43 protein-coding genes and 1 pseudogene are annotated in these 57671 nt (G+C 70.0%); 22 read left to right on the top strand and 22 right to left on the bottom strand.

The genetic code is table 11. The annotated features are described in order from the left end of the window. Nucleotides 1-212: 212 nt before the first annotated feature. The 9 genes from AB0B35_RS37060 to AB0B35_RS37020 form a co-directional block, all read right to left on the bottom strand. Entirely contained in the window at nucleotides 213-1130 is a 918-nt protein-coding gene (locus tag AB0B35_RS37060) for an SDR family NAD(P)-dependent oxidoreductase (protein WP_361055102.1), read from the bottom strand. A 136-nt stretch (nucleotides 1131-1266) separates the two neighbouring features. Next, the gene (locus AB0B35_RS37055; RefSeq protein WP_361055099.1) at nucleotides 1267-1893 is read right to left on the bottom strand and encodes a cysteine hydrolase; all 627 of its coding nucleotides are present in this window, start codon (nucleotides 1891-1893) and stop codon (nucleotides 1267-1269) included. A gap of 119 nt (nucleotides 1894-2012) precedes the next feature. Then, nucleotides 2013-3005 (bottom strand): zinc-dependent alcohol dehydrogenase family protein, encoded by a 993-nt coding sequence (locus AB0B35_RS37050; RefSeq protein ID WP_361055096.1) that lies wholly within the window; start codon nucleotides 3003-3005, stop codon nucleotides 2013-2015. A 53-nt stretch (nucleotides 3006-3058) separates the two neighbouring features. Continuing rightward, the gene (locus tag AB0B35_RS37045) at nucleotides 3059-3787 is read right to left on the bottom strand and encodes an alpha/beta hydrolase (protein WP_361055094.1); all 729 of its coding nucleotides are present in this window, start codon (nucleotides 3785-3787) and stop codon (nucleotides 3059-3061) included. Continuing rightward, complete coding sequence (locus AB0B35_RS37040) at nucleotides 3784-4308, bottom strand: nuclear transport factor 2 family protein (RefSeq protein ID WP_361055091.1); 525 nt, start codon at nucleotides 4306-4308, stop codon at nucleotides 3784-3786. The genes AB0B35_RS37045 and AB0B35_RS37040 overlap by 4 nt, the downstream gene beginning before the upstream one ends. A gap of 33 nt (nucleotides 4309-4341) precedes the next feature. Further along, on the bottom strand, nucleotides 4342-5322 hold the full coding sequence (locus AB0B35_RS37035) for an NADP-dependent oxidoreductase (protein WP_361055088.1): 981 nt from the start codon (nucleotides 5320-5322) through the stop codon (nucleotides 4342-4344). Beyond that, complete coding sequence (locus AB0B35_RS37030; RefSeq protein ID WP_361055085.1) at nucleotides 5319-5642, bottom strand: 4-oxalocrotonate tautomerase family protein; 324 nt, start codon at nucleotides 5640-5642, stop codon at nucleotides 5319-5321. The genes AB0B35_RS37035 and AB0B35_RS37030 overlap by 4 nt, the downstream gene beginning before the upstream one ends. Before the next feature lie 160 nt (nucleotides 5643-5802). After that, nucleotides 5803-8559, bottom strand: a complete 2757-nt coding sequence (locus AB0B35_RS37025; RefSeq protein ID WP_361055083.1) for an AAA family ATPase — start codon at nucleotides 8557-8559, stop codon at nucleotides 5803-5805. Between the two features lie 229 nt (nucleotides 8560-8788). Further along, nucleotides 8789-9388: a TetR family transcriptional regulator gene (locus tag AB0B35_RS37020; RefSeq protein ID WP_361055080.1), complete on the bottom strand. Its 600-nt coding sequence runs from the start codon at nucleotides 9386-9388 to the stop codon at nucleotides 8789-8791. A gap of 253 nt (nucleotides 9389-9641) precedes the next feature. Between AB0B35_RS37020 and AB0B35_RS37015 the strand changes: the two genes are divergently transcribed. After that, nucleotides 9642-10736, top strand: coding sequence for a Gfo/Idh/MocA family oxidoreductase (locus tag AB0B35_RS37015; RefSeq protein WP_361055077.1), 1095 nt, complete (start codon nucleotides 9642-9644; stop codon nucleotides 10734-10736). Between the two features lie 41 nt (nucleotides 10737-10777). Continuing rightward, the gene (locus AB0B35_RS37010; protein ID WP_361055074.1) at nucleotides 10778-11740 is read left to right on the top strand and encodes an NADP-dependent oxidoreductase; all 963 of its coding nucleotides are present in this window, start codon (nucleotides 10778-10780) and stop codon (nucleotides 11738-11740) included. Here the strand turns inward: AB0B35_RS37010 and AB0B35_RS37005 are convergent. Both AB0B35_RS37005 and AB0B35_RS37000 read right to left on the bottom strand, forming a co-directional pair. Continuing rightward, on the bottom strand, nucleotides 11623-12213 hold the full coding sequence (locus tag AB0B35_RS37005) for a transposase (RefSeq protein WP_361055070.1): 591 nt from the start codon (nucleotides 12211-12213) through the stop codon (nucleotides 11623-11625). The two genes, AB0B35_RS37010 and AB0B35_RS37005, sit on opposite strands and share 118 nt — an antisense overlap. Nucleotides 12214-12225: 12 nt before the next feature. Beyond that, nucleotides 12226-12693 carry a hypothetical protein gene (locus AB0B35_RS37000; RefSeq protein ID WP_361055067.1) on the bottom strand — a complete coding sequence of 156 codons (468 nt, stop codon included), beginning with the start codon at nucleotides 12691-12693 and terminating at the stop codon, nucleotides 12226-12228. A gap of 812 nt (nucleotides 12694-13505) precedes the next feature. Here AB0B35_RS37000 and AB0B35_RS36995 point away from each other — a divergent pair. The 6 genes and pseudogenes from AB0B35_RS36995 (at nucleotide 13506) to AB0B35_RS36970 (ending at nucleotide 24002) form a co-directional block, all read left to right on the top strand. After that, entirely contained in the window at nucleotides 13506-19577 is a 6072-nt protein-coding gene (locus tag AB0B35_RS36995) for an RHS repeat-associated core domain-containing protein (RefSeq protein ID WP_361055064.1), read from the top strand. Nucleotides 19578-19602: 25 nt separating this feature from the next. After that, entirely contained in the window at nucleotides 19603-20547 is a 945-nt protein-coding gene (locus AB0B35_RS36990) for a hypothetical protein (protein ID WP_361055061.1), read from the top strand. 72 nt (nucleotides 20548-20619) lie between these two features. Continuing rightward, complete coding sequence (locus AB0B35_RS36985; protein WP_361055058.1) at nucleotides 20620-21423, top strand: hypothetical protein; 804 nt, start codon at nucleotides 20620-20622, stop codon at nucleotides 21421-21423. Nucleotides 21424-21570: 147 nt separating this feature from the next. Beyond that, nucleotides 21571-21915 (top strand): annotated as a pseudogene (locus AB0B35_RS36980) (hypothetical protein); the annotation flags it as partial. A 21-nt stretch (nucleotides 21916-21936) separates the two neighbouring features. Next, a complete protein-coding gene (locus AB0B35_RS36975; RefSeq protein WP_361055138.1) occupies nucleotides 21937-23556 on the top strand; it encodes a polymorphic toxin-type HINT domain-containing protein in 1620 nt (539 codons plus the stop codon). Between the two features lie 11 nt (nucleotides 23557-23567). Beyond that, nucleotides 23568-24002: a hypothetical protein gene (locus AB0B35_RS36970; RefSeq protein ID WP_361055055.1), complete on the top strand. Its 435-nt coding sequence runs from the start codon at nucleotides 23568-23570 to the stop codon at nucleotides 24000-24002. 258 nt (nucleotides 24003-24260) lie between these two features. Here AB0B35_RS36970 and AB0B35_RS36965 read toward each other — a convergent pair whose 3' ends face one another. Together AB0B35_RS36965 and AB0B35_RS36960 are read right to left on the bottom strand one after the other, a co-directional pair. After that, nucleotides 24261-24452 (bottom strand): helix-turn-helix domain-containing protein, encoded by a 192-nt coding sequence (locus AB0B35_RS36965; protein ID WP_361055052.1) that lies wholly within the window; start codon nucleotides 24450-24452, stop codon nucleotides 24261-24263. Between the two features lie 189 nt (nucleotides 24453-24641). After that, complete coding sequence (locus AB0B35_RS36960) at nucleotides 24642-25613, bottom strand: chitosanase (protein ID WP_361055049.1); 972 nt, start codon at nucleotides 25611-25613, stop codon at nucleotides 24642-24644. Nucleotides 25614-25982: 369 nt separating this feature from the next. Here AB0B35_RS36960 and AB0B35_RS36955 point away from each other — a divergent pair, with 369 nt between their 5' ends. The 4 genes from AB0B35_RS36955 to AB0B35_RS36940 all read left to right on the top strand — a co-directional run bounded on the left by AB0B35_RS36955 (nucleotide 25983) and on the right by AB0B35_RS36940 (nucleotide 28923). Next, nucleotides 25983-26486 (top strand): hemerythrin domain-containing protein, encoded by a 504-nt coding sequence (locus AB0B35_RS36955; protein WP_361055046.1) that lies wholly within the window; start codon nucleotides 25983-25985, stop codon nucleotides 26484-26486. A gap of 180 nt (nucleotides 26487-26666) precedes the next feature. Then, complete coding sequence (locus AB0B35_RS36950) at nucleotides 26667-27050, top strand: VOC family protein (protein ID WP_361055041.1); 384 nt, start codon at nucleotides 26667-26669, stop codon at nucleotides 27048-27050. A gap of 179 nt (nucleotides 27051-27229) precedes the next feature. After that, nucleotides 27230-28099, top strand: coding sequence for a tetrahydrofolate dehydrogenase/cyclohydrolase catalytic domain-containing protein (locus tag AB0B35_RS36945; RefSeq protein WP_361055038.1), 870 nt, complete (start codon nucleotides 27230-27232; stop codon nucleotides 28097-28099). Next, entirely contained in the window at nucleotides 28096-28923 is an 828-nt protein-coding gene (locus AB0B35_RS36940) for an MOSC N-terminal beta barrel domain-containing protein (RefSeq protein WP_361055035.1), read from the top strand. The genes AB0B35_RS36945 and AB0B35_RS36940 overlap by 4 nt, the downstream gene beginning before the upstream one ends. Here the strand turns inward: AB0B35_RS36940 and AB0B35_RS36935 are convergent. Next, nucleotides 28920-29471 (bottom strand): hypothetical protein, encoded by a 552-nt coding sequence (locus AB0B35_RS36935; protein ID WP_361055032.1) that lies wholly within the window; start codon nucleotides 29469-29471, stop codon nucleotides 28920-28922. The two genes, AB0B35_RS36940 and AB0B35_RS36935, sit on opposite strands and share 4 nt — an antisense overlap. Nucleotides 29472-29577: 106 nt before the next feature. On the opposite strand from AB0B35_RS36935, the gene AB0B35_RS36930 reads away from it, so the two are divergent. The 7 genes from AB0B35_RS36930 to AB0B35_RS36900 all read left to right on the top strand — a co-directional run bounded on the left by AB0B35_RS36930 (nucleotide 29578) and on the right by AB0B35_RS36900 (nucleotide 43314). Continuing rightward, the gene (locus AB0B35_RS36930) at nucleotides 29578-30300 is read left to right on the top strand and encodes a neutral zinc metallopeptidase (protein WP_361055030.1); all 723 of its coding nucleotides are present in this window, start codon (nucleotides 29578-29580) and stop codon (nucleotides 30298-30300) included. Between the two features lie 211 nt (nucleotides 30301-30511). Then, the gene (locus AB0B35_RS36925) at nucleotides 30512-31498 is read left to right on the top strand and encodes a DUF389 domain-containing protein (RefSeq protein WP_361055027.1); all 987 of its coding nucleotides are present in this window, start codon (nucleotides 30512-30514) and stop codon (nucleotides 31496-31498) included. Between the two features lie 195 nt (nucleotides 31499-31693). Further along, the gene (locus AB0B35_RS36920; protein WP_361055024.1) at nucleotides 31694-32485 is read left to right on the top strand and encodes an SDR family oxidoreductase; all 792 of its coding nucleotides are present in this window, start codon (nucleotides 31694-31696) and stop codon (nucleotides 32483-32485) included. A gap of 70 nt (nucleotides 32486-32555) precedes the next feature. Then, nucleotides 32556-34535 carry a BTAD domain-containing putative transcriptional regulator gene (locus AB0B35_RS36915; protein WP_361055021.1) on the top strand — a complete coding sequence of 660 codons (1980 nt, stop codon included), beginning with the start codon at nucleotides 32556-32558 and terminating at the stop codon, nucleotides 34533-34535. Nucleotides 34536-35001: 466 nt separating this feature from the next. Continuing rightward, on the top strand, nucleotides 35002-41853 hold the full coding sequence (locus AB0B35_RS36910; protein ID WP_361055135.1) for an RHS repeat-associated core domain-containing protein: 6852 nt from the start codon (nucleotides 35002-35004) through the stop codon (nucleotides 41851-41853). Then, nucleotides 41844-42389: a hypothetical protein gene (locus AB0B35_RS36905; protein ID WP_361055018.1), complete on the top strand. Its 546-nt coding sequence runs from the start codon at nucleotides 41844-41846 to the stop codon at nucleotides 42387-42389. The genes AB0B35_RS36910 and AB0B35_RS36905 overlap by 10 nt, the downstream gene beginning before the upstream one ends. A gap of 139 nt (nucleotides 42390-42528) precedes the next feature. Continuing rightward, nucleotides 42529-43314 (top strand): hypothetical protein, encoded by a 786-nt coding sequence (locus AB0B35_RS36900; RefSeq protein ID WP_361055015.1) that lies wholly within the window; start codon nucleotides 42529-42531, stop codon nucleotides 43312-43314. 7 nt (nucleotides 43315-43321) lie between these two features. Here the strand turns inward: AB0B35_RS36900 and AB0B35_RS36895 are convergent, their stop codons facing one another. Continuing rightward, nucleotides 43322-44440: a hypothetical protein gene (locus tag AB0B35_RS36895; protein ID WP_361055012.1), complete on the bottom strand. Its 1119-nt coding sequence runs from the start codon at nucleotides 44438-44440 to the stop codon at nucleotides 43322-43324. 246 nt (nucleotides 44441-44686) lie between these two features. Between AB0B35_RS36895 and AB0B35_RS36890 the strand changes: the two genes are divergently transcribed. Next, nucleotides 44687-45388: a hypothetical protein gene (locus tag AB0B35_RS36890; RefSeq protein WP_361055009.1), complete on the top strand. Its 702-nt coding sequence runs from the start codon at nucleotides 44687-44689 to the stop codon at nucleotides 45386-45388. A gap of 5 nt (nucleotides 45389-45393) precedes the next feature. Here AB0B35_RS36890 and AB0B35_RS36885 read toward each other — a convergent pair whose 3' ends face one another. The 5 genes from AB0B35_RS36885 to AB0B35_RS36865 form a co-directional block, all read right to left on the bottom strand. After that, a complete protein-coding gene (locus AB0B35_RS36885) occupies nucleotides 45394-46185 on the bottom strand; it encodes a DUF1295 domain-containing protein (protein ID WP_361055006.1) in 792 nt (263 codons plus the stop codon). A gap of 229 nt (nucleotides 46186-46414) precedes the next feature. After that, on the bottom strand, nucleotides 46415-48667 hold the full coding sequence (locus AB0B35_RS36880) for a heavy metal translocating P-type ATPase (RefSeq protein WP_361055003.1): 2253 nt from the start codon (nucleotides 48665-48667) through the stop codon (nucleotides 46415-46417). Continuing rightward, nucleotides 48667-49629 (bottom strand): hypothetical protein, encoded by a 963-nt coding sequence (locus AB0B35_RS36875; RefSeq protein WP_361055000.1) that lies wholly within the window; start codon nucleotides 49627-49629, stop codon nucleotides 48667-48669. The genes AB0B35_RS36880 and AB0B35_RS36875 overlap by 1 nt, the downstream gene beginning before the upstream one ends. After that, nucleotides 49626-49838, bottom strand: coding sequence for a heavy-metal-associated domain-containing protein (locus tag AB0B35_RS36870; RefSeq protein ID WP_361054997.1), 213 nt, complete (start codon nucleotides 49836-49838; stop codon nucleotides 49626-49628). Before AB0B35_RS36870 ends, AB0B35_RS36875 begins: the two co-directional genes overlap by 4 nt. A gap of 286 nt (nucleotides 49839-50124) precedes the next feature. Continuing rightward, nucleotides 50125-50448 (bottom strand): metal-sensitive transcriptional regulator, encoded by a 324-nt coding sequence (locus AB0B35_RS36865; protein ID WP_361054994.1) that lies wholly within the window; start codon nucleotides 50446-50448, stop codon nucleotides 50125-50127. 171 nt (nucleotides 50449-50619) lie between these two features. On the opposite strand from AB0B35_RS36865, the gene AB0B35_RS36860 reads away from it, so the two are divergent. Beyond that, on the top strand, nucleotides 50620-53151 hold the full coding sequence (locus tag AB0B35_RS36860; protein WP_361054993.1) for a copper-translocating P-type ATPase: 2532 nt from the start codon (nucleotides 50620-50622) through the stop codon (nucleotides 53149-53151). A 91-nt stretch (nucleotides 53152-53242) separates the two neighbouring features. On the opposite strand, the gene AB0B35_RS36855 is transcribed toward AB0B35_RS36860, so the two are convergent. Further along, a complete protein-coding gene (locus AB0B35_RS36855; protein WP_361054990.1) occupies nucleotides 53243-54514 on the bottom strand; it encodes a M64 family metallopeptidase in 1272 nt (423 codons plus the stop codon). A gap of 197 nt (nucleotides 54515-54711) precedes the next feature. On the opposite strand from AB0B35_RS36855, the gene AB0B35_RS36850 reads away from it, so the two are divergent. Beyond that, nucleotides 54712-55665: a LysR family transcriptional regulator gene (locus AB0B35_RS36850; protein ID WP_361054987.1), complete on the top strand. Its 954-nt coding sequence runs from the start codon at nucleotides 54712-54714 to the stop codon at nucleotides 55663-55665. 88 nt (nucleotides 55666-55753) lie between these two features. Here the strand turns inward: AB0B35_RS36850 and AB0B35_RS36845 are convergent, their stop codons facing one another. Then, nucleotides 55754-57472 (bottom strand): cellulose binding domain-containing protein, encoded by a 1719-nt coding sequence (locus tag AB0B35_RS36845; protein WP_361054984.1) that lies wholly within the window; start codon nucleotides 57470-57472, stop codon nucleotides 55754-55756. Nucleotides 57473-57671: the final 199 nt, after the last annotated feature.

The following is a 57671-nucleotide window of genomic DNA, read 5'->3' as shown; positions in this document are numbered from 1 at the left end:
GAGTCGTAATGCTGCGCTGCGCTGCGCTGCGCTGCGCGCACGTGATGATGGAGACCCTTGGCCAGGCACGCCGCCGTGCCGCATCGCCGTCAGATCGTGCGTAAGGGGTAGGCCGGAGTCGGCGGCGGGATGATCAATTACTGTCGGGTAACCGTTGTCGGCGAGCCGGGCGTCACCGGTGGTGCCCTGGCCGGCATCGCCCGAAGGAAGGGTCAGGCCAGCAGGCCCGCGGCGACGCTCCAGAGCCGCTCGGCATTGGCGGCGTCAAGGGCGTACGCGGCCACGCCGCGGTAGTCGCTGGGGCGCTCGGTGACCACCTCGGCCTGTGCGCAGTCCTCGAAGTAGCGCCCGCCCACACCTTCCAGCAGCGGCGACGCGGCAAGCAGTACCGAGGTGGCGGCGCCTTGGCTGGGGTTCTTCCGGCGCTCGGCCGGGGTCCTCAGCCCGCCGGTGTGCTTCTGCAGGTTTGTCGCGATCGCACCGGGGTTCAGCGAGTTGGCGTAGATCCCCTCACTGGACCACCGCCGGGTTGCCTCAACGGCGAGCAGGATGTCGGCGGTCTTGGACTGGCCGTAGGCGACGAAGGGTTCATAGGGGCGGAAGTCGAAGTGCAGATCGTCGAAGACGATGGGGGAGAACAGGTGGCCGCTGGAGCCGAGCGACACGATCCGCGCGCCGTGAGCTGCGGCGAGCGCGTCATGCAGGCCGAGTGTCAGGGCGAAGTGACCCAGGAAGTTCGTGGCGAACTGCATCTCCCATCCTTGCGTGGTCCGCTGCAGGTCGGGCAGGGCCATGATCCCGGCGTTGTTCACCAGGATGTGCAACGGCTCGTCCCAAGCCGCGGCGAACTTTCGCACCGAGTCCTGGTCGGATAGATCGAGAGGCCGAATGGTTACCGCGGGATTGCCCGTGGTCCGCACGATGTCCGCCGCGATCTGCTCCGCGGCGTCCGTACGGCGCACCGCGAGGGTCACTGCGGCGCCCGCGCGGGCGAGAGCTCGGGACGTCTCTGTGCCGATGCCCGACGCGCCGCCGGTCACGATCGCACGTTTGCCGGACAGGTCTACACCCTCGAGAACCTCCTCCGCAGTGGAGGTAAATCCGAAGTCCGTGACGATACGTTCTGACATTGCTTACCTTTCCTTGATCTAGTGGCGGCTCGCGTCGGGTGTCAGGCCCGGCGGATCTCTCTGGGACCCGCCGGGCGTGCTCGGCCATAAGACCTATCGGTCCGACCGGCGAACTCGATAACGCCTGGCGTTGTGGTCAGGGTGCGTGTGATGTCGCGTCGAGGAAGTCGTCGACGGTCAGCGTCGCGTGTGAGATCAGCGGGTAGCGCAGGATCATCGCGTCGTAGGCCGGCCGCCCCCCGGCTGCGGCTGTCGCGTCGGTGAACGTGGTGACGTGGTAGCCGCGTTCCATCGCGGTGCGGGCCGTGGACTCCACGCACATGGTCCCGACCATGCCCGCGACCGCCACGTACTGCACGCCGTGTTGTCTGAGTTGCGTGTCGAGGTCGGTGGTGGCGATGACGTCGATGTTCTTGTGCGGAGAGACGACGATTTCGCCGGGCTCCGGCGACAGGTCGGGGTGGAAGTCGGCGTTCCAGGTGCCGGCCTCGAACAGGCGGTTGTCGTACATCTCCTGCTGGATGCCGCAGATGTAGCGCCAGGTGGTGTAGTCCTCCTCGGTGAAGGACATGGGTGCGAAGAACACCGGCATGCGCTGCGCGCGTGCTCCGGCGAGCAGCCGCTTGAGGTTCTCGAAGGTGCCGATCCGCTCGAACTCGTCCTTGAATTCTGCGTAGCTCTTGCCCTTCTCCGCGAAAACCTCGTTGACCGTGTCGATGAGAAGCAGGCCGATCCGGCCGCTCTCATAATCGGTGCTGGACATCAGGTGACTCCCATCGTGTTCGTCAGGCGAAGTTCCCGGCCTGAGCACCTCCGTGGTGCGTGCGCCGGGGCGGTGGGCGGAAGGCGGTGTCGGACATCCCCGCCGGACCGCTCACGGCATCAGGCGTGGTCGGTGACGTCCAGGACGATCTTGCCGGCGGTGGTGCCGGCCGCGACCGCCGCGTGCGCCTCGGTCACGTCGTCCAAGGTGAAGCGGCGAGGATCGAGTAGTGGCACCAGCGCCCCCGCGTCAGCGAGCGCAGCGACTTCGCGCAGGATATGGCCGTGGTGTTCGCGGCCGCGGCCGGTGAGCATCGGCAGGAGCGTGAAGATCCCTGAGTAGGTCGCTGCGCGAAACGACAGGGGAGCCAGCGAGTGGGTGCCCCACCCGAGCGCGCTGACGACGTGGCCGGTGTAGGTGCGGGCGGCCGCGAACGACGCGTCGAGGGTGGCCCCGCCGACGGTGTCGACGATGATGTCGAAGCCTTCGCCGCCGGTGTGCTGCTGCACGTACTGCTCGACGGGGACGCTGGTGTAGTCGATCGGCGTCGCGCCGAGGTCCTCGATGGTCTTGAGGCTGCGCGGGGAGCCGGTCGCGTAGACCTGGGCGCCGCGAGCGCGGGCTATCTGCACGGCTGCGGAGCCGACGCCGCCCGCGCCACCGTGTACGAGGACCTGCTGACCGGCTTTCACAGCGGCACGGTCGACGAGTCCTTCCCAGGCGGTGATGACGGCCAGCGGCAGTGCGGCCGCCTGGCGCATGGTCAGCGACTTCGGCTTGAGCGCCAGCAGCCGGGCGTCCACGGCTGTGTACTCCGCCAGGGAGCCCGGCAGGTCTCCCACCCCGCCGGTGAGCCCGTAGACCTCGTCACCGGGTTGGAAGCCGCCCGCACCCGTGCCGACCGCCTGGACTGTCCCGGCCAGGTCCAGGCCGAGGACCGCAGGCAGGCGCGTCTTCGCGTGGGCCGCCTTGCCCGCCTGGATCTTCGTATCCAGCGGGTTTACGCCACTGGCCGCCACCCGCACCAGCACCTGGCCCGGGCCGGCGACCGGCTTGTCGATCTCGCTGACCTTCAGCTGATCGCCGAACTCCCGCAGTACCACAGCACGCATGTGCCATACCCCTCATCTGTGTCGATGTCGTCGTGTCCGGTGCCGCCGACGGCTTAGCGGCCCGCGGCCGCTGCTTCGCGGATGAGCTCCACGACAGCGGCGGCTTCGGGAATGCCGACGGTGTGCGAGCCGCCGGCCAGTTCCACGGTCCGCCGGGACCCGGCCCGTTCGGCCATGAACCGCTGCACGGCCGCGGGAATGTTCTTGTCCTCGCTGCCGAAAAGGAACCACGACGGGATCGCCCGCCAGGCGGGCTCGGCGGACGGCTCGTTGAGCGCGGACTCCACGATGGGCCGCTGGGTGACCGCCATGACCGCCGCGTCGGCGGCAGGCGAGTCGGCGGCGAACTGCGCGTGGTAGCGGTCCTGGCGGATGTAGAGGTCGGTCTCGCCGGTGGGCAGCTTGACGGCGGTGAGTGTTTCGCCGAGGCTGCCGCCTTCGTAGCGTCCGGCGAGCTCGGCGGCGCTCTCGCCGGTGTCGGGGGCGAATCCGCCGACGTAGACCAGGGCTTTGACCTGGCCGTTGCCGGTGGCGCCATTGGTGATGACGGTGCCGCCGTAGGAGTGCCCGACCAGCACGATCGGGCCCTGGATTTGCGCGAGAACGCTGCGCAGGTAGTCGGCGTCGTACTTGACGCCGCGCAGCGGGTTCGCGACCGCGATCGCGGCGAAGCCGTCGCCGAGCAGGGCGGCGATGACGCCGTTCCAGCTGGCGGACTCGGCGAACGCGCCGTGGACGAGGACCACCGTCGGCTTGCCGCTGGTGGTGTCGGTGATGCTCACGAGCTGCTCCTTTCGTGGTGCCCTGTGCCGACGCTCCGATTGCCGGACGCGGCCTGTTCCAGACGGGCGCCGGCCAGGCGCCGTGGGTCGGTTTCGTCCAGGGGGTCCAGGCGCAGGCGGGTGAGCTTGAGCCGGGCGATCCGCCATCGCCCGTCCACCCGCTGGTACGTCTCGTGGTAGTGGCCGTAGCCGTGGTGGCCGTATGGCGTGTGCGGGCCGCTGGGCACGGTGACCAGGTCTTCCATGGCCCACACGCCGGTGGCGGTGTCCGGGCCGGTAAGTTCGATCTCGGGCATGTGCCCGTGGTGCACGGTCGGTGTCTGGCCGATCAGGCGCCCGGTCGAGGTCGCGAACTCGGTGGCGTCGGTGAACACGGCGTCGCCGAAGTCGATGTGGGGCGAGGCGGTGAACAGCGCGGCCAGTTCCGTCCACTGCTTGGTGTCGACGTAGCGGAAGTAGCGCGCCTTGAGCTGCTTGATGGCCTCCACGTCGAGCAGCTGCCGCACCAGATGATCGGTCATGTGAAGCTTCTCCTGTCGCTGCGTGACGGGTTTTCAGAAGGCCAGTACCAGGCGTCCGCGTACGCCGCCGACTTCCAGCAGCCGGTGGGCCAGCGGTGCCTGCTCCGGTGGCAGGACCTGCGCGACACGCGGGGTCAGCACCCCGGCCTCGGCCAGCAGGCGCAGCTCGTCGAGCTTGTCTGCCCGGCCGCCGTAGTCGGGAACGAACACCGGGTGGACCGTGATCGGGCGCTGCGGGGTGTGCAGCCCGCCGCCGGGCTCGCCCGATCCGCGGAACTGCGCGAATGCGCCGCCGTCGCGTACCGCCTCGAACAGTGCGTCGCCGATGACGGCGGCGTCGGCGACCGCGTCGACGGGCCCGCCGGCGGCCTGGGCCAGGCGCGCGGCGACGCCGTCGCCCCGGGCCACGACCTCGTCGGCGCCCAGCTTGCTGACCAGCGGCACGTCGGCCGGTAGTGCGTCGGCGAGGACCCGCAGTCCGCGGTGTTTGGCCAGCTGCACGAGGTAGCCGCCCAGTGCGCCCGCCGCGCCGGTGACCGCCAGGCTCGCCCCGGCCGGCAGGCCGAGTTCGTCCAGCGTCAGTAACGCGGTCAGCCCGTTGAGCGGCAGTGTCGCCGCCTCGGCGTGGCTGGTGCCGGCCGGTGCCGGGGTGACCCAGTCGGCGTCGAGCACGACGTGTTCGGCGTACCCGCCGCCGTCGGGCCGGATCGGGATGACCATCGCCATGACCCGGTCGCCGATCCGGAGTCGGGCGTCGGCGCCTGGGCCGATCTGGTCGACGGTTCCGGCGATGTCCTGGCCCGGTATGTAGGGCGGGGTGAGCTCGCGCATCAGGTTCGCGATGTACCCGGCCCGCAGCAGGGTGTCGGCGGGGTTCACCGCCGCCGCACGGACCCGCACCCGGACCTGCCCGGGGCCGGCCTGCGGGCGGGGTATGTCCACCACCCGCAGCACCTCGGGGCCGCCGTACTCGGTCAGGCCGACCGCTCGCATCGCCGCCTGCCCGCTGCTCATGCGCGACCGGTTCGCGTGCTCGGGCCGGCCGGCGGGGCGACCGCCGCGAACTCCTGGCGGGTGGTGGGATTGCCTTCGATCGACTCGTATGTCGCCTTGGCGTGGGCCAGTGCCTGCATCAGCGACTTCGGGCCGCGGAACGGCTCGCCGCCGATGTGCCAGCCGTCGGGGTGCAGTTCTTCGATGAGCACCCACACGACGTCGCGGAACGCCTCGGAACCCTCGTGCTTGACCATCACGTCGGTCAGGTCCGCGGCCAGGGCGTGCTTCTGCTCCTCGGTGAACACACCCTCGACGAGTTTGACGTTGACGAACGGCATGGACTTCCTCCTGTCGATCCCGCCGTGGTGGCCGGCGACGCTCGGTACGCCACCGGCGTCGCGGCCGGTCCCATGGATCCAGTGTCGCGCCCGACGGCCGCTGCTGAACCCGTCAAAGTCCCTGGTCAGCCCTGCACGAACCCCCGGCATGGCGGTGCGGCTACACCGGCAGGGCGGCCTTGGCCCGCAGCGGTGTGTTGCGCAGTTCGCGGCGGGAGTTGATGGCGAGCTTCGCGAAGACCTTGCGCAGGTGCCACTCGACCGTGCGCGGGCTGAGGAACAGTTGAGCGCCGATCTCCGGGTTGGTGTACCCGGCGCTGGCTAGCCGGGCGATCAGAGCCTCCTGGGCAGTGAGGTCGGCAGCCGCCGCCGCGCTCGGTCTGCGGACGGTCTCGCCTGTTGCCAGTAGCTCGCTGCGGGCGCGTTCACCGAACGCCTCGGCACCCATGCGGGTGAGCATGTCGTGGGCGCGGTGCAGGTGTTCGCGGGCGTCCGCGCGGCGCCGCTGCCGGCGCAGCCACTCGCCGTACACCAGATGCGCGCGTGCCAGGTGCGCGGCCATCCGGCAGTCCTCCAGCCGTTCGATCGCCTCCCGGTACAGCGTCTCGGCAGCCGTCCCCTCGCTCAGCAGGGCGCGGCAGCGGGCCTCGACACCCAGCGCCCACTGCGTTCCACTGGCCCGCGTCCGCTGCGCCAGCCGCCGCAGCGCCTGCTCGCCGACGTCGTGCTCGTCTGCCCTTGCCGCGGCCTCGACCAGCTCCGCCAGCGCCCACGGTCCGGTCGCCAGCTCGTCTCCGGCACCGGCTTCACGCGCGGCGTCCAGCGCCGACCCGTACAGGCCGAGACCGTTGTGCAGCACCGCCGTGGCGTACTCCATCATTGCCAGCGCGTTGCCTTCGCCCCGCGCCGACGCGTCCCGGATGCTGTCCCGCTGTAGTTCGTCGACACCGTCTCGGTCGCCCCTCCAGGCGGCCAGGATCAGCGACGTGAACGGCGGCGGCGCCACCTGCACCGCCGCGTTGAGGGCCGCCGCCTCCTCCAGCAGGGTCGCCGCGCCCGCCAGTTCACCGGCCTGGACATGCCAGCCGGCCAGGTAGTCCAGCGCCAGCGGAAGCAGGTTCAACGTGCCGGCCTCACGCGCCAGCTGCACCTGGCGGGTGGCCAGCTCCAGCCAGGCCTGATCGTCCCACAGGTCCATCGCGGCACCCGAGGTCGCCAGGCATACCCAGGTCAGCCGGTGGTGCTCGGAGCGGTACGCGGACAGGGAACGCTGGATGACGGGCACGGCCCGCACATATCCGTGCGCGAACCGGGTCGCCAGGCCGTCCAACAGCAGATCGACGGCGCGCGGGGGTTCGGCGGCGGCGGGTGCGGACAGGGCCGCCTTCGCGACCGCGAGCACGCCTTCACCGTCGCCGAGGCGCCCCGCGTAAATCGCGGCCAGCAGCGCTTCCAGGTACGTCTCCCGCGCCATCGCGGCGTCGAGGGCCGACAGCCGCTCGGCGGCACCGAGCAGCAGCGGCGGCGCGTCCCTGCCACGGCTGCCGGCGAACGCCAGCTGGGCTCGAAGGCGTTCGACCCTCGCCCGCTGCAGGCCGTCCAGGGCGCTCATCTCCGCCGTGGCGAGCAGCTCGCGGGTGGTGTCGATGTCCCCGGCGTCGAACTTGGCCTGCGCCGCGGCCAGCGCACGAGCACCACGTCGGGCCGGATCGGGGGTCAGTTCCGTCGCCCGCTCCAGAAACGCGGCCGCGGCCGCGACACCGCCGCGCGCCTGCGCCCGCTCCGCCGAGCGTTCCAGTTCCTCGGCCACCGCCGCGTCAGGTGCGGGTGCGGCGGCGGCGAGATGCCACGCGCGGCGGTCCGGATCGGCCACCGCGTCGGTCGCATCAGCCAACACCTGGTGCACTCGCCGGCGTTCGGTCAGCGTGGCGGCTCGGTAGACAGCCGACCGCACCAGCGGGTGCCGGAACCGCACCCGCGTTCCGATCTCGATCAGACCCGCGGCCTCGGCGGGCGTCGCCGCGTCGTCGGCCAGCCCCAGCTCGGCGGTGGCCCGCCGCAGCAGGGTCGGGTCGCCGATCGGCTCCGCGGCCGCGACCAGTAAGAACTGCCTGGCCTGCGCGGGCAGCGGCCGCAGCCGCCGTACGAAGCCCTGCTCGATGCGGCTCGCCAGCGGCTGCGCATCGGGCAGCCCGAAGCCGCCCGCCAGCTCCGCCGGGGTCAGCCCTCGCGGCAGCTCCAGCAGCGCCAGCGGGTTACCCCGGGTCTCCGCGACGATCCTGTCGCATACGCGCTCGTCGAGCCTGCCGTGCACCGCCGACGCCAGCAGCAGGCGCGCATCGGCGTGGCTGAGGCCGGCCACGTTCAGCTCGGGCAACCCGACCAGCTCGCGCTCACCGCTGGGCCGGCGCACCGCGAACACCAGCGCTACCGGGTCGGCCTGCAACCGTCGCGCCGCGAACGCCAGCGCCTGCACCGACGCCCGATCGAGCCACTGGGCGTCATCGACCACGCAGTACAGGGGCTGCTGGGATGCCACATCCGACAGGAGCGTCAGGACCGCCAGACCGACCAGGAAACGATCCGGGGCCGCCCCCTCGGCGAGGCCGAACGTGACCCGCAGCGCGTCACGCTGCGGCACAGGCAGAGCGTCCAGCTGGTCGAACATCGACGCGCACAGCTGCTGCAACCCGGCGTAGGCGAGCTCCATCTCGGCCTCGACGCCGGCGACCCGAACGACCCGGCCATGCTGAGCCGCCGCGTCTGCCAGGTAGTCCAGCAGAGCCGTCTTGCCCTCGCCGGAATGGCCGCGAAGTACCAGAACGGCATGGTGGCCTGCCTGGACGTCCTTGATGAGTCGGTCGAGGGTCTCGCACTCGGCTCGGCGGCCGTACAGCCCGTGCACCGTCGCAGACATGCGTGCCCGACCCCCGTCCGATGCGAAGTTTCGGCCGCCTCATCCGGATTCAGCGAGTGACGACGCTTGGCGAGCAGGTTCTATCTGCCCTCTTCGCACACTAGACGCCGGGCAGGGCCCTGGGTGCTGATCCGCGCGTGACGGCGATGCGCCCGGTGGGGCCCGCCGTGCTGCTGTTGCGCCTGCGCCAGAGCGGTGCAGACATGCCGCGTACCAGACGATGCGGAGGTCACGTCGTGGCGTTGGGAGCGAACACGGTTTGAAGGGCCACCTCTGCCGAGCGCATGAGTGCGGCCCGGTCCGGGTTGATGGCACCCATCACCCGCAGTCCCTGCAGGTTTGTCACCAGGAATGCGGCGAGGTCGGCGGCGCTGCGGTCCACGGGGACCTGACCGCGAAGCTGCCCCTGGGCGAGCACGTCGTAGATCGCGAGCTGGAGGGCCTGGGTGGACGACTGGAGCCGTTCGGCGACCCGCAGATCGTTGTGGGCGCGTTCCATGGCGGCCCCGATGATCAGGCACGCCTGCCGGTGCCCGTCACGTGCGATCTCGTCGGCGACGCTGACAAACATCTCCCGGATCACGTCGCGAGCGTTCTCGCCGGAGCGCATCAGGTCGGCGATCGGGTTGGCGTACCGCTGGCGGTACAGGTCGAGGGCGGCAAGGTAGAGGCCGTCCTTGCTGCCGAAGGCGGCGTACAGCGAGCCGCTGCCCAGGCCGGTGGCCTCGGCAAGATCCCGCATCGACGTTCCCTCGTACCCCTTGCTCCGGAACACGTCCATCGCTGCGGCCACAGCCGTGTCGAGGTCGAACTCACGCTGACGTGCCATGACGTCAGGGTAACCGATTCTGGAACAGTTTGACAAGTTAGCCGACGTGGAGAGTCGGTCAGCATCGGGCAACTATCGCCATTATCTGTCTATAGCGGGCTCATCGAAGCAGAAATTAGGTACCCTGCGGAGAGCGACTTCGTGTGATCTGCGCCCTTTTCTTTGTCGGTCGTTCCATATTCGCGTAGCGTCGGCCGGGTTCCGGCAGGCTTCCTCCCTGCCGCCCGGATGCAACTGAAGCTGGAGAAACAACATGAACCCGACGGGTGTAGGCATCATCGGACCAGGATCGTGGGCATCCATCTCCCACATCCCGGTCATCGCCGCGTCACCGGCTTTCGAGCTGCGAGCCGTGAGCACGTCAAGGCGCAGCTCGGCTGAGGCCGCGTCGGCCAGGTACGGGGTGCCCGGCTTCGACGACGCGCGAGACCTCATCGCCCGCCCCGACGTCGATCTGGTGGTGGTCGCGGCGCAGGTCACCCAGCACCTCGAGGTCATCTCCGCGGCACTGCGGGCGGGCAAAGCCGTCTACAGCGAGTGGCCGCTCGGAAACGGCCTGGCCGAGGCCGAGCAACTGGCCGAACTGGCCCGCACATCCGGCCTGCGCACCGTCGTCGGCCTGCAGGGCCGCTATGCCCCGCAGGTGCGGCACGCCCGGGACCTGATCCACCAGGGCTACCTCGGCCGGGTGCTGGGCACGACCATGGTCGGCTCCGGGATGGTGTGGGGAGGCGAGGTGGCCAGCCACAGCCAGGCCTACTGGTTCGACGACAGCAAGGGCGCCAACACGCTCACCTCCGCCACCATGCACGCCCTCGACCCGTTCCACCACGTGCTCGGCGAACTAGACACGGCCTCGGCCAACCTCGTCGTCGGGCGGCGCGAAGCCACGGTGACCGCCGACGGCAGCCGCATCGCCGTCACCGCCCCCGACCAGGTCGCCATCATCGGCACCCTGGCCTCGGGAGCCGCCGCATCGGTGTTCTACCGCGGCGGCACCTCACGCGGCGACAACTTCCGCTGGGAGATCAACGGCACCGACGGCGACCTCGTCCTGACCGCGGCATGGGGCAACATGCAGGTCGCCCAGCTCACCCTCGCTGGCGGCCGCGGCACGGACACCACCGTGGCGCCCATCGAGATCCCCGCCGCCTACACCGACGACGTACCGGCAGACCTCGCACCGACCCCGGCCGCCAATGTCGCCCGCCTGTACGACCAACTCGCCCGCGACATCGCCGAGGGCACCCGGACCGTGCCCGACTTCGAGCACGCCCTGCGCCGGCACCGGTTCATCGAGGCAATGCGGCGGTCCTCAGCCGACGGCACCGCCCAGAGCCTCGCGTGACCACGCATCGCCATCAGCAGGCGCAGCAGGAAGGAGCTCGCATGAAGGCCGTCGGACTCATGCAGCACGGAGGACCTGACGTGCTGCGGATCGTCGAGCTACCCACCCCGCACGCAGGCCCGGGCGAGGTCCGGATCCGCGTACGTGCCGCAGCGGTCAACCCTGCCGACACCCTCATCCGGGCCGGGCACACACCCATCCGCCAGCACGGCACCCAGCCGGTCATTCCCGGCCTCGACGTCGCCGGATCAATCGACGAGATCGGCCCCGACACGGTGACGAGCCTCGCCATCGGCGACCGCGTCATGGCGATGATCAACCCGACCCGGGCGGCAGGCGGGGGATACGCGGAGTGGGTCGTGCTTCCCGAAGCCTGGGTGGTCCCGGCACCCGCCGGGACGAGCCACGCAGAAGCGGCCACGCTGCCGATGAACGGGCTGACCGCGCTGCGCGCCCTCGACCAGCTCGATCTTGCGCCGGGTAGCACCCTCGCCGTCACCGGGGCCGCCGGTGCGGTCGGCGGCTACGCGGTGCAGTTGGCCAAAGCCGCAGGCCACCGCGTGCTGGCCGACGCCGCTCCCCGCGACGCGGCACTCGTCCACGCACTCGGCGCCGACAGCGTCGTCGACCGGGGACCGGCCGTTGCCGAACGCTTCCGTGCCCTCACCGACTCCGGAGTCGACGCCGCGGTCGACGCCGCGCTCATCGGAACTCCTCTACTTGCCGCGATTCGCGGCGGAGGCAGCCTGGCCCACGTCCGCGACATTCCCGACCAGCCCGCCTTCGACCTGGCGGCCGCGGGCTACGGGGTCAAATCTGTCAACGTCCACGTGCATGATTACGACGGAGTCCGCGACAAACTGGACCGGCTGCGACAGCTGGCCGATCAGAAGCGGCTCAGCCTGCGTGTCGCCGAGTCCTTCGCACCGGAGCGGGCGTCGCAAGCCCATCGGCTGCTGGAAGCCGGAGGGGTACGCGGTCGACTCCTCATCGAGTTCAAGTAGCCGGCGATCCGAATCCGGCGCGGGTCGGTGCGCCCGGGCGGCCACCACCACCGCACTCTCCTGCAGGCGCGGTAGGTTCGTGGCCGACGCCGCTGCAGAATACGCAACGCTTGCGCTGTCCTGGGGTGGACAGGAACTCGGACCTGGACCTTCTGGCACGCTGGCGGAGTAGGCACATGGATCAGGTCGGTTCCAGCGATTCTGGGAAGCGACCTGATCCGCGTGCTGCTCAGACAACGGTGATTCCGCCGTTGTTCGTGAGTGCGGCACCGGTCGTGGGGCAGGTAGCGCCAGGCGATGCCGGTCCGGTTGACGTAGAGGATGGCGTTGAGGATCTCCCGCAGGTCGTAGCTGGGTTTGCGGCCGCCGACACCGGCGTCGGTGCGGGCCTGACGCCACCCGGTCAGCCGAGGTGCGATCAGGGCCCAGCGGGCATCGGACAGGTCGGAGGGGTACGCGGGCCGTCCGGTCATGCCGCCGTTCTACTATCGACGACAGCCGTTGGGTTGCACCCGATGTCCGGCAAACCTCGCCATGGTGAATGAGACACGATCCGCGGGAGATACCCGGCGCTCCAACCCGAGCGAATCCGTCCACAAGACGCAATCTGGTTCGCGCTCCTGCGCGGAGTGCCGCATGACGAACCGGCGCGAGCTACCCAATAGGTAATTGAAACGCCCAGTGAGTTCCGCGGTGTCGGTCCACTCGGTGGTGATGGCGAGGACTACCGGCCCGGCTTCCAGTTGGTCGAGGACGGTGTAGTGCCGGTTCAGCAGCGTGCCGTTCTCGCCTTCGTTCTCGGGATAGCGCTTGGAACCGGGCAGACTGTGGAACCTGACCCACCGATCCAGGTAGCGCGAGCGCAGCAAGTGCGCCATCGGCGGGCAGCCCGGCCACTGGTGCTCCCACAAATCGGTCAAAGCCTGCGGCTGCGGGTACCGGCTGGAGATCACCGTGTAGTTCTACTGCGCCGGGATGGCGCCCGACGCGGGGACCAGGCGGTGACCACACATCATGCGCGTGGCTTTGTCGCTTGTGTTCGATGGGGAACATCGCGAATGGTGTGATCCAAGTCACCGGAGCCACATCGCCTGGCCGTATGTGTCCCATCTGTACATCGCGGCTGGTGATCGTCCAGCGTAGTGCCGCCGACCACGTGAGAGTTTGGACGGATCGCGTTCACGTAGGAGCCGAGCGCGCTCGTTGAGGGACAACGCGTGACGGCGGCACCGCCTATGGTGCAGCCAAGTTCTTCATCGGAGGTCGGTCATGCGGGGGCCACTCCCGGCTGGATGTCGGGCTGCACCGACGGCGTTTGCGGCTTGCGTGAGTCACGCGGATCAAGCTGCGGCCGGCGGGAGGCATGCCGGTGGGGCGTTCGTATGACGATCGACCGCCACCGGCTCCGAGCAACACCTCACCCCTCGGCAAACCTCTCTCCTCTTCTCACGGGTGGTAGCAGATGTCGTCCTCTGTAATGGAGTCCGGGCGCCTTCGGCGTCGGGCGTCGCGGCCCGCCTTGCTGGCGCTGGTGGTGGCGCTGACGGCGGGCATCGTGCAAGTTCCGCAGGCTGCGGTTGCGGGGGAGGGCGGTCCTTCCGTATCCGCGCAGCCCGCGCCGCCGAAGGGAGCCCAGCGGAAGGCGGAGAAGGCGAAGCCCGACCCGACCGCTGACAAGACGATGACCCGGCGAGACCCTGTCGCCTGGCCCTCCGCCGGTGTGACCGAGGTGCCTGCCGACGGCAGGCTGTCGACAGCGGGAGGCATGTCCGTCTCCATCACCGCGGTGGCCGGCACGGCCGAAGGCCGCAGCAGGCGGGTCGCCGACGACGTGGAGAAAGTCAAGATCGAGGTCGTCGACCAAAGCACGTCGACGCAGGCAGGTGCCGACGGTCCGATGTTCCGGCTGCACCGGGCCGACAGCGGCACCGTCGGCGACAAGGTCCGTCTGACTCTGGGCTACGGCGGATTCGCCCATGCGCGCGGCGGTGACTTCGGCGCACGGCTGCGGCTGGCGATGATGCCGGCGTGCGCGTCGACGACCCCCGGCAGGCCGGAGTGCCGCACTCTGCGCTGGGTCGACTCGGTGAACGACAGCACCAGACAGACCGTCACCGCGGCGGTCGACGTCTCCGCGGCACAGTCCGAGTCCGTGGTGTTCGCGCTGACCGCCGGAAGCGCTTCAGCGCAGGGCGACTACAAGGCCACCAAACTCGCACCGTCGTCGTCGTGGTCCACCGCGCTGTCTTCGGGTGGCTTCTCCTGGACGTACCCGGTTCGCACGCCCGCGACTCCTGGCAACTTCATCCCCCAGGTGGCGCTGACCTACTCGTCGCAGGCTGTCGACGGACGAACCTCGGCGACGAACAATCAGGGTTCCTGGATCGGCGAAGGGTTCAGTTACGAGCCCGGCTACATCGAGCGCCGGTACAAGTCCTGCAAGGACGACGGGCACGACACCTCCGCCGACCGCTGCTGGGCGTTCCAGAACGGCACCATCATGCTGTCCGGCCACTCCGGCACGCTGGTGAAGATCAGCGATGACGTGTGGAAGCTGTCCAATGACGACGGCTCCAAGGTCGAGCGCATCAGCGGCGGCACCAACGGCGACAACGACGGCGAGTACTGGAGACTCACCACCGCGGACGGCACGAGGTACTTCTTCGGGCTGAACCGGCTGCCCGGCTGGTCGACCGACAAGGAGGAGACCGAGTCCGTGTGGACGGCTCCGGTCTACGGCGACGACGCCGGCGAGCCGTGCAACAAGACGTCCGGATTCGCCGACTCCTACTGCAACCAGGCCTGGCGGTGGAACCTCGATTACGTCGTCGACCCCAAGGGCAATGTCGTCTCGTACTTCTATGACCGGGAGACCAACCACTACGCCCGCGGTGGGCGGACCGACATCGACGGTGTGTCCTACCACCGTGGCGGATTCCTGGCCCGGATCGACTACGGACAGCGCGACAACCAGGTGTACACCACGCACGCGCCCGCCCGGGTGGTGTTCTCGACGGCGGAGCGGTGCATTCCCGGAGGCGGCGTCGACTGCGATCCGCAGGATCTGAACGAGACCACGGCGGCCTCCTGGCCGGACGTGCCCGAGGACCTCATCTGCGCCGCCGGCACGCATTGCGAGGCGGCGCAGACCTCGGCGACGTTCTTCACCCGCAAGCGCCTCACCAAGATCCAGACACAGGTTCGGGGGGCCGCCGACTGGCTGCCGGTCGAATCCTGGAATCTCGAGCATGAGTTCAAGGCCAACGACGACGCGTCACGCACGCTGTGGCTCAAGAAGGTCCACCACACCGGGCACTGGGGCGGCACCGAGATCACTCTGCCCCCGACCGAGCTCGACGGCGTCCAGCTGCCGAACCGGATCGTCCGGGACGGCGACAATCTGGGTCCGCTGATCCGCTACCGGCTCGCCTCCGTCAAGACCGACACCGGCGCGCAGCTGACCATCAACTACGAGAGCCCCGACTGCACCAAGAGCAACCTGCCGACGGCCGGCAACTCGACACGGCGGTGCTTCCCGGTGATCTGGAACCCGCTCGGCGGTGACGACGAGGACAAGGTCACCGACTGGTTCCACAAGTACGTCGTCAAGAACCTCGTGGTGGACGACCTGGTCGGCGGCAACGAGGACATGGTCACGGCCTACGAGTACGTCGGCAACGCTGGTTGGCGCAAGTCCGAGCCCGACGGGATCACCAAGAACGAGGATCTGACCTGGTCGGACTGGCGGGGCTACCAGCAGGTGATCACCCGCGCGGGCAACGGGCAGTCGATGCCGGGCCGGGTCGACCACTTCTTCCTGCGCGGCCTGTCCGGTGGTGAGCTGGCGAACGGCTCCAAGCCCGCCGTCACGCGCACCGACTCCACCGGGACCAGCTACACCGACCACGACCAGTGGAGCGGTCACGAGCTGGAGACCATCACCTACAACGGGCAGGCGATCGTCAGCAAGACGATCAACCAGCCGTGGCGGCAGGTCACCCGTACCCAGACGGAGACCTGGGGTTCGAACGTCGCCGTGCTGACCGGCACCGAGGTGACCCGTGACCTGACGGCTCTGCCGGACGACCCGCCGGGCACGCCGAGGTGGCGGGAGACGAAGACCGTCACCACCCGCGATCCGATCTGGGGCAGGGTCACGCAGGTCGAAGACCTCGGTGACGTCGCACCGGGCAAGAGCGACGACGACAAGTGCACGCGCACCTGGTACGTCGACAGCCCCACCAAGTACATCTACACACTGATCTCGCGGACGCGAACGGTGTCGGTCCACTGCGGGGTCACCAACCCGGACCTATCCAAGGACCTGGTGGCCGAGAACCGCCTCAGCTACGACCTGCTCGCCTGGGGTGAGCAGCCCACGGAAGGCACCGCCACCCGCAGCGAGTCACTCGACCGATACGACGGCGCCAACACGCTGTTCGTCGTCGACTCGGAGACGACGAGCGTCGACGACTACGGCCGCCCGCTGTCGGTCAAGGACGCCCGTGCCATCGCCGACGGCAGGCCCTACACGACCAAGACGCGGTACACCGAGACATACGGGCTGACCACTCAGATCGAATCGACCAACGCGCTGGACCATGTCACGACGACGACCATGGATCCGGCGTTCGCCACCGCGGTCGCCACCGTCGACCCGAACGGCAAGCGCACCGATCTGGTCTACGACTCTCTCGGGCGGCTCACCGCGGTCTGGTTGCCGGACCGGGACAAGGCACAGGGCGCGACACCCAACACCAAACACTCCTACCGCGTCCGCAACGACGGAAGCACAGTCGTCACCAGCGAGGCGATCAACAACGACGGCTCCTACCGCGCCAGCCACGAGCTGCTCGACGGACTGCTGCGGACGCGCCAGACCCAGACGCCGGGCCCCGGCGGCGGCTGGCTGCTGACCGACACGTTCCACAACGGCAGTGGGCAGGCGTACAAGACGAATGCGGCCTACCTGGCCCTGGGGACCGCCGGTGACATGCCCATCGTCACCGCCGAGGGCGCCGTCAACGGGCAGAGCACCATCACCTACGACCAGGCCGGGCGCCCGATCGCCGAGACGTTCTCCGTCGCCGGCGACGCGCGGTGGGTCACCACGACCACCTACGAGGGCGACCGGGTCCATGTCGACCCGCCGGACGGCGGCGTGCCCACCACGACCGTCACCGATGCTCGGGGCCAGACGACCGAGCTGTACCAATACCACGGTGACAGCCCGTCGGGCACGGCCCAGGTCGTCCGCTACACCTACCTGCCCACCGGCTCGGTCGACGTCATCACCGACTCGGCCGGCAACAGCTGGGACTACGAATACAACCAGCGCAACCAGAAGATCCGAAGCAAGGACCCCGACGCCGGGACGACCACCTACACCTACGACTCGTCCGGCAGCATCACCTCAACGACCGACGCGCGGCAGATCAAGGTCTCGTACCGGTACGACGCACTCGGCCGCAAGCGCGACAGCTGGCAAGGCGAGGCCGGCACCGGAACGAAGCTGGCCGCCTGGGTGTACGACAACGCGGGCAGCAAGGGACACCTGCACTACAGCCAGCGGATCGCCGGTGGCCAGAACTACTTCACCATCAACGCGACCCGCGACCAGCTGTACCGCCCGACCAAGGTCCGCTACACCTTCCCCGCCGGCGGCGTCGGCGCGCAGCTGGGCACCAGCTATGAGTTCACCACCGGGTACAACACCGACGGCACCGTCCAGTCGACCGGCATGCCCGCGGCCGGCGGCCTGGCGGCGGAGGCACTGGCCATCGGCTACGACAGCCTGCTGCGCCCGACGTCGCTGACCGGCAGTTCCTCCTACGTCATCGCCTCGGGCACCCGGTACAACGACGTCGGCCAGCTGCTCGGCATCGAGCTGCACACCGGCGGCACGGCCAAGAAGGCCTGGCTGCTGAGCGAGTACGAGCGCGGGACCAGCCGGCTCACCCGCTCGACGCTCACCCGGCAGAACGTGGCCGTCGACAGCATGGACGCCCGCTACACCTACGACGACGCGGGCAACGTGCTGTCGATCGCCGACAGCCCGACCGGTGGCACCGCCGACATCCAATGTTTCACCTACGACCATCTGCGCCGCCTCGACCGCGCCTGGGCTCACGGAGACCCGACGAAGGCCTGCGCCGACGGTGTGACCGCGACCGGCGTGGGCGGGCCCGCGCCGTACCACCACTCGTGGACGTTCGATCAGGCCGGCAACCGGGACATCGAGACGATCCACTCGGTGACCGGCGGCGCCGACACCGTCCGGGACTACACCTACCCCGCGCAGGGGCAGGGGCAGCCGCACGTGCTCACCAGGATCGACCAGTCCGGTCCGGGCGGCGCACGAACCTACGACTACGCGTACGACGTCTCCGGCAACACCACCTGCCGTCCCAACGGCACCGGCACCAACAACTGCGGCACCAGTGCCGCAGCGCACCAGGCGCTGAGCTGGGACGCCGAAGGTCGGCTGGCGTCCAGCACCCCTGCCGGCGGCCAGGCCACGACCTACGTCTACGACACCGAGGGCAACCGCATCGTCCGCAAGGAGGCGGGCGGTGCCACCACGATCTACCTACCCGGCATGGAACTGGCCCTGAACGGCACGGTCGTCTCAGGCACCCGTTACTACGCATTCGCCGGGAAGGGCATCGCCGTCCGCACCGGATCCGGGGTGACCTTCCAGGCAGGGGACCACCACGGCACCGCCGCGGCCAGCGTCGACGCCGTGACGGGCAGCATCTCCTGGCGCCGCACCACCCCGTACGGCGCCACCCGGGGCACCCCGCCCGCCTTCTGGCCGGATCAGAAGGGCTTCCTCGGCTCGACCCAGGACCCGACCGGCCTGACCCATATCGGAGCTCGCGAGTACGACCCGGGGCTCGGCCGGTTCGTCAGCGTCGACCCGGTGTTCAACGGCGCCGATCCGCAGTCGTGGAACGGGTACGGCTACAGCAACAGCAACCCGACCACCTTCAGCGATTCCACCGGGCTGGCGCTCACCTGCGGCGACTCGGACAGAGGGGTATGTCCGCCGCCTCCGCGACCGTCCTCGGCGAACGGCGAGGACACGGATCTCAACTACTTCCAGTACGCCGACGAGTCGCGTGACGGCAACCTCACCCGGCAGCACAACGCCGCGCGGGATCTCGCCGCGATGGAGATCGCGATCATGTGCCCGCAGTGTTCCGTGATCACCGAGATGCCCATCGCCGGTACGGGGCCGGGTGGCAGTGTCGGTCGTGCTGACATCGTCGCCTACGACCCGCTGACGAACACCATGTACGTGTGGGAGGTCAAGCACGTCGGTGGAGTCAACGGTGAGGCAGGAGCCGAGGCGAAGGGTCCAGCAGACCGGGACAAGTACATCAACGGGCTCAAAGCACAGTTCAAGGATGTGCCCGGAATGCAGGTCAAGGCCGGATTCAGGTTGAACACGGAGCTCAGCCGACCTGATCCCGACGATGCGCGCCGAACGCTAGTGGTCAATTCGTCCACCAACAAGGGGCGGCCCAGCCCGCAGTTCGACGGCGTCATCATCTACTGGACCCGCAACAAGAGGGACGACGACGAGTACCGGCGCGGATACGGCTGGGACCATGAGCAGGACCGGGTGGCAGCCCGCAACGAGGCGACCAACGGCGACGGCGGCTGGCCCTCGCAGGTATGGGACTGGCTGCAGACGGAGAAGAAGTGGTGGGCGCCTCCGCCCGGCCAGGCGGCACCCACCACGCCCGACACCGGTGGGCCGGACAACCCCGGACCTCCGCCGATCGTGATCCCTATCCCGGTCGGTCCGCGCGTGCCGGTTAGAGTGCGCTAGGCCACGTCGACGGAGGGAGCCGGCTGTGAATGAGCAGTTCACCCTGGAGGTGCAACTGAACGTGGAGCACACGGCCGGCTCCTTCGGCGAGATCGCCTACCGCTGGTTTGACGAGGTGTCGGCCGGGGTGGCAGCCGAGGCGCGGGCGGCGGTGGCGCCCCTTGCCGCCACCGTCGGCCGGCCGCCGACGCCCTACGGGCCGCTGGGCGAGCCCGGCACGGTCTTCGGTGTCGTGCAGTGCACGCGGATGAAGACGGCGTTCGAGTCCAGGACGACCGAGCGCAACGCTTCGGCGGCGGGCATGCGGTGGCTGCGTACGCAACTCGCCGACATGCCGGCGCAGGCGTCGATGTGGTTCGGCCGGTTGGACGAGCACGGCCACCGGTCGGGACGGCTGCTCTACCTTCGCGCGCGCCGACTGGCGGACTCGCCGGACTGGCTTCGGCTGGAAGCTCACCTGGACGAGTCGGAGTTCACCGACCCCGTGCATGGACGGGATCGCCAGCAGCGCTACCTCGAAGCCGCATGGCCGTTCGCGGACGAGTTCGACCCGGGCTTCGGCGACATCGACTACACGTTCGACGGCGAGACCACCTTCGAGACCTCGTTGCGCAGCCCCGAACGCCCCCGCCAATGGTGGGACCACACCAGTTCGGTGAACCACTGCCGCGAGTTCCTGCGGGGCTACTCCTGGTTGACGATCCTGCCGAAAGAACTCGCCGCGGTCGTGGGCGGAGCCGGCGCGCTGACCGCATCCGGCGCCTTCAGCCAGGTCCGGCGGCTGCGCCACGGCGGGTTCTGGCTGCTCGCCACCGACGACTACCGCGACTACGACCAGGCCGCGGTGGAACGCGTGTTCCGGGCACTAGCGCCCGCGTTGCGTGCGGGCACCCCGACGCAGTGGCCGCGCAGGAGCGGCGAGTCGCCGCAGCGCCAGGTGTTCCGCGATGCCGCCGGGACCGGCTCCTGACCGGTCGGCGCGACTGCTCGGGAGGTCGCTTCGTTGGCATACGACGGTGGTGTCGACCTTCGCCCTTTCGCGGTGATCTCGGCAGACATGTATGTCCGGTGCGCCGACGTCAAGGTGCTGCGTGCGTGGTTCGCTGCCTGGGTGTCGTCGGTCACCGGGCTGGCTGTCGAACTCTTCGACGGCGCCTTTGCACATCAGTGGATGCTCGGCCGTACCTTGGCGGGTGGCGCACGCGACGCCTCCGCGGAGAACGGAAGTCCGGCGGAGGCTGTCGACCTGCTCGACGAGAACGCCGAGTCGGTGTTCGCCTACCTCTGGCTCGACGAGCGCGACCCGGCGCTGCGCGACGTCCGCGTCACGTTCCAGCGGTTCGCCGACGACGGCGGGCAGGCGCTCCTGCAGGTGACGATCGGCTACTTCACCCAGCAGGTCGACGCGGCGCGGCTGGGTCAGGCGCTGGTCGAACTGCTGCACGACAACGTGACACCCGAAACCACGTATGGACAGGTGGCGACCCTGCATCCGCAGTACCCGCCGCGGACCCGCCTGGACGTGCTGCTGCGCAGGGACGCCGCGGACTCGGCGGGTGAGGCCACCCGGGTCCTGCGGGGTTACGAATGGGCGACGTTGTGCCCGGCTGCGCTGATCGGTCGGCTGGGCGGCGTCGACGCCGTCCGGGAGTCCGGTGCCTTCGCCGCGGTCAGAGTGGCCGGCCCGGCGCTGCTCCTGCAGGCTTCGCGCTCTCCGGTGGACTACGACGAGGACGCGGCCCGGCGCGTGTGGCACACGCTGCGGCCCGTGTTGCCGCCGGGCAGGCCGAAGCCGCTGCCGCTGCTGTCCTTTGCCTCGATGGTGATGGAGGACGCCCGCTCGTAGCAGGTCGGCGGTCGTGGCAGAACTCGACACTGAGTTATCGGTCGAGCCTCGAGCAAGGCCGACGTCGGCGCGTCCGTCAGGAAGGGCACTCCTGGCGCCGGCATCAGTCGTGGAGATCGGAGAGCCGGCAAGAGCGTCTGGCCCGAGGTGCGGCACTCGACAACCGGCGGCCAGGACACCGTCCGCGACTACAGCAACCCGGCCGACGGCCAGGGCCAGAACCAGCCCCACACCCTCACCCGGGTCGACGAAACCGGCCCGAACGGCAACAAGACCTACGCCTACCGGTACGACGAGGCCGGCAACACCGTCTGCCGACCGAACGGCAGCGCCAGCAACACGTGTACGCCGGCCAGTTCCACCGCACATCAGAGCCTGACCTGGGATCCCGAAGGGCACCTGGACACCAGCACCCCCGCCGGGGGGCAAGCCACCAGCTACGTCTACGACGCCGACGGCAACCGGATCGTCCGCAAGGAACCGGGCGGCCTCACGACCCTGTACCTGCCCGGCATGGAACTGGCGCTGTCCGGCACCGTCGTCAGCGGCACGCGGTACTACACGTTCGCGGGTCAGACCGTCGCGACCAGGACCACCGGCGGGGTGTACTTCCACGCCGCGGACCACCACGGCACCGCCGGGAGCACCGTCAACGCCGCCACAGGTGCGATCACCTGGCGACGCACCACCCCCTACGGCACCGGGCGCGGCACTCCGCCTCCCACCTGGCCGAACCAGAAGGGCTTCATCGGCGGCACCCAGGATCCCACCACGGGCCTCACCCACCTGGGCGCCCGTGAATACGACGCCACCACCGGCCGATTCATCAGTGTCGACCCGATCATGGATCTGGGCGACCCGCAGCAGTGGAACGGTTACAGCTACAGCAACAACAACCCGACCACGTTCAGCGACCCGAGCGGGCTCACCTACTGCCTCGAACCGGGCGATTGCGTCAGCTACGCCGGCGTGATCGCACTGCTGCAGACCGGCACTTGCCCCTGGACGGGGTGCGAGCCGGAGAACCCGAACCTCGTCGGTGAGATCCTCCTGGACACCCTGCCGGGCTTCTCGCAGTTCAGCGATACCGTCGACGCCTACGAGTGTGCGAAGAACCCGACGTGGGGTTGCGTGATCGCCAGTGTCGCCGGTTACATCCCGCGGGTAGGGCTGGCGGCCAAGAAGTGCGCAAAGAAGTGCGACGACATCATCGACGGAGTCACCGGTAACGGGAAGAAGAACCCAGATGCCCCGGACGCGCCGAACAAGCCGGACACCCCGGGAGGAACGCCGAAACCGGAGACGCCGAAGACCCCGGACGGCGGGCCACCCTGCAAGAAGTGCAAGTGCAACAGCTTCGATCCCAACACCGAAGTGCTGCTCGCCGACGGCACCACCAAGAAGATCAAGGACGTCGTCGTCGGTGACAAGGTCATCGCCACCGACCCGCTGACCGGCGTCACCGAGGCGAGAGAGGTGACCCGACTCCACCTCAACCAGGATCGGCAGCTGACCCTCGTCACTGTCGTCGACGGCACCGGTGCCCGGTGCATCATCGACACCACCTGGGAACACCCGTTCTGGTCGACGACTCGGCGCGACTGGGTGCCGGCCGCAGAGCTGCGGGCAGGCGAGGAGCTGCAAAGCTACCGCGGCGGGCCCATCCGGGTCGTCGAGGTGAAGAACTACCTCGGCGCCAAGGCGATGCACAACCTCACCGTCGCCGGCATTCACACCTACTACGTACTCGCCGGTGGAACCGCAGTGCTGGTCCACAACGACGGCGAGTTGGTCGATCCGAACGACATCAACTTCTCGCAGCGGACGATCTCGTCCAACAACTACGCTGAGCTGATGAAAGCCGGTAAGTGGAACTGGGCTCGCTCTCCGCTCCGGGTGATGGATGTGGACGGCCAGCTGGTGAGTTATGACAATCGCCGACTGGACGCCGCGCGTGAGGCAGGCGAGCAGGTGCTGGTCGAACGGGTCAATCCGTCCGATCCGCATCCTGACTCGACGACCGGCAAGACCTGGGCGCAGAAGTTCGCGGAGCGATTCAGGGACCCAAGAAACGTGCGGGCCGGTGGCGTGGTGCCGAGTCAGGGCCTGCCGGATCGCCCCGAGGCCTGCTGATGGGAGAGACAGTGGCGAACTTGATCGTTGATCTCTGGTTGGCGGGAACGCTGCCGATCCGCAACGCCCTCTACCGAGCCGACGGCGTCTCGATCACCGCTCGCATCGATCCGGGCGTGCCCGGCGGACTCACCCTGGGGGAGCCGTTCTCGCTGGAGACCGTCATGCGGGCCGATCCGGAGTACGTCACCAGTGTCGACATCACGGCCGAGCATGATCTCGGTGCAGGCGGCGGCTACCTCGTCTGCGGAGAGGGCTCGTACGGATCGGAAGGCTTCTTCGGTCGGCTCGATGCCGGCAAAGGCCTCGTCTGGGTCGTCTATCTCGAGGACAGCAATCCGTTCGTGAACGTATCCGCTGAACCAGGTTCCGCGGTCTTCACCTCGACCTCGGGCGTCGTGATCACCGTGAACCTCGAAACCTCCGAGTTCGGTATCGGCACGTAAGTCCCTTCGCGAGTCGCTTCTGGGCGACGCGAACATGAAGCCGGCTTGGAGAAGCGCGTTGTCACGCGCTTCTCCAAGCCGGGCGATTCTCGACCGCCTGCCCCAGGGATCGGCTCAAAAGGCGTAGCCGGTCGATCTTGACCGGCAACCAGGCGTGCGTAGACGGTTGGCCACCCGTCCTGGGGGCAGGGGTCGTCGCGCGATGAACGGCGTTGGTAGGCCTGCAGAGTCCCGGTCGAACACGGACCTCAGCCGCCCTCATCCGGACGATGCGCGCCGAACACTCGTGGTCAACTCGTCCGCCAACAGACGCTTGCCGTCCAGGGCCTGCTTGACCAGCCGCAGGCACTGGTTGTACCCGAACCGGGCCGCACCCGCATGCCGACGCAGCACCAGCTCCTGCCCGACCGTGGGATTCAGACAGAATCGGAACGTGGTGAAACGGGCCACGGCAGCACACCCTGCCACACCCCACCGACAAACACCCACGACCAGCAAAGCCCGAACACAGCCGGACCGGAAACGCCCGACAACCGGCACCGCCGATCACTTATGAAACACGCCGTAGCCGCACTCGACCGCACGTGACCGGCGGCGGGCACGACGCCCGCCGCGAAACCCGCACGCGGCGAACGACTCTCAGCCGGTGATGCTGAACGCGTCGCCGTACACCTTCCACCTCAGTGGCAGTGCGAGGTCGAAGTTACCGGCCTTGAGGAACACCCGCTGCGCGGTGTCCACCCGGCTGGTGTCCTCGTGCGCGGACTCGGTCCGCATCGCGGCGACCCGGGCGTCGAGGAACGCGTTCAGGTACGCGGTCTCGTCGCCGCCCTGCGCCGGAGGCCGGGCACGTTTGAGCGCGGCAGCGCGGATGCCGCCGAAGCTGACCGGGTCGTTGCCGGGCCCGTGCATCACGATCGCGTCGTAGTAGATGAACTGGCCGAGCGCCCGCAACCCGTCGGACTCGGCCCGCGCGACGGCCGGGTCGAAGTACATCGCATCGCGCACCTCGTTCTGCGCCTGCTGGAACACCTTGTCGCCGGCCGCGGCCGCCCACGCGGCGGGGAAACCAGGGTCGAGCCCGGAGTGCGACGCCGAACCGTTGACGCGGCGCAGCGCGCCGAGGTAGCCGGCCAGCGCGTTCGACGGCTTGCGCCGGGTGTACAGCTCGACGAGCTCCAGCATGTCGCCCGTGCCGGAGCAGAAACCGATGATGCCGCCGGTGTAGCCGCGGCCGTCGCCGATGTCCTCGAGGTAGCGGTACTGGGCCCGCCAGTTCAGCGACGAGTTCTCGGCACTGGACACCAGCTGCATCGCGACGTCCTTGAGCTTCGGGTCGTCAAGCCCGGCCCTGGCGGCGGGCCGCGTGGAAGCCGCGGGCCGCGGGCTCGGCGTGCCCGACGGCCGCAGCGACGCGACGGCCGTGACACTCGCCGAAGGCTTCTGCTGGACCGGTGACGGTGCCACGGTCGCCGTCGCCGTGGCGGCGAGTCCCGACGGGGCGGTCGGCTGCTCCGCGTCCGGAATCACGAGCACGGCCAGCACGGCGATTCCCGCCACCGCACCGGCCGCCGTGCCGACCATCCAGACCCCGCGGTCGTTTCGCCTCATCGGGATCCCTTCGTCGACCGTCACCGGCGTGCCCGACAGAACGTAATCCCTGCGGGACGCACGCGCCACGGACACCACGCAGCCGGCGCCAGGGTGCTCGGCTCAGAATGGGCGATCAGGGCCACCGGCAGCTCTACGAGGTGCCCCAGGTCGGATGTGGCCACGCACGCCGCCGTCATCCGCGAAGGCGGCGGCGCTCGCTTTCGCGGAAGAACGCGCTCGACTGGGGTGCGTGAGCCGGATGACGGCCAGCAGGGACAGGAGCGCGATCCCCGCGGACAGGATCTCCATGGCGACGAGATCCACGGATCTCGGGCAGTTGGGCCCGGCCTCGGTTTTATCCGCTCTACGGTGCGGTAAGACGAGTGCATGGACGACATCACCGCGCTGATTCTCGACGATCACGCATCCTTCCGCCGCGCCTTCGCGCGTCTCGACGACGCCAAAGACCCGCAGCAGATGCGCAGCATCTGGGAGCCCCTCGCCCTGCACCTGGAGATACATGCCGAGGCGGAGGAGCGCATCCTGTATCCGCATCTGATCAGGCGTGGTGGGGAAGACGCCGAGGACGAAAGTCTCGACGCGATCCGCGACCACAACAAGATTCGTGATGCGATCGCCGAGTCTCGCCAGCACGAGGTCGGCACCGACCGGTGGTGGACTGCGGTTTGGTCCGCCCGCAGGGAGAACACCGAGCATCTGGCAGAGGAGGAGGACGAGGGCCTGCCTGACTTCCGCAGGCACGCGGGAGACGAGTTGCGGGCCGGGCTCGGAGCCGACTGGCTGGCCTTCTACGCCGAGCACCCGTCCGGCAAGGGGCTGACCTTCCGGGACAAGGACCCGGAGCGCTACGTCGCCAAGTACTCGCAGTAGACAGGCTGCCATCCAAGATCACCCTGTCGACCGGGTCGGCCGGCAACGGCACCGCCAACGCCGGCTCGACATCTGCCTGAACGGGCGCAGGCTGCCGGACCCTCGCAGCCTTGAAACTGCTCCGGCCGACATCATGTTCGCAGCGTGCGGGCCTGACTGTCAGGGCGTATCGTGCGGATCGTGACCGCTATCTCTTTGATGCTTGCGGTACCGGACGCTTCTGCGGCATCCGCCTGGTATCAACGCGCCCTCGGCGCCACCGAGCTGTGGAATCTCGGCTCGGTGATCGGCCTGGAGGTCGGCGGGGCGCCGTTCTTTCTGGCCCAACCGGAGGGCAACCGCTGGGAGAGCCCGATTGAGCTGGGCACCACGACGGTTCGCGTCGAGGTCTTCGTCGACGACCCGGACTCGTTCGCCAGCGGCGCCGCGGCTGCGGGGGCGCAGTACCACGATCCGGTACGAGACCACGAAGCGCCCTGGGGAACACATCGCCAAGGGGGTTTCTTCGATCCGTACGGGCATCTCTGGCTCGTGGGCGACAAGTCGCCGCTACAACGCCGTTGAGACACCGGGCCACGGGCGCACTGCCCCGGTGCGCCGATGCCGACGCCCTCGACCGGGCAGCCGGGTCATGAGGGATGCTGTGGGGCGAAATTCGCGACCGGCGGCAAGAGGATGGGAACGACCATCGGGGAGCCACGCCGCGGAAGCCGACCGCCTGGGCGACCGCGTGAAGGAGCCGCATGTCCGCGACCACCACCGCCCGGATGCTGCCCGGCAAACCCGTCGCCGACCAGGTCCTCGCCGACGTCGCCGCCCGCTCCGCCGCCCTGCGGGCCCGCGGCGTCACCGCGAGCCTGGCCACGCTGCTGGTCGGCGACGACGACGCCAGCGCCGGCTACATCCGCATCAAGCAGCAGCAGGCAGCCGCGCTGGGCTTCGCGTCCCCGCATGAGCACCTGCCCGCCACCGCGTCCCAGGCCGACGTGCGGCGGGTCATCACCGGCTGGAACGACGACCCGGCCGTGCACGGCATGCTCGTGCAGTACCCCATCCCCGGCCACCTCGACTACAACGCCGCGCTGCAGGCCATGGACCCCGACAAGGACGTCGACGGCATGCACCCGGTCAACATGGGCCGTCTCGCCCTCGGCATCCCCGGCCCGCTGCCCTGCACCCCCGCCGGCATCGAGGCGCTGCTTGCCCACTACGACATCGGCGTCGCGGGCCGGGAGGTCGTCATCCTCGGCCGCGGTGCGACCCTCGGCCGACCCCTGGCGATGCTGCTGGCGCAGAAGCGCCCCACCGCCGACGCCGCCGTCACCGTCGTGCACACCGGCGTCAAGGACTGGGCCCGCTACACCCGCCGCGCCGACATCCTCATCGCCGCCGCCGGTGTGCCCGGCATCATCCAGCCCGAGCACGTCAAGCCCGGTGCGGTCGTCGTCGGTGGCGGGGTGCGCTACGAGGGCCGCCGTATCCTGCCCGACGTCGACGAGTCGGTCGCCACCGTCGCCGGGGCGATCACCCCACGTGTCGGCGGCGTCGGCCCGACCACCGTGGCGATGCTGTTCCGCAACGTCGTCGCGGCCGCCGAGCGGGCCCACCCGTGACCGCGGCGAGGGCGCAGGTCGCCGCGCTGCACCGCTACCCGGTCAAGTCCCTGCTCGGCGAGCAGCTCGCCGTAGCCGACGTGACCGAGACCGGCGTGGCCGGCGACCGCGCCCTCGCCGTGATCGACACCGACACCGGCCGTGTCGCCGGCGCCAAACATCCCCGGCTCTGGCAGCGGCTGCTGACCCTCACCGCCGCGACCGACGCCGACGGCGTGCGGATCACCGGCCGCGGCCTCGACGTGCACAGCACCGACCCGACCGCCGCCGAAACCATGTCGGCGCTGCTCGGACGCGACGTCGCCCTCACCGCAACCCCGCCGGAGCAGGCCCGGCTCGACCGCGCCGACCCCGACGCCGTCCTGCGCGACGGCGTCACCGCGGCCGTGCCACTGGTCACCAGCACCCTGGGCGGCGCGGCCCCGGGCACCTTCTTCGACTTCGCGCCCGTTCACCTGCTCACCACGGCGACCCTGCGCGCCATCGCGGCGCTGCACCCGGCCCGCCGCGCCGACGCGCGCCGCTACCGGCCCAACATCGTCGTCGACCTGGCCGGTGACGGCTTCGCCGAGGACGACTGGGTCGGCCGAGACCTGCGCATCGGCGACGACCTGGTGCTGCGGGTCATCGTCGCGACGCCCCGCTGCGCGGTACCGTCCCTGGCCCACGGCGACCTGCCCCACGACCCCGACGCGCTGCGCGTGCTGGCTCGCCACCACCGGGTCGTGCCGCTGCCCGCCCTCGGCCCGCAGCCCTGCGCCGGCGTCTACGCACAGGTCCTGCACCCCGGCCTGATCCGACCTGGCGACGCCGTCGAGGTCTAGGACGTCACCTGCTGCAGCAGCCCGTGGACGAACAGCAGCCGGTGCACGTTGTCGCCGTCCGGCACGTCCACACCCCACCGCGCCGGCACCTCCGGGTCACGCTGACGTGCCTGCGGGAACCGGGCCAGCACGTCGTCGACGACACAGGACCACGGGGCCAGCCCGGCGGCCGGGCCCAGCCGCGGCACCGGCGACTCCGCTGCCCGCACCAGCCACCCGTGCAGCACGAAGTCCTCCGTGCCCACGAGCGCCTCCCAACGCAGCTCCGGCCACAGTCCGGCCAGCCGCCAGCGATGCGCCGTCAACACCGCATCCCCGTACGGCACCTGCCGCCGCTCGTCGGCCGGGCCCAGCACCGCCTCGTACAGCAGCAGCCCTTTTGGCGCCGACCGCGACCGCAGCATCGTCTGCCATCGGTTGTGCGCTGTCATGTATTCGGTGTGCGAAGCCGACAGCTCGGCGCATGCGGCCTCCACCAGCTCCGGCTGGAAGTCGAACATCCGTCGCAGCAGCATCAGCTGGAACTCCCGCCGCGCGAACCCCTTCACGCCGCGAGCGTAGGGGAGAGGCACATCTCACCACCCCGAAATGACAGAACACGCCGACCGCCGGGCATCAGGCACAGTAGAAGACCCCCGTGAAAGGACGGAGCCGATGCACGCCCGCCGCCGCTGGACCGTCGCGCTCATCGCCGCCGCCGTGCTCACCCTCGGCTGCGGCACCCTGCCCGACCCTGACGCCGCCCCCGACGACAGCGCACCCCAGCCCGGTGCCGTGCCCACCACCGCCCGCGCCTCCGACGGAACGACGTCGGTCGAGGAGTTCCGTGACGACGCCCGGGGCGCCGTCACGGAAGCCGAGAACTACTGGTCGGCGGTGTTCAAGTCCTCCGGTGTCGCGTTCGCGCCCGTCAGCGCCGTGCGGACCTACCGCGACAGCGGAGACCTCGCGTGCGGCCGCGAAGCCATCCCCGCCGACAACGCCGTCTACTGCCCGGCCGGCGACTTTATCGCCTACGACGCCGACTGGGCCGTCGCGGCTTTCCGCAAGATCGGCGACGCGTTCGTGTTCTACCTGCTCGGCCACGAGTACGCCCACGCCGTGCAGGCCCGCCTGGGCGTCGAACACCGTTACGCCATCGACCACGAACTCCAGGCCGACTGTATGGCGGGGGCTTATCTGGGCGACTCCGTACGGGCAGGCCGGCTCGACCTCGCCGACGGCGACCTCGACGAGTTCCGCCGCGGCCTGCTCGCCGTCGGTGACCCCGAGGGGCAGCCCTGGTTCGCCCCCGAGTCCCACGGCACCGTCGCCCAGCGCACCGACGCGTTCTTCAACGGCTACGAGAAGTCCCTGGCCGCCTGCGGCCTCAGCTGAGGCCATACGGCGCCACGCCGGCACCAGGGCGGCAGCCATGCCTGGCGAGCCGACCCCGGAACGCGAACTGGTGGCGGTGTGACCCGCGCGGCCACGGCCACGCGGGTCAGCCCCGTCGGGGATGCGGCACCCGGCGGCGACGGCCGACCGGCTGCTGTCGGCGGCCCGGCTGCGCGGTAGGGTCCGCAGGCCGCCGACATCGGGAGGAACCGTGCTGCACCTTCGCCTGATCATCCCGCCCCACCTGTCCGACGCCGTCGTGCAGACGCTGTCCGCGAACGGCGCGGTCGCGCACCTAGCCGTGCTCCCGGGCGCGGCCCGGCGGCCCGCCGGGGACGTGGTCCTGTGCGACGTCGCTCGCGAGGGCGCCAACGCGGTGCTGGAGCAGCTGCGCGGGCTGGGCGTCGACCACGAGGGCGCGATCACGATCGACGACGCGGCCGTGACCCTGTCCGACGCCGCGCACCGGGCCGCCGCGCGTACGCCGGGCACCGGTGTGGACGCGGTCGTCTGGGAGGAGATCGAGCACCGCACCGGTCAGGAGACCCGGCTGTCGGCGACCTACCTGGTGTTGCTGGCCGTGGCAACGGTCATCGCCGCGGTGGGGGTGCTGCTCGACCAGCCGATCCTCGTCGTCGGCGCAATGGTGGTCGGGCCGGAGTTCGGGCCGCTGGCCGGGCTGTGCGTCGGGCTGGTGCAGCGCCGCTGGGCGCTGCTGCGGCGCTCGGCGGTGGCGCTGGCGGTCGGGTTCCCGGTGGCGATGGCGGCGACCGCCGCGGCGACCTGGGCGATGACCGCGGCGGGGCTGGTCGACCGCTCGATGCTGCTTGCCGCCAGGCCGCTGACCGACTTCATCTGGCGGCCCGACGCGCTGTCGTGGATCGTGGGTTTCCTCGCCGGGATCGCCGGGATGGTCTCGGTGACCTCCGCCCGATCCGGCGCGCTCATCGGCGTCCTGATCTCGGTCACGACCGTGCCCGCCGCCGCGAACGCCGCTGTCGCCGCCGCCTACGGGGTGGCCGACGAGGCGTGGGGCTCGGCGCTGCAGCTGCTGATCAACCTGGCGGCGATCGTCGCCGCCGGTGTGCTGACGCTGACCGTGCAACGCCTGTGGTGGCAGCGGGTGCGTCCACCGGCCCGGCTGCGGGCCTTCACCGTCGCCCGGCGGCGCGAGCAGCCCGTCGGCACCGTGCGCTGACACCGCCGCTCGCCCGTCCGGGCTACGACCGGCGGGCCCTGGCCCACGCGTCCCGGGCCGCTGTCTGCGTGACGGGCGGGCAGATGCTCATTGAATGCTCATTCGTTCGCGGCAACCTCATAACCCACCGCTGCCGGACCGTCCGGCAGGGTGCGAGGCCCCGGCTCCGGCCGGTGGAACTCACGAGGAGGACGAATGGACCTGCAGCTCACCGGCAAGACCGCGGTCATCAGCGGATCGACCCGAGGCATCGGTTACGCGACCGCGAAGGCCCTGGCCGCCGAGGGCGCCGCCGTGATCCTCAACGGCCGTGATCCGCGGAAGCTGATCGAGGCCGTCGACGCGCTGCGGCGCGAGGTGCCGGGTGCGTCGGTCAGCGGTCTGCCCGCCGACTTCGCGGTCACCGAGGACGTCGACCGGCTGTGCGGCCAGCTCCCGAGCGTGGACATCCTGGTCAACAACGTAGGGCTGTTCGAGCTCAAGCCGTTCGAGAAGATCTCCGACGACGACTGGCGGCTCTACTTCGAGGTCAACGTGCTCAGCGGCGTCCGGCTGGCGCGCCGGCTCATGCCGGCCATGCTCGATCGAGGGTGGGGCCGCATCGTGTTCGTCAGCAGCGAGTCGGGCGTCGACATCCCCGCCGACATGATCCATTACGGCACGTCCAAGACGGCGATGCTCTCGGTGGGCAACGGCCTGGCGAAGCTCACGAAGGGCACCGCGGTGACCGTCAACTCGGTGCTGGGCGGCCCGACGTACTCCGACGGCGTCGCCGCGACGGTCAGGATGCTGGCCGACGCGCAGTCTCTGCCCGAGGAGCAGATGAAGGCGGCGATCATCGGCGCCAACCGGACGACCCTGCTGGGCCGATTCATCGAACCCGGCGAGATCGCGAACGCGGTCGCCTTCATCGCCAGCCCGCTCGCGTCCGCCATCAACGGAACGGCGGTACGCGTCGACGGTGGTGTGCTGACGACGGTGCTCTGAACCGGCCCGGACGGAAGCCGGCAAGACGCTGCTGACCGGTTGAGCGGTGGATCCGCGATAGCGTGGCGGGATGCACGGCGGGCGGATCACTTTCGGCGTCCTCGGGCCGGTGATCGCCGAGGACGCGCAGCGTCGGCCGGTCGCGCTGAAAGGTCCGATGCATCGTGCGGTGCTGGGCCGGCTCCTGGTGGCGCGTGGCCGGACCGTACCCGTGAATGATCTCATCGATGACCTGTGGGTCGCGCCGCCGGAGGGCGCGGTTGCCGCGGTGCGCACGTTCGTGGCGGCGCTGCGCAAGGCCATCGAGCCGGACCGCCCGCGGCGGGCACCGGCTACGTTACTGGTCACCCAGGGCCTGGGGTACGCGGTGAGGTGCGCACCCGATCAGGTGGACGCCTGGCGGTTCGAGCAGGCCGTGGCCGAGGCCGCGACGGCGGACCCGGTCACGGCGCTGGCACTGCTGGACGAGGCGCTGTCCTGGTGGCGCGGTCCCGCGTACGCGGACTTCCCGGACGCCGCCTGGCCGCGCGCCGATCGGTCCCGACTTTCCGAGTTGCGCCTGCAAGCCGTCGAACGGCGGGCGCAAGCCCAACTCGACCTCGGACAGCCCGACCGGGCCGTTGCGGACCTGGACGGGCACGTCACCGCACATCCGTGGCGGGAGCAGGGGTGGGGGCTGCTGGCCCTGGCCCTGTACCGGTCGGGTCGCCAGGGTGATGCCCTCGCGGTGCTGCGCCGGGCCCGCGAGCTGCTCGCCGGTCAGCTCGGCGTGGAGCCCGGCCCGGCGCTGCGCACCCTGGAGACCGACATCCTGCGGCAGGAGCCGAGCCTGGCCGGCCCCGGTCGGCCGGATCCGGCCGCCGAGGTGCTGACCCGGGTCACCTCCGCCTACGAACGGGTCGGCGGCGGAGCCCGGATGCGGCTGGAGTCTGCGGTCGGCATGCTGCGCAACCTCGCGGTCACCGGCGCCGGCGGCCTTGAGGTGGCCCGTGAGCAGCGGGCCGCAGCTGTCGCGGCCGCCGAGCAGCTCGGCGATCCGGAGCTGACCGCGCGGGTGATCGGCGCCTACGACGTGCCGGCGATCTGGCCGCGTGCCGATGACGCGCAGCAGGCGGCCGGCATCGTCGCCGCGGCGGAACGGGCCCTGGCGATCCTCCCGCCGACCCGGCCGGACCCGGTCCGGGCCCGGCTGCTGGCCACCATCGCGATCGAGTCGCGGGGCACCCGTGATCCACGACCGGCACAGTGTGCCCGGCAGGCCGAGGCGATCGCCCGCGCGAGCAACGACCCCGCGCTGCTGGCGTTCGCGTTGAACGGCGTGTTCATGCAGAGCTTCGCCAGCACCGGCGGATCGGCCGATCGGGACCGGATCGGCGCCGAGCTGGTCGGCCTGGCGAGCCGGCACGACCTGGCCAGCGTGGAGGTGCTCGGTCACCTGATCAGGCTGCAGTCGAGTTGCGCGGTGGCCGCGTTCGACCGGGCCGATCAGCACGCGCAGGCCGCCGACGAGCTGGCCGCCCGGCACGAGCGGCCGCTGGTCGCCGTGTTCACCCGGTGGTACCGGGCGCTGCGGGCCGACCTGGCCGGTGACGACCGGGCCGAGCGGCTCTACCGGGAGGCCGGTGCTCGGCTCGACGATGCGGGGATGCCGGGTATGCGCGACGGGCTGCTGCCGCTGGCGCTGCTCGGGATGCGGCTGCGCCGGGGACTGCCACCGGAGGCCGGTGATGAGGACTGGGGGCCGTACGAGCCGTGGGTGCGTCCCCCAGTCCCGCTTGCCGACGTGCCGGATCCCCCTGCGGATCTGCTCGCTGAAGCGCTGTGGTGTCTGCTGGGCCGCGCCGCCATCGCCGCCGGCGATCCGGAAACCATGAAGCGGGTCAGGCGAGCACTGCTCCCGGCGGCGGCGGAGTGGGCCGGCGCGGCCAGCGGAGCACTGACGATCGGCCGGGTCGCAGACCATCTGGCAGCGCTGGACGCCGCGCTGCGCACAGCTCGCGCGCGACCCTGCTGCTGGCCAGGCCAGACTCCAGCCGGCTGGGCCGAGTAGCAGGCCACCGGTCGAGGACCGCATCGTCCGGCATTACTGCGAAATCGCGGAGCGGTTCGGCCGGGGCAACCACATGGCACGGACGAATGCGCAGGTCGGCCCTGGCCTAGACAGCTGGAAAGATCCATATCACAATCACGGCGTGACTCTTCCACGGGGCTGTCGGCTATTCCGGATCGGATGTTGTGCACAGGCGCGAAATCGGCGACGCCAGTGCCGCTAGACCCTTCCTGGGCTTCATCCCAGATCTGAGACGCCCCCCCCGACGAAGGCATCCACAGGCCACCGGTCCGCTGACCGGTGGCTCGACGGGTCGTCGCATCTCATGTGAGCAACCGGTGACCGGCCACCGGTTGCTCGCCTCACCCCTTTGGAACTCGACGATTGGTGGTACCGACTCATGTCACTCAGACACGGGGGCGCGAAGACAGCGCGGGTTCGGCATATGGGCCGACCATTGGCGCTGGTGCTGGCCGCGGTGCTGGGCGTCAGCTTGGCGCAGGTCCCGCCAGGGACCCCCGCCGCGGCGGATTCCGGACGTCCTGCCATGCAGGAGCAGCGGACTCCCGCCAAGGGCACGCCGTCGAAGCCCGAGACTCCGCGGCCAGACACCACCGCTGACAAGACCATGGCCCGCGCTGACCGCGTGGTGTGGCCCAGTGCGGGCGTGGCCGAACTCGACGCGGAGGCGGTTGACGCGACTCCGGCCAGTATCGGGGGGTTACGCGTCGATGTCGCGCGGGCCAGGCGGAACGCGGTGGGTGCGTCCAGACTCTCTGCAGCACAGGCTCCACAGCGGGCACAGGTGCAGGTCTTCGATCGGAGCGCCTCCCAGAGAGCCGGCGTCGACGGGCCGATTATCAGTGTCTCGCGGGCTGACAAAGGCACCGCCACAGGTGTGGTCAGCGTCGCCGTGGGCTACGGCTCGTTCGCGCACGCCCATGGTGGTGACTGGGGCGCGCGACTGCGCTTCGTGCAACTGCCGGCGTGTGCGGTGACCTCGCCGCAAAAGCCCGAATGCCGCCGGATGACCCCGCTGGACACGGTCAATGACACCGCCACCCGCACCCTCATCGCGGACGTCGACGCGGCAGCGACTGGAGCCGGGTCCATGGTGCTTGCGATGTCCGCGGGCGACTCGTCGGTCCAGGGCGACTACAAGGCCACCAAGCTGGCTCCGTCGTCATCGTGGTCCACGGCGCTGTCCTCGGGCGGGTTCTCCTGGAACTACCCGATCCGCACGCCTGCGGTGCCGAGCGGACTGGCGCCACAGGTCGAGTTGTCGTACCAGTCGCAAGGCGTCGATGGGCGCACCTCGGCGACGAACAACCAGGGCTCCTGGATCGGCGAAGGCTTCGGCTACGAGCCCGGCTACATCGAACGGCGCTACAAACCGTGTTCTGACGACGGTCACGAGACGTCCGGCGAGCAGTGCTGGGCGTTCCACAACGGCACGGTCATGCTCTCGGGCCACTCGGGCACGCTGGTCAAGGTGACAGACAGCGTGTGGAAGCTGTCGAACGACGACGGAACCAAGGTGGAGCGGATCGAGGGTGCGGTCAACGGTGACGACAACGGCGAGCACTGGCTGGTGACGATCCCCGACGGCACGAAGTACTACTTCGGGCTCAACCGTCTGCCCGGCTGGTCGACAGGCAAGGAGGAGACGGAGTCGGTATGGTCGGTGCCCGTCTACGGCGACGATGCGAATGAGCCGTGCCACAGGTCGTCGGGTTTCGACGACTCGTTCTGCAACCAGGCTTGGCGCTGGAACCTCGACTACGTCGTGGATCCGCGCGGAAACGTCATCTCATACTTCTACGACCGTGAGGTCAACCACTACGCCCGTGGCGGCCGGACCGATGAGGACGGCACTGCCTACCACCGTGGCGGCTACCTCGCTCACATCGATTACGGCCAGCGCCACGAGCAGGTCTACGCCACCTCGCCCGCCGCTCAGGTCGTCTTCTTCACCACGGAGCGTTGCATCCCGGGCGGCGACGTGGACTGCGACGCGCAGGACCTCGACGAGAACACCGCGCCGTCCTGGCCGGACGTGCCGGAGGATCGCATCTGCGCGGCCGGCACGCACTGCGACTTCACGCAGGGATCGGCGACGTTCTTCACCAGGAAGCGGCTCGTCCGCATACAGACGCAGATCCGTGGCACCGCAGGGTGGTTGCCGGTGGAGTCGTGGGCGTTGGAGCACGACTTCAAGGCCAACGACGACAACTCCCGGACCCTGTGGTTGAAGAAGATCACTCGATCCGGCACTCGGAACGGCGTGACCGTGACGATGCCAGCGACCGAGCTCGACGGCATCCAGCTGCCCAACCGCATCGTCCGCGTCGGCGACAACCTCGGCCCCCTGATCCGGTACCGCCTCTCGACGATCAAGACTGACGCAGGTGCGCAGATCACCGTCAACTACAAAGCGGCCGACTGCTCGGCGGGTTCGCTGCCGACGGTCGGCAACTCGACCCACCGTTGCTTCCCTGTGCGGTGGAATCCGTATGGCGGCGGTGAGGACGACGAGACCACGGACTGGTTCCACAAATACGTGGTCGACAGTGTCGTGACCGACGATCTGGTGGGCGGCAATGACGACATGGTGGTCTCCTACGACTACCTCGGCGACGCCGCATGGCGTAAGGGCGAACCTGACGGCTTCGTCGACCCGGCAGACCTGACGTGGTCCGACTGGCGGGGCTACGGGAAGGTGACGGTGCGCACCGGCAACGGCCAGGCGATGCCGGGCCGGGTGGACCACTACTTCCTGCGCGGTATGAGCGGTGGCAAGGTGGCGGACGGCAGCACGCCGACCGTCACCGTGACCGACTCCACCGGGACCACGTACACCGATCACACCCAGTTCTCGGGGCACGAGTACGAGACCATCGTCTACAACGGGGCCGACATCGTCTCCAAGGCGATCAAGCAGCCGTGGCGGCACATCACCCGGACCCAAACCGAGTCGTGGGGCTCCAACGTCGCCGCCATCGTACGGACCGACGTGGCCCGCGATCTGACCGCGATGCCGGCCGACGCGCAGGGCAACCCGGTGTGGCGGGAGACCAAGACGGTCAGCACCTTCGACACGACCTGGGGCCGTCTGCTGGAAGTGGAGGACCTGGGCGAGGTGGGCCCGGGCAAGAGCGCCGACGATCGGTGCACCCGCACCTCATACGTCGACAACCCGGACACATACATGTACGCCTACGTGTCGCGGACCTGGACGGCGGCTGCCGACTGCTCGGTCACCGACCCTGATCTCACGACGCAGCTGCTCGATGACACCCGCCTCAGTTACGACCTGCGAGGCTGGAATCAGGCTCCGCTCGAGGGCACCACAACACGCACCGAGGAGCTCGATCGCTTCGACGGGACTCAGGTCAGGTATCTCGTCGCATCGGAGGTTCTCGAACTCGACGACTTCGGCAGGGCGAAGACGAGCAAGAGCGCTCTGGGCAACACCACGTCGATGGAGTACGCGGAGGCCAACGGCCTCACCGTCAGCGTGAAGTCGACCAACGCACTCGGCTACAGCACCAACAAGGTCATGGACCCGGCCTACGGAGTGCCCACACGTATCACCGACGTCAACGGCAAGCGCACCGACCTGGCCTACGACGAGCTGGGCCGGCTCACAGCGGTGTGGCTGGCCGACCGGGACGCCACGCAGGGCGCGTCGCCGAACCTCAAGTTCGTTTACCAGGTGCGTAATGACAGGACCACGGTCATCACCACCCAGACGTTGCTCAACGACGGCTCCTACCGCAGCACCCATGAACTGTTCGACGGGCTGCAGCGTCTGCGGCAGACCCAGGTGCCGGGGCCGGGAGGATGGATCCTGACCGACACCTTCCACAACGGCAGCGGCCAGACCTACAAGTCCAACGCCGCCTACCTGGCCACGGGTACACCGGGTGACCTGCCGATCGTGACCGCTGAGGGCTCCGTCAACGGGCAGACCACGATCACCTACGACGACGCGGGCAGGCCGATCGCGGAGGCCTACTCCGTCGCCGGTGACGCGCGCTGGGTCACCACCACCTCATACGACGGCAACCGTACTCATGTGGATCCGCCTGCGGGCGGCGTGCCGACGACGACGGTGGTCGACGCGCGGGGGCACACGACCGAGCTGCACCAGTATCACGGCAGCAGCCCGGTGGGCCCGGCGGATGTCACCAACTACACCTATACCTCCGGTGGCGACCTCAAGACCGTGACCGATCCGCTCGGCAACCTATGGACCTACCACTACAACCAGCGTGGTCTGAAAGAGCTCGTCGAGGACCCGGACTCCGGGGACACTCGGTACACCTACGACGCGGCCGGGCAGACCACATCGGTGACCGACAGCCGTGGTGTGAAGGTGTCCTACCGCTACGACAAGCTCGGCCGCAAGACGGAGACCTGGCGAGGCGACCTCGACACCGGCACCCGGACGGCGGCCTGGGTGTACGACGCTGCGGGTAACAAAGGTCAGCTTCACTACAGCCAGCGGATCGTCGACGGTCAGAACTACTTCACCGTCAATACCCTGCGGGACCAGCTCTACCGGCCGCTCAAGGTGCGCTATACCTTCCCCGCCAACGGCACCGGCGGCGTCGGCCCGCAGCTCGGCAAGAGCTACGAGTTCACCACCGCATACAACACCGACGGCTCCGTTCAGTCGATCGGGCTCCCTGAAGCGGGTGGGCTGCCGGCTGAGGCCGTCGCTACGACCTATGACTCACTGCAGCGTCCGATCACCATGACCGGGTTGACGAGCTACGTCACGACAGCCACCTATGGCAATCTCAGTGAGCTGCTGCAGGTGGAGCTGTCCACCGGAGGCACCGGGAAGAAGGCGTGGCTGAGCTGGGAGTACGAGCGCGGCACCGGCCGCTTGACGCGGGCCAGGGTGGATCGCCAGGGCGTGGCAACCATCGACATGGACGCACGGTACGGATACGACGACGTCGGCAACGTGCTGACGATCGCGGACAGCCCGACGACCGGCGCCCGCGACACCCAGTGCTTCACGTATGACCACCTACGTCGGCTCACGGAGGCGTGGTCGACGGCGAGCACCACCAAGACGTGCGCTGACGGGGTGGCGCAGACCGGGGTTGGCGGCGCCGCGCCATATCACCACAGCTGGTCCTTCGACAAGGTCGGCAACCGGCAGACGGAGACGATCCATTCACTCACCGGCGGGGTCGACACGGAACGCGATTACGTCTACCCGGATCAGGGCGAGGGGCAGAACCAGCCGCACGCCCTGACCAGGATCGACGAGACCGGACCTGCGGGCGACCGCACCTATCGCTACCGCTACGACAGTGCCGGCAACACCGTGTGCCGGCCGAACAGCGACGCAACCAACGAGTGTGCTTCCGGCACGGAGGCGGGCCACCAGGCACTCACCTGGGACGCCGAAGGCCGGCTGGCGACGAGCACCCCGGTCGGCGGTCAGCCGACGACGTACGTCTACGACGCCGACGGTAACCGCATCGCCCGCAAGGCGCCCGGTGGCGCCACCACCCTCTACCTGCCCGGGATGGAGTTGGCGCAGGAGGGAACAGTCGTCTCCGGCACCAGGTTCTATTCCATCGGTGAGCAGACGATCGCGGTACGCAAGACCACCGGGGTCTCCTTCCAGGCCGCCGACCATCACGACACGGCGACCAGCAGCATCGACGCGTCTACCGGCGCCATCCACTGGCGGCGCACGACACCTTACGGCACGCCTCGCGACACGTCGGCCCCGGCATTCTGGCCTGATGAGAAGGGCTTCGTCGGTGGCACGATCGACCCGATGACCGGCCTGACCCACCTCGGGGCGAGAGAGTACGACCCTCGTGTCGGCAGGTTCGTCAGCGTCGACCCGATCATGGATCTCGGTGATCCTCAGCAGTGGAGTGCATACGGGTACGCCAACGGCAACCCGCTGGCGATCACCGACCCCACCGGAATGTTGGGTTCGGCGAGTTGCGCTCCCGGATACGTCGGTGGCCCAGGCGCGTGCACCGGCTCCGAGAACGGCAACGGTCCTGACTACGGGACCACGCCGACGACCACGACGACCACCACCACCACGGAGTGCAAGGTCCCGATCTATGTCGATCCGACCTGCAAGGACGGCGACAATATCCTCGCCTACAACTTCGTGCACGAGATCACTACGTGTGAGGAGATGAACGGCCCGGGAACGCACGACATCTGCGTGGCCGCGCTAGCGGAGCGGGCATACCGGGACTGGATCAAGGGCCAGGAGATCCTCCTGTACATCGAGCTGGGGTTGACCATCTGCGGCTTCGCCCCGCTGTACGGATCGGGCTGTGACGGGCTGGATGTCGCGATCTCGTACGTCACCGGGGACAAGGAGGGCGCGGCGCTGTCGGGCGCGGCGATGATCCCCGGACTGGACGGTGCCGGCGCGGCGAAGGTCACTGAACTCATCGGCAACTACCGCACGTTCCGCAAGCTCACCAAGTGCATGAAGAACAGCTTCGACGGCGAGACGCTGGTGCTGATGGCCGATGGTTCGACGAAGCGGATCAGTGAAGTCGAAGTCGGTGACCTCGTCATGGCCGGTGATCCGGTGACGGGCGCGGTAGAGGCACAGCCGGTGACGCAGGTGCATGTCAACACCGACGCGGAGCTGACCGATGTCGACCTCGTCCGATCGGGTTCGGAGCCGGTGTTCTTCCTCGGCAGTGTGCAGGCCGACGTCCTGCACACCACGGCAGGTCACCCGCTCTGGGAGGAGTCGGGCGACCGCTGGGTCGAGGCGGCCGATCTCGTGGCCGGCGAGTCACTGCTGCGGGGCCCGGACGGCACTCGCTACCAGGTGGCCGCGGTGCGGAACTTCACCGGCTCGCAGCAGATGTACAACCTCAGCGTCGCCGTGCTGCACACGTACTTCGTGCGGGCGGCGGAGATGCCGGTCCTCGTCCACAACTCCGGCTGCATCGATCCGCTGCCGATCAAGGGAGGGCAGCAGGCGCCTGGCAAGCCGTACAAGATGAGCCCGGACGAACTCAAGTTCGTCAAGGAACTGTTGAACATGAAGCCCAACTTCAAGGTGTTCCGGACGAACGGCACGATGTCGCAGGGCGACTTCGTCGTCATCGATTACTCGAACCCGAAGAAGCCGGTCGGCTGGGTGGTCGAGTTGAAGAGTTCGAGTGGCGGCTTCCCCGGTGAGCAGTTCCGCAACGCGGGCAACCTGAAGGCGCAGTTCGGGCTCGATAAGATCGAATTCGCGGCGGGTACGCCCGCCGAAATGCTACAAGCGTTGAACCGGGGTAGGGGCTCATGGAATTGATAGTGGTTCCACGCCTGCTGGCCGAATTGCTCGGCCGCGTCGACGACCGGCTGCGCTCCGAGCTGGCGTTCGCGTTCGCCGAGCACGTCCTCGGCGTATGCGGCGAGGCGCTGAGTGAAGCGGAGCGTGCCGCCGCGTCGGAGTACCTGGGTACGGCGCGCGACCTGCTCACCGGGGCTGGTTCGATCGAGCGGCTGGCTGAGGCGCACCAGGTCTTCTTCGCCACGCGTGGCGACGGCTCGAGCCAGGCGGACCGCATCATGTGGATCGCAAAGCTCACGGTCGACGCGACCTGCCAGCGGGCGCTGGAGGAGCACGGTGTCCGGGCCAGGCAGCACTACCAGCCTGGAGTGCTCGACGTGGCCCGGGAGGGCCAGCAGCTGGTCGCGGCCTGGACGGCGCGCAGCGCGGACACAGGCGCTGCCGCGAGCCTGCGGCGGGCAGCCTCCTGGGAAGAAGCGCGCTGGCAGCTGATACGGCTGGTGGCGGCGATTCCTGTCCCGGGCGCCGCAGCCACGGGGCACGACCCCGAGTAGCGGAGCCAGTGAATTGACCGAGGCTCTGCCCGCGCCGCTGCCACGGCGTGGGCAGAGCCTCGGTCGTGGTGGTCCTCGTGGCCGCATCAGGTGCCGTCGACCCTGGCTAGCGTTGTTCGCGTCACCGAAAGGGGATCAGATGGGCTCCACCCGCGTCACGGTGTGCCTTCCCGCGCACCGGCGAAACGAGGTCGACGCCGCCATCGCGGACGCGCTCGCACCGTTCGAGGCGATGCAGGGTCACCCGGACGAACGGGATGTCTGGGACTCGTGGACCATCCGCGGCGGCAGTGACGGCAGCGGATTCTGGATCCGGCCCGGCGCCGAGGACGACCCGTGGCTGGTGCACGATGCGGCGCGGTACGACGGCATGCCGCTCCCGAGCAGGGCGGGCCTGTGCGCCGGCGGCCCGGTCGGGTCGCTCGAACTGGCCGGGGCACGTGACCACGTGGTCGGTCTGGCGGCCGACATGTGTGATCTCTGGCAGCAGCTGTCGGCGCGGTACGCCCCGCCCCGGCCCCTGGAGACCTTCGGTGAGATCAGTCTGATCAACCTGTTCGACGACATCGCGGCGCGGCGGCACGGCTATGAGGTCCAGTCGCTGGTCAAGGAGTTCCTGGCCGTCCACCCGTGGGATCAGCTGGGAACGGTGCTCGGCTACGGGGAGGACCTGACCCGGCTGTTCGCCGCCGGTCGCGACGAGATCCTGGCCACCGCAGCCCGGCTCGCGGCGCATCGGACCGACCTGCTCACCCTGGACGGCTGGTGGGTGCAGCAGGACGGCCAGGCGACGCACGGCAGCTGCGACACCTGGGAGAGTTGCCCGCATCGAGCCGACATGCCCGCCCATCCGGGCGACCTGCTGCCCATGCTGGCCGAACTCCCCGATGACGTGATCATCGTCTGCGTGAAGTGCCACACCTGACAGCCGCTCATGGGCCGAGGCGGCGGGAGCCGGTCCGGCCGTCGAGGTTCCAGCGCAGGTCGAGGCGGCAGCCCGGGGCGGCCTGGAACTGCGCCACGCCCTGCAGGTGCGCCCCGGCGAACCGTTCCTGCTCGGGGGTCAGGTCCACCTGCGGCGGTTTCAGGTCGTCGCCGACCCGGGTGCGGCCCAGCGGCACCGGCAGGTGCGTGGACAGGAACAGCGCGACCAGGTCCGCCATCGCCCCGCCGACCAGCGGACACGGGCCGCGCAGGGCCGAGCCCGTGTCGGCGGCGCGCAGGTAGTCGAAGTGCTCGCCCTGGTACACGGCCGCGTAGCGGGGCTGGGGCAGGCCGTCCCAGACCTTCGTCGGCCGGTCCAGGTCCTCGAAGGCCAGGCCGAGACCGTCGCCGTCGGCCCAGGCGAAGAACGTCGGCCGGCCGATCGCCGTGAGCACCGCCTGCCGGTCGTTCAGTTCCGCGTACGGCGCGCCGAGGCTGGCGAACGCGGCGAACGCCGGGTTGGCCGCCATCACCCGCGAGCCCAGGACCCCGCCGTAGGAGTGTCCGACCACGGCGGTCGACTCCGGCCGCGTGTCGACCCAGCGCCGGTGCTCCCACTGGTTGCGCACCCACGCCAGGTCCCCGGCCGCCGCCGCGATGGCGGGGTCGTCGGCGCCCTGCGACAGCACCGCGGTGTGGCTGGGCACCACCACCACGTACCCGCACCGGGCCAGCACCGCCGCGAACCGCTCCCAGCGCGCGTGGTAGCCGGTGTTCGGCACGCCCTGCGGCGGCTGCCCGTGCAGGAACAGCACCACCGGCCACTTCGTCAGGCACAGCTTGAGCATGGGGGCGTTCGCGGTCGCGCCGTCGTAGCTCGGGTAGTACACGCGCACGTCGCGCGGCGTGCCGTGGACGGCCGCGGTCAGGTCCTGCACGCCCCAGAACACGGGGCGGCCGATGTCGGGGTTCCAGGTGACGCCCCCGGACTCGGCCGGATCCTCCGGGCAGCTGCCGGCCGCCGCTTCGATCGCCTCCCGGCAGCCCGGCAGCAGCGTCAGCGCCGTGAGCCCGCCGAGGCCCGCCAGTGCCCGTCGCCGGGACAGCCCGGCCGCAGTGTCCGCCATCGACCGAGCATGCGGCCCCGGTAGCCGCCGCACTGTGCGATGGGCGACTGCCGCCGGTTCGGCTATCCGACACCCAGCCGGTGATCGAGCAGGTGGCCGACGTGCCGAGGACCGTCCAGCCGGCATGGCAGCAGCCTGTCGGGTGGCGGCCGATGGCGCACTTTCACGTTCATGGCACTCTCTGCGCAGTGAGTTCGCCCGGGCGTCGGGTGGCCGCGGTCATAGCCGATAGACTTTGGAGTATGGGTGAACCCCTCTGCTGATAACGCGCTGGAGCTGCTGGGTCGCGCCATCAGCAGTGGCGGGGGATGCGCGACCTTCCTTCTGGCCGACGCCGGAGAGGTCGGCGACTGGGCGGGTGACACCAACGCGACGTCATCGGACCCGTACGACTTGGAGGGCTCGGACTGGCATCGCGTGATGCTCGAATCCCTGGACGACGACGTGGTCGAGGTCGACCTCGGAGCCGGGCGGGGCCTCGGCGTCACCATGGGAGAAACCGGCCGGCACACGGTCTTCCGCACGCCGACCGGACTTCTCCTGGCGACTCGCACGGGCGGTCCCGCCGGCGACGCCGACTACCCGACGGCCGCTGGTTCCACCGAGCGTCTCCTCGGCTCCGACGCCTTCTGGGACTTCATCGCCTCGCCGCTGACCAAGCCCTTCCTCGGTGGCACCCTGCGCACACCGAGCGGCTGGCTGATGATCATGTCGGCCATCGCGCCGGCCAGAGGACTGCACCGCGACGACTCACCGGTCCGGCTGCCCGCCCTGCTGGACGACGCCGAGCAGTCCGGCACGGACGCCGTCGAGCTCAGCGACGGGTACGGCGGCCGGGCGTTGCTGGTCCGGGTCGGACCGACGGCACTGTCCGTGTGGTTCGAACCCCAACACAGCGACCCGGCGCTCGGCACCGTCGAGCGATGCGAACTGCGATGCGAACAGTAGCGATGTCACGGTGAGCGCGGTGGTAGCGGGATGAACCCACTGGTGCGGTTGACATAGTCGGCGTATCCGGGCCGCCGTTGCAGCAGGCTTGCCTCCAGCAGCGGTTTTCCGGTCTTGGCGGCCAGGAACCAGGTCATCAGCAGCGGGGACAGGATCGTCGCGGCGCCCGCCCCACCGCTGGTGGCGGCGAGCAGGTACAGACCCCACCAGACGCAGGCGTCACCGAAGTAGTTCGGGTGACGGGTGTAGCGCCACAGGCCCGTGTCGAGAACCCTCCCGGCGTTGGCCGGGTCGCTGGTGAACCGGAGCAGCTGCGCGTCGCCGACGGTCTCGAACCCGAAACCGACCAGCCATACGGCCACGCCCACGGCCAGCCACGCGTCGGCGGGGGCCGATGAGTACTGCGCGACCTGCACGGGCAGTGAGATGAACCAGATCAGCGCACCTTGCAGCAGGTAGACCACGCCCAGGGCGTAGACGTGCCGGTTGCCTGGGGCGTGGGCCAGCAGCCGTTCGTAGCGGCGGTCCTCGCCGTGCCCCCAGCCGCGCCAGGCGATGTGCGCCGCCAGCCGCAGGCCCCACACCACGGTCAGCGCGGTGACCACGGCGCGGCGCACCGGGTCGCCATCACCGGCCGACAGCAGATACGTGGTCACGGCCACTGCGACGAAGCCGAGGCCCCACGCGACATCCACGCCCCGGTGACGGCCCAGCACCACCCCGAACACGAACGCGGTCAGCACCACCGCCAGCGCCGCGCAGGCGCTGACCGCCAGGTTCATCGCGAGCGGGCTCATCGGGCCGCCGAGAGCGTCTGCGGGCCGATGCCAGACCCCTCATCGCCGGGACGTACCGCCAGGACCTGGTCCACGTCCATCCTCCGCTCCTCGACCGCCGGCGCCCCGCCGACCAGGCTGAGCCGCCGCACCCGCGCGGTCGGCTCCCCGTGCTCCCATTGTCCTCGGCAGCCTCCTGCGCGGCATGGGTCGGTGGCGCCACCGTACGGCGGCGCCACCGGTAGGAGGGTCAGCGTGCGGTGACGGTTTTGAAGCCGCGCAGCCGCAGGCTGTTGGACACGACGAACACCGACGACAGCGCCATCGCCGCCCCGGCGATCATCGGGTTGAGCAGCCCCAGCGCCGCCAGCGGCAGGGCAGCGACGTTGTAGGCGAACGCCCAGAACAGGTTCGTCCTGATCGTCGCCAGAGTGCGGCGCGACAGCCGGATCGCGTCCACGGAGGCCATCAGGTCACCACGGACCAGGGTCAGGTCCGCGGCCTCGATCGCGGCGTCGGTGCCGGTGCCCATCGCCAGGCCGAGGTCGGCCTGGGCGAGGGCGGCGGCGTCGTTGACGCCGTCACCGACCATCGCCACGACCTTGCCCTGTGCCTGCAGCCGCTTGACGACGTCGACCTTCTCCGCCGGCAGGACCTCGGCGATCACCTCGTCGATACCGACCTCGGCGGCGATCGTCGTGGCGACGGTGGTGTTGTCGCCGGTCAGCAGCACCGGCGTCAGTCCCAGCGCCCGCAGCCCGGCCACCGCCTGCGCGCTGGTCGGCTTGACCACGTCGGCGACGGCGAACACCGCCCGCGCCGCGCCGTCCCAGCCGGCCAGCACCGCTGTGCGCCCGTCGCGTTCGGCGGCCTGCCGCGCCGCTTCGAGCTCGGCGGGCACGGCCAGGCCATGCTCGGCCAGCAGCGCAGCCCGGCCCACGACCACGGCGACACCGTCGACGGTCCCCGTCACCCCCAGGCCCTGGGTGTTGGCGAACCCGGACACCGCCGGCAGGTCGCCTGCCTGCGCCGCGGCCGCGGCGACGGCCTGCGCGATCGGATGCTCTGACGCGGCCTCGGCGGCCCCGGCCAGCCGCAGCGCGCCCGCACGGTCGGTGCCTTCGGCGGTGACGACGTCGACCAGCGTCATCCGGCCGGTGGTGACGGTGCCGGTCTTGTCCAGCACGACCGTGTCGACGCGGCGGGTCGATTCCAGAACCTCCGGGCCCTTGATCAGGATGCCGAGCTGTGCGCCGCGGCCGGTGCCGACCAGCAGCGCGGTCGGGGTCGCCAGGCCAAGCGCGCACGGGCACGCGATGATCAGCACGGCTACCGCGGCGGTGAACGCCGCCGCGACGCCGTTGCCGGTCCCGAGCCAGTACCCGAGGGTCGCGACCGCCAGGGCGAGGACGATCGGGACGAACACCGCCGAGATCCGATCCGCGAGGCGCTGCACGGCGGCCTTGCCGGTCTGGGCCTGCTCGACCAGCCGCGCCATCTGCGCCAGCTGCGTGTCGGCCCCGACCCGTGTCGCCTGGACGACCAGTCGCCCGCCGACGTTGACGGTCGCACCGACCACCCCGCCGCCGGGACCGACCTCGACCGGCACGGACTCACCGGTCAGCATCGACGCGTCGACGGCCGAACTGCCGTCGGTGACGACACCGTCGGTGGCGATCTTCTCCCCGGGGCGTACCACGAACAGGTTTCCCACGGTCAGCTGCGCGACCGGGATGCGCTGCTCGCGGCCGTCGCGGATGACGGTGACGTCCTTGGCGCCCAGCTCCAGCAGCGCCCGCAGCGCCGCACCCGCGCGGCGCTTGGACCGGGCCTCGAAGAACCGCCCGGCCAGGATGAACACCGTGACCGCAGCGGCGACCTCCAGGTAGATGTTGCCCGTGCCGTCGCTGCGCGAGATCGACAGGCTGAACGGATGCGTCATACCCGGCCGGCCGGCGGTGCCGAGGAACAGCGCCCACAGCGACCAGCCGAACGCGGCCAGGGTCCCGACCGAGATCAGGGTGTCCATGGTCGCGGCACCGTGGCGCAGGTTGACCCACGCGGCACGGTGGAACGGCGCACCGCCGTACACCACGACCGGCGCGGCCATGGTCAGCGACAGCCACTGCCAGTTCGTGAACTGCCACGCCGGCACCATCGCCAGCAGCACGACCGGCACCGCCAGCACTGCCGAGACCCACAGGCGCTGCCGCAGCCCCGCCAGTTCGTCGACCGGCTCGCCTGCCTCGCCCGGTGCGGGTGCGGCGGCCGGGGCGGCGGCGGTGTAGCCGGTCGCCTCGACCGTGGCGATCAGGTCATCGGCCGACAGCGTGTCGGGGAAGGTGACCGAGGCCTTCTCGGTGGCGTAGTTGACGCTCGCGGTGACCCCGTCCATGCGGTTGAGCTTCTTCTCGATCCGCGCGGCGCAGGAGGCGCAGGTCATACCGCCGATGGACAGCTCGATCTGCCGGGTGGCGTAGGTGAGCTGCGTGCTCTGGCTCATCAGTGGCCTCCTTCGTGTCCGTGCGGCGATGCGCTGGGCGCGGGCGCCGGAACTGCCGGCGCAGGCGGGGTCTGCCCGGCGACTGCGGTGAACGCCGCGGTCCGTACGGCACCCGCGTGCTGGAAGTCCAGGAACAGCCGGTAGGCCCCGTCGGAGGGGACCTCGGCGTGGAAGACGATCTGCGGACCGGCCGTGGTGCGTCCGTCGCCGGGCTCACCGTCGGGGTGCACATGCAGGTAGGCCAGGTCCCCGTCGCGCAGCGCCACCAGGTGGCCGTACGCGGCAAGGTAGGGCTGCAGGTCGGTGACCGGTTTTCCGTCCCTGGCCACGGTCAGGGTCAGTTTCGACGACGTTCCGGGAACAAGGTCGCCGCCGAGGGTCACGGTGTAGCCGTCGACGGTCGCCGTGCGGCCAGGCGAGGGCAGCGGCTGCGGCCGGTAGTCACCTGCGGCAGGCAGGTCCACGCCCAGGGTCAGCGGCCGGTCGCGGCCTGCGGGCTGGAAGTCGGCGAACAGGCGGTACTGCCCGGCAGCGGGCGCCTTCAGGTCGATCTGCCATACGCCGTCGGCGCCCAGTGTCGGGTGCACGTGCTGGAAACCGGTCAGATCCCGGCGGACGGCGATCAGGTGCAGGTCCTTGTCGTGCGTCGGCGTGTAGCCGGTGACCGGTTTGCCGTCCGGGCCCAGGACCGCCAGCCGCAGCGGGGCAGGCGAGCCGGTGGACAGGGCGGCGGTCAGCGGCTGCAGCCGGTAGCCGTCCTGGGCGGTCTGCAGCCCGCCGGGAACCGCGGGTGCGGCGGTGGTGGCCGGTGCCGGGTTGTGGCCCCCGTGTGCTGTGGGTGAGACGTGGGTGTCGTCCGCGGCGGCGGGGGAGGGGCCGGCCCGGTGTCCGGCCCCGTACGACGCCGCGAACACCGCTGCCAGACCGAGCCCGAACAGGCTCAGCTTGAGCGGGGTGTTCATGACTGCGCTCCGATCAGCTCGTAGCCGGCCTCGTCGACCGCGCCGGCGACCGCGGCCCGGGCGAGGGGTTCGGTGCTGGTCACGGTGACCGAACCGGTCGTCAGGTCGATCTGCACACCGGTCACGCCGTCGATCCTGCCGACCTCGGCGCTGACCGAGCTGACGCAGTGCCCGCAGGTCATGCCCTTGACGGTGTATACGGTCTCCATCGCCGCTCCCTTCGAGTGTATACCCCAGGGGGGTATGTCACGGCCACCGTAGCATACCCCCCGGGGGTGTATGCAAGGCGTGAGACATGAAGGCCGTCACATCGGCCGCACCCACCCCACCGGTAGCTGCTGACACCCACCCGACTGTGCGGATGCCTCCCGCGTATCAACCGCGGTACCCCCGGCGGGTATCTCCCGACCGGGATGCCCGTCCGGCGGTCGCAGTGGCAGTACGCGGCGGGCGCCCGTGATCGGGCGCCCGCCGCGTGACGACGCGATGGCCCGCTCAGCCGCGCTTCATCAGCCGTCCGACCGCGGCCATCATCTCGGTGGCCATCTCGTCGGCGCGGCCCTGCTCGGCGCCTTCGTGCATGCAGTGGCGGGCGTGTCCGTCGAGCAGGCCGAGCCCGACCTTGTCCAGCGCGGCCTGGATCGCCGAGATCTGGGTGAGCACGTCGATGCAGTACCGGTCCTCTTCGACCATCTTCTCGATGCCGCGGACCTGGCCCTCGATCCGGCGGATGCGGGTCAGCAACTGGTCCTTGCTGGCGGTGTAGCCGCGGGTGGGCCTCGGGGCGGCAGGCTCGGCGGGGTGCGTCGGCGTCGTCATGGCACCACTATAGCGAAACCCCCGGGGGGTATGTTAGCGTTCGAGCACCGTTCAGATACCCCCACCGGGTATAGCGCACTGCGGATCACGAACGGTCAAACCACGGGTGGGCACTACCCCCACGGGGTATGTTCCGAAGTGGATCTAGAGAAGACGGTATTGGGGACCGACATGAACGACCACACCGGCGACCACACCGGCAACCACGACCACGGCATCGAGCAAGGCGCCCGTGTCGCCGAAGTCGCGCTGGACTTCTGCTTCTGCGGCACCGAACTGGCCGCCCTCGAACGGTTCCTGACCGGGCAACCGGCGATCACCGCGGCCCGTGCCGACCGCACCCGTGCCGTCGTGCACGTGACCTACCACCCGCACCGCACCGACCCGGCCGCGATCCGCCAGTTGCTGAGCAGCCACGGTTACGGCTGCCAGTGCGTCGATTGCGACGCCTCCTGCTGCCAGCCGGGCCACCCGGCCGCCGGAGCGCCTGACGAGCTGCACGCCCACGGCCACCACCCCAGCCATACCGCCGCAGCAGCCGCCGCCGAGTCCCACACCGCACACCACGACGGCGGCCACAGCGCCAACCCCGGCACCGTGACCGCGGCGCGTCCTGACACCGGCCACGGCGAACACGCCGTGGACCACGACGACGCCCAGCACGGCGGGCACGCCGAGCACGGCGGACACGACGAGCACGCCGGTCACGGGGCCGACATGGTCAACTCGATGCTGCGCCGCTTCGTCGTCAGCGCGGTCCTCACCATCCCGATCGTGGCGTTCTCGCCGATCGGCGAGGCGGTCGGCCTGCCGTCGCAGCCGCCGTTCGGACTGTCGATGGGCTGGTTCGGGCTGATCCTGGCCACCCCGGTCGTGTGGTGGGGTGGCTGGCCGTTCATCTCCTCGGCCGCCCGCTCGCTGCGCTACGGCGAGGTCACCATGATGACCCTGATCGCCGTCGGCATCCTCGTCGCCTACCTTTACTCGGTGGGCGCGACCCTGACCGGCGGGCACGAGGTGTTCTTCGAGGCCGCCGCGATGCTGACCACACTGAGCCTGCTCGGACACTGGCTGGAGATGCGCTCACGCTTCGCCACCGGCCGCGCCGTGGAAGCGCTGCTGTCGCTGGCGCCGCCGACGGCGATCGTGCGCCGCGACGGCCGGGAGTCCGAGATTCCGCTGGAGCAGGTCGTCACCGGTGACGTCATCGTCGTCAAGCCCGGCGCGAAGATCCCCGTCGACGGCGCCGTCGCCGACGGCACGTCGTACGTGGACGAGTCGATGATCACCGGTGAGCCGGTGCCGGTCGCCAAGCAGGCAGGCGACACCGTTGTCGGCGGCACCATCAACACCACCGGCGCGTTCACGTTCACCGCCACCGCCGTCGGCGCCGACACCGCCCTGGCCCGCATCGTCGCCATGGTCCAGAACGCGCAGGCGTCCAAGGCCCCCGCGCAGCGCCTGGCCGACACGGCCGGCAAGTACCTGGTCTACGTCGCGCTCGGCGCCGGTGCGCTGACGTTCGCCGCGTGGATGCTGTGGGGCGCCCACAGCGTCGGGTTCGCGCTCACCGCAGCGGTGTCGGCGATCGTCATCGCCTGCCCCGACGCGCTGGCCCTGGCCACCCCGACCGCGATCACCGTCGGCGTCGGGCAGGGCGCCCGCGGCGGGGTGCTGTTCAAGAACGCCACCGCCCTGGAAGCGACCGCCGGCATCGACACCGTCGTGTTCGACAAGACCGGCACCCTCACCCAGGGCAAGCCGGCTGTCACCGACCTCGTGTCCGCGGCGGGGTTCACCGACGAGGACCTGCTGCGCCTGGCCGCAGCAGCCGACCAGCCCTCCCAGCACCCCCTCGCCGCGGCTATCGTCGACGCGGCCAGGCGGCGCGGCTTCGACGTCACCCCACCGGAGGCGTTCGACTCGATCCCTGGCCACGGCGTCGCGGCCACCGTCGGCGGCCGCACGGTCCTGATCGGCAACGCCCGCCTCATGCAGCGCGAAGGCGTCGACGTCTCCCGGCTGCGGCAGCAGGCCGCCGTGCTGGCAGCCGACGGCAAGACCGCGATGTACGTCGCCGCCGACGGCAGGCCGGCCGGTGTCGTCGCCGTCGCCGACCCCGTCCGCGACCAGGCCCGCACCGCGATCACCGAACTGCACCGCGCCGGGGTCCGCACGGTGATGCTCACCGGCGACCAGCACTCCACCGCCGAAGTCGTCGCCCGCCAACTGGGCATCGATACCGTCGTCGCCGAAGTGCCGCCCGAGGACAAGGCCGGCCACATCACCGCCCTGCAGCAGTCCGGGGCGAAGGTCGCCATGGTCGGCGACGGCGTCAACGACGCCCCCGCCCTCGCCCAGGCCGACATCGGCGTCGCGATCGGCGCCGGCACCGACGTCGCGGTGGAGACCGCCGACGTCGTGCTCATCCGCGACAACCCGGCCGACGTCGGCTACGCCCTGTCCACCGCCCGCGCCGTCCGGAAGAAGATCAAACAGAACCTGTTCTGGGCCGCGATCTACAACCTGCTCGCGATCCCGGTCGCCGCAGGCGTGCTGTACCCGAGCCTGGGCATCCTGCTGCAACCGCAGTGGGCGGCCCTGCTGATGAGCGCCTCCACCATCATCGTCACCTTCAACGCCCTGCTGCTGCGCCGCCGCAGGCCACCGGCCCGGCAGGCCCGGCCCGCCACGGCCGGCTGAACGCACCGAGGCCGGTGTCGGGCGTCCGGCGGACGCAACTCCGCCAGAACCGCACGGTGTTGCGGGGGCGCCCGGCGGCGCCCCCGACCGGTCACGGTGTGCTGTAGCCGAAGGTGTACGAACCGGAGCCCGACACCGATTGCAGCAGGTACGTGTAGTACCCGGCGGTGCCGCTGTAGGTGAGAGTCTCGTCAGGGCCGCCGGTCGCGGCACTGGCCACGACGGTCCACGCCGAGCCGTTCCACTTCTGCAACTGCAGGTTGAACTCGGCTCCGGCGGGACCGTCCAGGCAGGCCCGGTGCGTGCCCGACACGGCGGTGTAGTAGTAGGTGCCGTCGGGCTGGTACGCCGAACCGCCGCCGGACAGACCGCCGGTCCGGGTGCTCTGATATCCGCTGCACCCGCCGCCACCGCCGATCTTCGCGCGGATGGCCCGGTCCATGACATCCAGGCCGACCAGGTTGAACGGCTTGCCCAGCGTGCGCATCAGCGAGTCCTGCGAGGGCCGGTAGATCCCGTTGGCGTACTGGTGGCCGCCCTGATGGCAGCCGATGACCCCGCCGTCGGGAGTCGCCCGGCCCAGGTACGCCGACCACTTGGCGCAATCCGACGACTTGGTGACGTTGGGTTCGCGCGGCTCGGCGCCGGTGTAGGTGGTGCCCGCGGTCCAGTACTCGTCGGCGAGCCCGCCCACCGAATGGCCCAGCTCATGGATCGCGATCTGCCCCGCTCGCGCGTTGCCGCCCGACACCGTCGCCAGGCTCGGATACCCCGCCCCGCCGTACTTGGTGGTGTTGCCGACCGCGACGATCGCGTCGACGGCCGGGGCCTGGGCGGCGTACTGCTTGGCCTTGGTCTTGTTCAGGCACAGCAGCCGCTCGATGCCACCGCACCAGAAGTACATGTCGAGCGCGGTGTTGCGGCTGATCCCCTGGGTCGGGTCGTTGTCCACACCGGACTGCGCGGAGACGACCTCGACGAGCCACACGTTGACCGAGGCGCGGTGCGTGCTCCAGGGCGCGGTCGCGGCGATCTCGTCCCACTTGGCCTGGGCGTGCTGGCGCAGCAGGCCCATCTCCGACGAGGTGTATCCGTCACCGACGATGACCAGGTCGAAGCGCTCGCTCGACGGTCCGGTGTCCTGGATCGCCACCGTGGCGGCAGCGGCGGCCGCGACGCGGCTGTCGGGGCTCATCGTGGCGGTGCGTTCGGCGGGCAGCAGCATGGTGGCGATGGTGCCGTCGGGGGAGAACACCTCCCGCCACTGCCGGTCCTGCGGCGCGGCGGTCGCGGGCGCGGCGGTGAGGGTCAGGATCGCCGACAGCAGCGCGGTCGCGGCGAGGGGCAGGGGACTTCGGCGCATCGGCGCCTCCTCTGAGGGCTGGTACGGAAACGCCCGCCGTCACTGAACCCGAGACATCGATGACGGTGCGTGGATGGCGTCTCACTGTGCCGCCCGGCAACCGGGCACCGGCAATCCCGGTGTGCCATAACCGCGACGTGATGGCCGCGCCCCGCACGGCCTTCCCCGCACGCCCGGGTTGGCATAACGTGCCGCTCGTGGAGCTCGAATTGCGCCATTTGCATTCGCTGTGTGTGATCGCCGACTCCGGCAGCCTGACCAAGGCCGCCACCCAGCTCGGCGTCTCACAGCCCGCGCTCACCGCGCAGCTGCAACGGGTGGAGCGCGAACTCGGCGCGCAGATCTTCCTGCGCGGCCGCCGCGGGGTGACCCCGACCCCGCTGGGCCAGTACCTGCTCACCCGCGCCCGCGGGGTGCTGCTGGCAATGGATGAGCTACGCAGCGGCGTCCGCCGGCACCCGTCGACGCAGCGGCCGGTCGTCCGGCTCGGCGGGATCGCCGGCGCGGTGTCGGTCGGTCTGGCCGACCGCCTCAGCGACCTGCTGCCCGAAGCCGAGGTCCGGCTGACCACCGAATACTCGCCCCGCCTGCTGTGGGAGCTGCTGCTGGCCGGACGACTGGACGCCGTCGCCACGGTCGACTACCCCGGGTTTCCGCTGCGCCAGCCGGTCTCGGTCCTGGCGGAGGTCGTCGCGGTGGAACCGGTGTTCGTCGCGATGTCGCACCAGCACCGTCTGGCCGGCCTCGACCGGGTCGACCTGGCCGAGCTGGCCGACGAACCCTGGGCGCTGAGCCCGCCGGACGGCTCCGGCTGGCCCGACTGCTTCCTCGTCGCCTGCGAGCAGGCCGGGTTCAGGCCGCGCGTGCTGTACACCGTCGCCGATGCGCAGCCCCTGCGCGAGCTCATCGCCACGCGGCGTGCGATCGCCGCCTGCCAGGCGGTCTTCGACAGCACCGACGGCGTCGCGGTCAGGCCGCTGGCCGGCGATCCTGTGAAGATGCGGCACCTGCTGGTCTGCCGCGACGAGGGCCCGCTGGCGCACATGTTCGACGGGCTGGTACGCCTGGCCCGCGAGGCGTACTGGGCCTACGCCGGCCGTCGTCCGCACTACCAGGCCTGGCTGCACGCCAACGGGCAGTCCAGCGGGTAGGTCCGCGAGCCGATCGATTTGGCAGCAGCACCGTCGGGTGGAGGGAGCGAAATCCACCCACCCGACGGATACGATCCGCGCGGGAACCTCAGAGGGTCAGCACGACGGTCGAGATGCTGCGGGCGCCGACGGTCACGGTGGCCCGACCTCCGTTGACGGTCACCGGCTGGCCGGCCGCATTGGCGTTCTGGGATGTGAGGTAGTGCGCCGCTGCCGCGACCTGCGCGGGCGCCTGGATCACCGCGTTGCTGATGGTGCTGGACGACCGGTTGAGGATCACCAGGGTGATCTTTCCGTCGCCCTGGTAGGCGGTCACCTCCAGCGGTGCGGCCTTGGCGCTCTTGGTCAGGGCGATGCGCTGGTAACCGGGTCGGACATACTTGGCGTACTGGGAGAACGCGTAGCCGCGCTTGAGCGGAGCCCCGGCCGTGGTGCCGTACGCGGACTCGCCGTCGCCGATGAACGAGTAGAAGCGCTTGCCGTACCACCAGATGTAGGCGCTCCAGTTCGACTCCATCGACTTGTGCACCGTGCGCATGATGTCGTCGAGCGTCTCGTTCCAGACCGCCAGGTTGGCCGGGTTGCCCCAGATGTTCGAGCCGCTGCCGTCTGCTTCGTGGAAGTTCCACTCGGTCATCCACACCGGCTTGCCGTACTGGGCAGCCCGCGCGTACGGCGCCAGCCGCCCCGAGGATTCGGTGCCGTACAGGTGGCCGCCGATGTAACCGATGTTGTCGCGGGCGCACGAGTCGTTCAGCGTCGGATCGGTGTAGCCGTAGTTGAGGTTCACCGCCTCGGCGACCATCAGCCTGGTGTTCTGCACTCTCGCGCCCTGGGCGCAGACGAAGGTCTGCAGTTCCGTGCCGCTCCAGTCCATGGAGTCGTAGTCGGGGTGCCAGTCCGGTTCGTTCTGTACGGAGGTGACGTCGATCGGCACGCCCTGGCCTCGCATGTACTGGACATAACTGTTCAGGTGGTTGGCGTAGTCGTCGTAGTAGTCGGTCCTCAGCTTGCCGCCGTTGACCCGGCTGTTGTTGGTCTTCCACGCCGCGGGCGCAGTCCACGGCGACGCGAGGATCTTCACCCCCGACCCGTAGGACTTCGCGGTCTTCAGGGCGTTCACGTGCGTCGACCACTCGCTGGAGACCGGTGAGACGCCGGTCCGCACGATCGACAGGCCGAGCTGGTTCTGGCCCAGGCCGACCAGCGTCTGCGTCTCGGCGGTCGACCAGGCTCCGCCCCAGATCGACGTCGCGGCCCCGAACCCGTCGATCGTCTGGTACCTGCCGGCGGTGTCCACCGTGATGTCCGGGGTGGTGGTCGGTGAGCTGCTCGGGGCAGCGCTGGGTGACGCGCTCGTGGTCGCCGTGGGCGAGGCGGTCGGCACCACGCCGCCGGTGCAGGCCGTCCCGTTGAGCACGAACCCCGTCGGAGCGGGATTGCTGCCGGTCCACGAGCCGTTGAAGCCGAACGACACGGTGCCGTTGGTCGCGACGGAGCCGTTGTAGCCGACGTTTCTCGCGGTGACCGCGGCGCCGCTCTGGGTCAATGTCGTGTTCCACGCCTGCGTGACCGTCTGGCCGGCGCCGAACGACCAGGTCAGCGTCCAACCGGTCACGGGGTCCCCGAGGTTGGTGACGGTGACGGCGGCGCCGAACCCACCCGTCCACTGTGACGACACGGCGTAGTTCACCGCGCAGCCCGCCGCCGCGGCCGACACCGGCACCGCCACGGCGACCGCGGCTGACGCCACCAGCACCGCGGCGACCGTCACCAGCCCGGCATGGTTGATGCTGCGTCTGTTCATGGGTCCCTCCTCGAACATGATCGGCCGGTGCTGATGGGGTGCCCTGCCGGTCCGGTCCGGCAGGGCACGACTCGCGATGTCAGCGCTGCAGGGTGAGCAGGCCTGGCCGGTAGGGCAGCAGCCCGTAGTCGCCGCCGGAGTTGGGCGAGCGGCCCTGGTAGAGCAGTTGCAGGTTGCAGGGGTCGATGGTCATGGTCTG

The organism is Catellatospora sp. NPDC049133, assembly GCF_040648455.1.
Classification (GTDB): Bacteria; Actinomycetota; Actinomycetes; order Mycobacteriales; family Micromonosporaceae; genus Catellatospora; species Catellatospora aurea.
The sequence above is the reverse complement of the archived record's forward strand: the minus strand, read 5'-3'. Positions and strand labels throughout refer to the sequence as shown.

Excerpts from the sequence above, each read along its gene's own strand:
- AB0B35_RS36960 (WP_361055049.1), bottom strand. The coding sequence starts at position 25,613 with ATGAGGCGAAACGACCGCGGGGTCTGGATGGTCGGCACGGCGGCCGGT.
- AB0B35_RS36845 (WP_361054984.1), bottom strand. The coding sequence starts at position 57,472 with ATGAACAGACGCAGCATCAACCATGCCGGGCTGGTGACGGTCGCCGCG.
- AB0B35_RS36905 (WP_361055018.1), top strand. The coding sequence starts at position 41,844 with ATGGAATTGATAGTGGTTCCACGCCTGCTGGCCGAATTGCTCGGCCGC.
- AB0B35_RS36900 (WP_361055015.1), top strand. The coding sequence starts at position 42,529 with ATGGGCTCCACCCGCGTCACGGTGTGCCTTCCCGCGCACCGGCGAAAC.
- AB0B35_RS36930 (WP_361055030.1), top strand. The coding sequence starts at position 29,578 with ATGCACGCCCGCCGCCGCTGGACCGTCGCGCTCATCGCCGCCGCCGTG.
- AB0B35_RS37010 (WP_361055074.1), top strand. The coding sequence starts at position 10,778 with ATGAAGGCCGTCGGACTCATGCAGCACGGAGGACCTGACGTGCTGCGG.
- AB0B35_RS37025 (WP_361055083.1), bottom strand. The coding sequence starts at position 8,559 with ATGTCTGCGACGGTGCACGGGCTGTACGGCCGCCGAGCCGAGTGCGAG.
- AB0B35_RS37050 (WP_361055096.1), bottom strand. The coding sequence starts at position 3,005 with ATGCGTGCTGTGGTACTGCGGGAGTTCGGCGATCAGCTGAAGGTCAGC.
- AB0B35_RS36855 (WP_361054990.1), bottom strand. The coding sequence starts at position 54,514 with ATGCGCCGAAGTCCCCTGCCCCTCGCCGCGACCGCGCTGCTGTCGGCG.
- AB0B35_RS36995 (WP_361055064.1), top strand. The coding sequence starts at position 13,506 with ATGTCCGTCTCCATCACCGCGGTGGCCGGCACGGCCGAAGGCCGCAGC.
- AB0B35_RS37005 (WP_361055070.1), bottom strand. The coding sequence starts at position 12,213 with ATGACCGGACGGCCCGCGTACCCCTCCGACCTGTCCGATGCCCGCTGG.
- AB0B35_RS37060 (WP_361055102.1), bottom strand. The coding sequence starts at position 1,130 with ATGTCAGAACGTATCGTCACGGACTTCGGATTTACCTCCACTGCGGAG.
- AB0B35_RS36880 (WP_361055003.1), bottom strand. The coding sequence starts at position 48,667 with ATGAGCCAGAGCACGCAGCTCACCTACGCCACCCGGCAGATCGAGCTG.
- AB0B35_RS36920 (WP_361055024.1), top strand. The coding sequence starts at position 31,694 with ATGGACCTGCAGCTCACCGGCAAGACCGCGGTCATCAGCGGATCGACC.
- AB0B35_RS36885 (WP_361055006.1), bottom strand. The coding sequence starts at position 46,185 with ATGAGCCCGCTCGCGATGAACCTGGCGGTCAGCGCCTGCGCGGCGCTG.
- AB0B35_RS37020 (WP_361055080.1), bottom strand. The coding sequence starts at position 9,388 with ATGGCACGTCAGCGTGAGTTCGACCTCGACACGGCTGTGGCCGCAGCG.
- AB0B35_RS36895 (WP_361055012.1), bottom strand. The coding sequence starts at position 44,440 with ATGGCGGACACTGCGGCCGGGCTGTCCCGGCGACGGGCACTGGCGGGC.
- AB0B35_RS36945 (WP_361055038.1), top strand. The coding sequence starts at position 27,230 with ATGTCCGCGACCACCACCGCCCGGATGCTGCCCGGCAAACCCGTCGCC.
- AB0B35_RS37035 (WP_361055088.1), bottom strand. The coding sequence starts at position 5,322 with ATGAGCAGCGGGCAGGCGGCGATGCGAGCGGTCGGCCTGACCGAGTAC.
- AB0B35_RS36975 (WP_361055138.1), top strand. The coding sequence starts at position 21,937 with ATGGAACTGGCGCTGTCCGGCACCGTCGTCAGCGGCACGCGGTACTAC.
- AB0B35_RS36865 (WP_361054994.1), bottom strand. The coding sequence starts at position 50,448 with ATGACGACGCCGACGCACCCCGCCGAGCCTGCCGCCCCGAGGCCCACC.
- AB0B35_RS37040 (WP_361055091.1), bottom strand. The coding sequence starts at position 4,308 with ATGACCGATCATCTGGTGCGGCAGCTGCTCGACGTGGAGGCCATCAAG.
- AB0B35_RS36955 (WP_361055046.1), top strand. The coding sequence starts at position 25,983 with ATGGACGACATCACCGCGCTGATTCTCGACGATCACGCATCCTTCCGC.
- AB0B35_RS36870 (WP_361054997.1), bottom strand. The coding sequence starts at position 49,838 with ATGGAGACCGTATACACCGTCAAGGGCATGACCTGCGGGCACTGCGTC.
- AB0B35_RS37015 (WP_361055077.1), top strand. The coding sequence starts at position 9,642 with ATGAACCCGACGGGTGTAGGCATCATCGGACCAGGATCGTGGGCATCC.
- AB0B35_RS36915 (WP_361055021.1), top strand. The coding sequence starts at position 32,556 with ATGCACGGCGGGCGGATCACTTTCGGCGTCCTCGGGCCGGTGATCGCC.
- AB0B35_RS37030 (WP_361055085.1), bottom strand. The coding sequence starts at position 5,642 with ATGCCGTTCGTCAACGTCAAACTCGTCGAGGGTGTGTTCACCGAGGAG.
- AB0B35_RS37055 (WP_361055099.1), bottom strand. The coding sequence starts at position 1,893 with ATGTCCAGCACCGATTATGAGAGCGGCCGGATCGGCCTGCTTCTCATC.
- AB0B35_RS36875 (WP_361055000.1), bottom strand. The coding sequence starts at position 49,629 with ATGAACACCCCGCTCAAGCTGAGCCTGTTCGGGCTCGGTCTGGCAGCG.
- AB0B35_RS36860 (WP_361054993.1), top strand. The coding sequence starts at position 50,620 with ATGAACGACCACACCGGCGACCACACCGGCAACCACGACCACGGCATC.